This window comes from Collimonas rhizosphaerae (assembly GCF_038896935.1).
In the GTDB taxonomy this organism is placed as follows: domain Bacteria; phylum Pseudomonadota; class Gammaproteobacteria; order Burkholderiales; family Burkholderiaceae_D; genus Collimonas; species Collimonas rhizosphaerae.
Genome location: NZ_JBANDC010000017.1, coordinates 1 through 57047, shown reverse-complemented (window position 1 = coordinate 57047; position 57047 = coordinate 1). Strand labels below are relative to the sequence as shown.

Below are 57047 nucleotides of genomic sequence, written 5' to 3'. Positions count from 1 at the left end.
TCTTGCAGCGGCTGGCCGGCGTCGATCTCGATCTGGCTCAGGATCGACAGCGGGATGGTGCATAGCAGCCAGTCGCCCTTGACTTGCCGCGGCGCGCCGTCGCCGTCGGTATCGGTGTAGGTAACGGCGACGCCGTCGGCGCCTTGCTCGATCTTGCTTACCTTGGCGTTGAGCTGGACCAGGTCGCGCACCTGGCGGTACAGCGCTTGCACAATCTGGTCCATGCCGCCGACCGGCTGGAAAATGGAGCTCTGGAATTCCTGCACGCTGCCTGCGGCCAGCTTTTGCCACAGCCCCGATTGCAGCAGTTCCTTCAGTTCCAGCGGCTTGGACGGCACCGAGGCCGGCATCAAGCCGCCGCCGTGGCTGACATCGTAGCCGCGGCGGTCGCTGCTGAGCGGGCTGGACAGGTAGCGGTAATCCTTGTCGAGCGCCCCCCAGCTTTTCAGGGACTCCAGCAGCCTTTCCTGGTCTTCGCGCGTCAACGGTGCGTCGAGCTGGTTCTGGTTGACCGCCTTGCCCAGCAGTTCGGCTACGTAGCCATGGTAGTCGGCCTGTACCTCCCGATAGCGCTGCGGCTTGCCGCCGTAGGCTTTTTTCGCATGCAGGTAGGCGTTGTAGTTGACCTGGATGAAGGGCTCCAGCGGCACGCCGAGGCGTTTGGCGTAGTCCAGCACGGCGTGGTGATTGTAGGGAATGCGCCAGGGACCGGGATTGAGGTAGTGGCCCTGGTCGAATTCGCAACGCTGCCTGGCGCCGCCCAGTTCGGTGTATTCGTCGCCGCCGCGCAGGGTCCAGGCGCGGCCGCCGGCGCGCTTGTTGTATTCCAGCACCTTGACCTGGTATCCCGCCTGCCGCAGCTCGTAGGCCGCCACCAGCCCGGCGATGCCGGCGCCCAGGACCAGGACCGTGATGTTGCGCGGCGCGCCCTGCAGCTGCAGCGGTCCGCTATAGGTGGACTGGGCGGCGAAACCAAGGCTGCTCATGGCTTGGTACATGGCGGCGCCGCCCGCCGCCTTGCCGACCAGGGATAACAATTGACGCCTGCTGATAGTGTTTTGCATGTTTTATATCGCCCTTGGGTTGTGCAGGAATCAGAATTTGTAGTTGGCTCTCAGGTAATAGAAACCTCCGTTGACGCCGATCTGGGACGAGTAGATGTTGTACTGCGACACGCCCAGGTAGCGGTTTTCCGCAGGCAGCTTGGCTGGATAGATATTAAACAGGTTGTTGGCGCCGAGCGCCACCTGAAAATTGCCGGTGAAGGCGTAGCGCACTTCCAGGTCGGTGATGAACTTGGGCGTGTTCTCGATGTGGTTGAAGGTGGTGGTCGAGAATGCATTGGGGCCGGTGTAGTAGGTAGCTTCGGTGGAGGTCTTGCCGAAACGCGTCAGGTGCAGGCTGGCGCCCCATTTATCCTTGCTCCAGACGCCGCCCAGGATCAGCTTGTTGCGCGGCGTGGCGCTGGTCAGGTAGCCGATCTGCTGCGCGTTCAGCAGGATATTGCCGTTGGCGTCCCTGGCTACCCTGGTGACGCTGGTCTGGTTGAGGTTGGCGCCGAAATCCCAGTCGATCCGGCCCCATTCTTTCAGGCTGGTCTTGTAGGCGGCGACGATGTCGACGCCGCGCGTGCGGGTATCGACGCCGTTGGCGAAATAGCTGGCCTGCACCGAAGTCAGGCCGGACGGCAGGTTGAGGCCGGAGGAGGTGAGGGCGTCGATCGCGGTCTGGCCGGAATAGCTGCCGCCTTGCACGATGCGGTCCTTGATGCCGATCTGGTAGGCGTCGACAGTGACGCTCAGCTTGTCGATCGGTTCGGCGACGATGCCAAGGTTGAAGCTGGTCGATTTTTCCGGCTTGAGCGGCTGCGCGCCCAGGCTTTTGGCGGCGGCCGAATTCACGCCCAGCAAGCCGGTGGCGCTGGTGGGCGATACCGCCAGGCTGGTGTAGTACTCCTGCGCCAGCGACGGCGCCCGGAAGCCGGTGCTGACGGTGGCGCGCACGGCCAGGCGCGGATCGAGTTCATAGCGGGTCGAAAACTTGCCGTTGGTGGTGTTGCCGGCGTCGCTGTAGTGTTCGAAGCGGCCAGCCAGGTCGACTTCCCACTGCGGCGTCAGCCTGGTCGATAGATCCAGGTAGCTGGCCAGCACATTGCGCGAGAACTTGCCGACGCTGAGCGCGCCCAGGCCCGGCAAGGCCTGGGCGCCGCTGCCGAACGACGAAGCGGCGTCGCCGGCGCCGACTTCATACGTCTCCCGCCGGTGCTCGGCGCCGAGCGAGAGATTCAGGGGAGCCGGCAGGAAACCTAGGTCGAGCGGCCGTCCCAGTTCCAGGTTATTGGTCCATTGGAAGTTCTTGTATTGCGCCAGGTGGAAACCGGTGGGCGTGCTGCCGGTGGCGGCGAACAGGCTGGTGTTGGCGGAATCGCGCATGCCGATATCGATGTCGTCGCCGCCGTAGGTGGAACTCAGGTCCCAATGCCAGGCGCCGAGCCGGTCGCCGCGGGCGCCGCCGGTCAGCGAATAGTCGTTCTCGCTGCTGGTTTCCTGCGGCGTGAAGCCGTTGGGATACAGCGCCGGCAGTACCGACGGCAGCCGATAGTTCTGGTAGCTGGCGCTGGTGCGGTGCGCGTAGGTGCCGAAACTGTACAGCTCGACATCGTTGTTGAGCGCGTAGCCGGCGTTGAAGGCGACCGACTCGCGCTCGATCTGCGGATCGCCCAGGATCTTGTTGACCTTGGTGCCGGTGCGGCTGTCGAGGCCGCCGCGGTTGGTATGGTCCTGGTTGCGGTACTCGGCGCTCAGGTGCAGGAAGCCGTCGCGGCCGAGCTGCGTGCCGATATCGGCAGCGCCGCCCCAGTTCAGGCCGTCGCCGGTATTGTACTGGCCGGCGCTGGTGCTGGCGCCGCCGCCGCGGCTGGAAGATTTGAGGATGATGTTGATGACGCCGGCGATCGCATCCGAGCCGTACTGGGCGGCAGCGCCATCGCGCAGGATCTCGATGTGGTCGACCGCGCTGACCGGGATCAGGTCGATGTCGACCGGCGTCGATCCTTGCTGCGGCCCGGAGTCGGCGGTGATGTTGGCCGAGGCATGGCGGCGTTTGCCGTTGACCAGCACCAGCACATGGTTGGGGCTGAGGCCGCGCATGGTGAGGGCGCTGGTCAGGTTGGCGGCGTCGGCGCCCACCGCCTGGCGCGTGATCGAGGGCGACAGCTTGACCAGCGCATCGCGCAGGTCGGTCTGGCCGGTCTTCTGCAGTTCCGCCGCGCTGACGACATCGATTGGGCTCAGGCTTTCCCGTGCCGCTTTTTGCGTATCGCGGGTGCCGGTGGTGACGATCACATCCTGGACGTTGCCGATATTGGCGCTATCGGCGGCCATCGCCTGGCCTGCCGCAAACAGGCTGCCGACGGCGATGGCGGCGCCGCTGAGCTTGAGCTTGCCGGATATTGCTCTGGACTGCTTATCAGGTGATGCTGACGACATGCTTTCCCCTTGCTTGGTTGCCTGATTGGTATTTGTTCTTATGCCGCGATTTTCTTGGCGGCTTGCGCTGCTTGCGTGTGCCTGTTTTCGGCGAATCGCAAGCCCAGGTTGCCGCGCAAGGTGTCGTGTTCATATTTGCTGCGGAACAGGCCGCGCGCCTGCAGGATGGGCACCACCAGGTCGATGAAGTCGTTGAGGCCGGCGGCGGCCGTGGTGCCGATGATGAAGCCGTCGGCGGCGCCCTGCTCGAACCATTTTTGCGCGATGTCGGCGACCTGTTCCGGCGTGCCGATGAAGCTGCTGCGCGGCACGGCAAAGCGCAATGCGGTCTGGCGCAATGTCAGCTGCTCTTCCTTGGCTACTTTCTTGATCTTGTCGGTATAGCTGCGATAGCTGTTGCTGCCGATTTCTCCCAGGTCGGGAAACGGCGCATCCAGCGGATAGACGGAGAAATCGAAATAGGTGAACGGCCGCCCCAGCTGATCCAGCGCTTCTTCGATGGTGATCAGGTCGACCCGTTCCTGGTATTTGCGCTCAGCCTCTTCTACGGTGCGGCCGATGATGGGGTCGATGCCGGGCAGCACCAGGATCTCTTCCGGCGCACGGCCGAAAGCTGCGGTGCGGCGCTTGATGTCCTGGTAGAACTCTTGCGCCTGCTCGAAAGTGTCGTGGATGGTAAAGATGGCGTCGGCGCTCCTGGCGGCCAGGTTGCGGCCGTCTTCCGAACTGCCGGCCTGGAAGATCACCGGCTGGCCTTGCTTCGAACGGGCAATGTTCAGCGGTCCCTTGACCGAAAAAAACTCGCCCTTGTGATCCAGCGCATGCAGTTTCTCGGGATCGAAGAAAACCCCCGTCTTGCGGTCGCCGACAAAGGCGTCGTCCTCCCAAGAATCCCACAAGCCCTGGACCACTTGCAGATGCTCGGCGGCCAGCTTGTAGCGCACGTCGTGCGCCAGGTGCCCGGTCTTGCTGTAGTTGAGCGCGGCGCCTTCCAGTCCGGTAGTCACCACGTTCCAGCCGGCCCGGCCCTGGCTGAGCAGGTCGAGCGAGGCAAACTGCCTGGCTGCCGTAAACGGTTCAGTGAAAGAGACCGACAACGTGCCGACCAGGCCCAGGCGGCTGGTCACCGTGGACAGCGCCGACAGCGCCGTCAGCGGCTCCAGCCGGTTCAGGTAATGCGGCGCCGATTTTGGCGTGATGAAGGTACTGTCGACAATGAACAGGAAGTCGAATTTTCCCGCCTCGGCTTTTTGCGCCACCTGCCTGTAATGCGCGAAATCGGTGCTGGCGTCGAGCGCCACATCCGGGTGTTTCCAACCGGACTGAGTAGTGCCGGCGCCCTGGATGGTTGTGCCGAGTTTTATCTGGCGCCTGGTTTTGCCGTACGCTGTATTGCCCATTTCGCTCTCCCTGGTGATTAGTCGATTGAGCGATGGTATACAGCAAATGATAATAATAGAACGTAATTATTGTTCTATGTAAATATGCGTAACGAGAATGAAGTTGGGGTGGTCGGGTGGGCGACGACCAGCCATCCGAAAAGCCGGAGTGGCGTTGGCGTGAAGGACAGTCAGAGACTCCGGCCAGCGCATTGCGCAGCCCGGAGGATGAGGCAGGACGGGGTCAGGCGGGATTGACGCGGTTTGCGGTTCAGCGTACTTTCGCCGCCGTCGCTTCGATTTCCACCAGTGCGCCGGGCAGCGCCAGGCCGGCAATCTGGAAGGCCGAGCGCACCGGTTTGTTAGGCTGCTCCTTGGTCGCAAAGAACCTGGTGTAGCCCGCCTGGAAACCGGCAAAATCGAGCTTGCCGTCCTTGCGCGGATCGCCCACCAGGAATACCTTGAGCTGGATGATGTCGCCCAGCGTCAGGCCCTGGCTGGCGAGGGCGGCTTCGATGCGGCGGAACACTGAGACGGTTTGTGTTTCCGTGTCGCCGAAAGCTTCGATCGATCCCTTTGGCGCATCCTTGTTGCTGACCTCGGGCAGGATGCCGCTGAGATAGATGGTGCTGGCGTTGGGCGGCACCACTACCGCCTGCAGGATGGGAAAGTCAGAGTTCGGCAGGGGAATGCGTTTGATTTCCTGGGCGCCGGCGGCGCCGGCGGCGAGCAGGAGAGCGCCAAATGCAAGGGCAGGAAGCATCTTGTTTTTTTTCATTGTGATCTTTCTTGAAATGGGAAAATCGGCAGGCGGATGTCAGTCCGGCTTATGCTAGCACGCTGCTGAAACTGCGGTCCCACAAGCCGCTGACATCGATGCGGCGGTCCAGCACCTTGTTGTCGGTGAAGACGTCCGCCACCTGCTGTTGCGAGCGGACCGCGGCGTCGTCGACGGCGACCAGCGCCGTGGGCTGGCTTTGCAGCTTGCGCTGTTCGTCGAACAGCCATTTCGGCAGTCCGGTGACCTGCGCCAGCCTGGCCGCGTAGGCATCGGGGTTGCGGTTGATCCATTCGTAGACCTTGCGCTCGCGCAGCAGGTAATCGCCGATGGCAGCGTGCCTGGCGGGATCGGCGATGGCCTTGGCATGCGCCGCCAGCAGGTAGTTGCCGGACAGGTAGCCGAGGCCGGTCTTGATGATGCGCGCGCCTTGCTTGCGCGCCAGCTGGATCAGCGGGCCGTAGATCACCCAGGCGTCCAGCTGGCCGCTCTGGAAGGCTGCCAGGCCGTCCTGCGGCGACAGGCTGACCGGCTTGATGTCGGCGAAGCTCAAGCCTTTTTCCTTGAGGAAGCGCAGCAGCAGGTAATGCGATGTGGTCGAACGCACGTAACCGACGCGCAAGCCTTTGAGTTCGGCGACGTCGCGCACGGCTGATTGCGGCGGCACCAGCAGCACCTGGTTGTTGACGTCGCCGCGCAGCACCGCGATCAGTTTCAGCGGCGCGCCGCTTTGCACCGAAAAAATCGGCGGGATTTCGCTCATGGCGCCGAGATCGATGGAGCCGCCGGAAATGGCTTCGACGATCAGGTTGCCGCCGGCGAATTCGGCGTAGCTGACCCGGTAGGGGAAGTTGGCGGCGCCGACGTCTTTGTAGAAAGACGTGGCGTCGCCCCTATAGGAAGCAACCCGCAGCAGGGTGTCGGGCGACAGCGGCGCCGCCAGCAGGTTGCGTGCGCCGAAACCGAGGCTCAGGCCCGCTCCCAGGCTTGCGCCGGCTTGCAGGAAACGGCGGCGGTTCAGGCCGTTCGGGTAGTGATGCGTCATCGTCATCCTTGGTTTAGTCGAACAGGTCCGGTTCTTCGCGTGTCACCACATCCCATAACGGCTGGAAGCTGAACCAGCCGCCGGCGTCGCTGCCGATCTGCGAAGCGGTGTGCTGGGCCACCGCCTGCGACAACGGCTTGGTCGGGCCAGCCGCTTCCGAGATCAGCTGCGCCTGGGCTGCGTTTTCCATGGCGATGTACCGCCACACCGCCGATTCGACCGAGCCGCCGACTGTCAGCAATCCATGGTTTTGCAGGATGGCCGCCTTGTGCGGGCCCAGCGTGCGGGCGATCCGCTCGCCTTCGCTGGTGTCCAGCACCACGCCGCTGTATTCGGAAAAAATCACATGGTCGCCGTAGAAGGCGCAAGAATCCTGGGTCAGCGGATCGAGCAGGCGCCCCTGCGCCGAGAAAGCCTTGCCCCATAATCCGTGCGAATGGGCGGCGGCGATCACGTCCGGGCGCGCCTTGTGCAGCTCGGAATGGATGGCGAAGGCAGCGCGGTTGAGCAGGCCGTCGCCATGCAGGATCTTGCCGCTGTGGCTGACCAGCAGCAGGTCCGAGACCCGGATATGGCCGAAGTAGACGCCGGCCGGGTTGACCCAGAACTGGTCGGGATGTTCCGGGTCGCGCGCCGTGATGTGGCCGGCGCCGCCCATGTCGTAGCCGTAGCGGGCGAACAGCCGGAACGAGGCCGCCAGCCGCTGCTTGCGGTACAGGCGCGCGGCTTCCACCGTGGGCGGTGGCGGCGGTTCGGCAAAGATGATGTCGCCGTCGGCGTCGCGCGGCGCCGAGTAGATCGCCGGCCGCGGGTGCGGATTGCCGACTACACGCAGGTGCGGCTTGGACAGCGGCGCGCTATGCAGGGGAGAGGTGCTCATGTCTGGGATCCTGTTGGTGAGAATGGGTTCAATAGCCGCGCGCCAGGTCAACCACGTCGGTCAAAGGCTGGCCGCTGCGGAAGCGTTGCAGGTTGCCGAGGAACTTGTCGAGCAGCGCCTGCACGATATGGTCGGTGCTGGGCGAAATATGCGGCGACAGGCGTATTTGCGGATGGCTGTAAAAGCGATGCCCGGCCGGCAGCGGCTCCGGCTCGGTCACGTCCAGCGTCGCCAGGCCGATGCGGCCGGCGTCCAGCGCCGCCAGCAGCGCCTGGTCGTCGACCAGGCTGCCGCGGGCGATGTTGATCAGGTGCAGGCCGGGCTTGGCTTGCGCCAGCACCGCGTGGCTGATCGCATGGCGCGTGGCCGCGGTGGCAGGAGCGGCCAGCACCAGGTGGTCGGAACGCGCCGCCAGTTCAGCCAGGCTGGCTACTCCTTCCACGCCTTCGATTTCAAACGGCGCATCCGAGCGGCGCACCGCCAGCACGCGCAAGCCGAGCGCCTGCGCCCGTTGCGCCAGTGCGCGGCCGATCGAACCGAAACCGTACAAGCCCAGCACGCTGCCTTGCACCAGCGTCAGCGATTGCCGTTTCCATTGGCTGGCGTCCTCCAGCCAGATATCGGGAATGCGTTTGGCGGCGCTGAAGATGGCCGCCAGCACGTATTCGGCGATGGCGTCCGACGCCGTGCCGCGCGCCGAGGTGACCACCGGGCCCTGGAACAGCCATGGCGGATAATAGTCGATGCCTACCGACGCCAGCTGCACCCAGTCCAGCTTGAACGGCCAGCCTTGCGGTATCGGCGCCGCCTGGGCGGCGGCGTTGCCGGATTTGCTGAACGGCAGCGCAAACAGCACGCTGGCGTCGCCCGGCAGGCCGGCCAGCGGACCGGGCGGCAGGTCGACGACGCGCACGCTGGCTTGCTGCGCGAGCTGCAGGTTGACCGCAGGATCGAACTGGCTGGCGACCACGATTTCGCTCATGGAATGCGCCGCTCAGGCTGCTTGCTGGGCTGGCGCCTGGCCGGCTGCTTCGCGTTGCGCTACCGCGGCGCGCACCAGCGGCAGCAGTTCGCGGCCGTATTGCAGGGCATCGGCGACCGGATCGAAACCGCGGATCAGGAAGGTCGTGATGCCGAGGTCGTAGTAGTCGAGCAGCGATTCCGTCACCTGTTCCGGCGTGCCGACCAGCGCCGTCGAATTGCCGGCGGCCTTGGTCAGGGCAGTAATCCCGGTCCACAGGCGCTTGTCGACCACCTTGCCCTGTGCCGCAGCCGCCAGCAGGCGCTGCGAACCGACGTTCTTCGGCTGCTGCGTGCGGCTGGCGAAAAACACGTTGTTGCTGACGTTGGCGGTGGCCTGTTCCAGGATGCTGTCGGCACGCGCCCAGGCTTGCTCTTCGGTGGCGCCCAGGATCGGGCGCAGCGACAGGCTGAAGCGGATCTTGTCGGCGCGGCCATGGCGGCCGGCGGCAGCGCGCACCTTGTCCACGGTTTCCTTTACCTGCGCCAGCGATTCGCCCCACAGCGCGTAGACGTCGGCGTGCTTGCCGGCGACTTCGATGGCGATATCCGAGGAGCCGCCGAAATAGATCGGCAAATGCGGCTTCTGCGGCGAACGCACCACCGCGTTCTGGCCCTTGACGCGATAGTGCCGGCCTTCGTGGTCGAACGGACCGCTGGAAGTCCAGGTTTTCCGCAGCACTTCCAGGTATTCGTCGGTGCGCTGGTAGCGCTCGTCGTGATCCAGGAAATCGCCGTCGCGCTGCTGTTCAGTATCGTCGCCGCCGCTGATGATGTGCACCGCCAGGCGGCCGTCGCTAAACTGGTCGAGCGTAGCCAGCTGGCGCGCAGCCAGGGTCGGCGCCACGAAGCCGGGCCGGTGCGCCAGCAGGATGCCGAGCCGTTCGGTCTGGTGGGCGATGAAGGCGGCGACCTGGAAACCGTCCGCCGAACTGCTGCTGTGCGCCACCAGCACCCGGTCGAAGCCGGCGTATTCGTGGGCGCGGGCGATCGCGCCGACATAACTTTTATCGATTGCGGGGCCATGCGGCAACAGCGTTTCGGAAGTTTCCTGGGTGGCAGAGATGCCGATGAATTCGATGCTCATGTCAGATCCTTGTATGAAATGGATGATGGTTCAGGCGGCGCGCACTGCGCCGGCCTGTGCTTGCACTTGCGGTTGCGGTTGCGGCTGGCCGGCAAACGCCGCGCGGCCGCCGGCCACCAGGATGGTGTCGTTCTGCGGCGTGTGGATGCGGCTGCACAGCACATTGCGGTAATGCCGTTCCAGCGCATTGCTGCGCGATAGCCCGGGATTGCCGCTGATTTCGATGGCTTTTTCCACCACCGCGATAGCCTGGGTGGTGACCAGGTATTTGATGCGGCTGGCGTCGCCGGCGCCGGTCTGGCCGGCAATCGCGGCATCCAGCAGGACGCGGTTGGAGAACAGCCAGGCATCGAGCTGCCCGACCACTTCCTGGAAGCGCGGCAAAGTCGCCAGCGCGGCGCCGAGATTGGCCGGCGCCCGTGTTTGCAGCCACTCCACCAGCCAGTCGCGGGCAGCACGGGCGACGCCGTCGTAGATGGCGCCGAGCAGCACCGACATCCACAGCAGCAAGGATGGATCCAGTTCCGGCGGGCTGGTGGCCGGCGCCACATCGACCGCATGCTCGGCCGGCACCAGCACGCCGTCGAACACCACTTCGTGGCTGCCGGTGGCGCGCATGCCCAGGTGATCCCAGCTTTCGATCACCGAGATGCCAGGCGTGTCGCGGCGCACCAGCCAGGCGCCCACCAGCGGTTCCGGGTCGTCGCTGCGGGCCCAGACGGTGAGCCAGGTCAGGCGCGGGATGCCGGTCGAATACAGTTTGCGGCCGCTGATGCGCCAGCCTTCCGGCACGCGCCGCGCTACCGTCGCCGGCAAACCGCCGCGCGCCGGCGTGCCGAGTTCCGGTTCGACCCGCAATGCATTGATCAGGGCGCCATCGCGCACCGCATCGGCAGCCACCTGCCGGTACAGGTGTGGCGGCCAGCGCGTGGTGCGCGGGGTCGCCGTGTGCTGCAGGTACTGCATGGTCAGCACCAGCGCGGTGGACGGATCGCCATAGGCGACAGCGGCGATCACCTTGCGCGTTTGCGCCAGGCTGGCAGCCAGTCCGCCAAAGGCGCGCGGTACGGTCAGTGCCAGCAAGCCATGTTCATGCAAGCGTTCGAAATTGCGGTGCGGGAAACTGCCGTCGCGATCGTACTGGGCGGCGCTGGCGCCAAATTCGGCGCTGAGCGCGGCCAGCAGCTGTTCGAACTCGGGTGTGTCGAGGATCGACGGCGCGGGCGTCGGCAACGGGGTGAGGTGGTTGGCTGACATGGATTCAGATGGAAAAATTGCTCAGGTTGAAGGGCGCTGCCGGCGATGGCGGGACCAGGTGCAATACGGGCTTGGGCGCGCCGGCGTCGGCATCGAGTTCAACTCCCAGCAGCTGCAGCAGCTGCGTCCGCACCTTCTGGAAAGCGTGATTCTCGGCGCTGCGCGGACGCTGCTGGTCGATGCGCAGGTCGGCGACGATGCGGCCGCCATCCAGCACCAGCACGCGATCGGCCAGCAGCACCGCCTCGTCGACGTCGTGCGTCACCAGCAGCACAGCCGGCTGGTGCACCCGCCACAGCGACAGGATCAGCTGGTGCATGCGGATGCGGGTCAGCGCATCGAGTGCGGCGAACGGCTCATCGAGCAGCAGCAATTGCGGCTCGCGCACCAGCGCCCGGGCCAGCGCCACCCGCTGCGCTTCGCCGCCGGACAGGGTGCCGGGCCAGGCATTTTCCCGGTGCGCCAGGCCGACTTCGGCCAGGGCCTGGCGCGCGCGTTCGCGCGCCTGCGGAATATGCAAACCCATGACAACGTTGCGCCAGGCGCGTTTCCAGGGCATCAGGCGCGGCTCCTGGAACACGGCGGCGCGCGCCTGCGGCACTTGCAGTTGGCCGGAACTGATCTGGTCCAGTCCGGCCAGCGCGCGCAGCAGCGTGGTCTTGCCGGAGCCGCTGCGGCCGAGCAGGGCGATGAATTCGCCGGGACGGATATCGAGATCGAGCCGGTCCAGGATCGTGTTCTGGCCGAAGCGTTTGCTCAGCTGGCGGGCGCGTACGGCGTTATTCGGGTGGCCGGCGGGGCGGAGCACCTCCGGTTCGGCCGTTTCGTCGCGCAGCCGGCCGGTATCCGTCACTGAAAGTTTGGCGGTCAGCATGGTCAGTCCTTGATGAAAGAGGGACGCCAGGCCAGCGCAAAATGTTCGATGCTGCGCACCAGCAGGTCGGTGAACAGGCCCAGCAGGCTGTAGGCCAGCAGGCAGACCACGATGATGTCGGTGCGCATGAAGTCGCGGGCGTTGTTGATCAGGTAGCCGAGGCCGGCGGTGGCGTTGATCTGTTCCACGATCACCAGCGACAGCCAGCTGATGCCGAGCGCGTAGCGCAGGCCGAGCAGGAAAGACGGCAGCGCGCCCGGCAGGATCACATGCCAGATCAGGCCGAAATGGCTGAGGCCGAACAGGCGGCCGGCTTCGATCAGCTTGGCGTCGATGCTGCGGATGCCGCTATACAGGGTCAGGTACATCGGGAAGGTGGTGGCGAAGGCGATCAGCGTCACCTTGGTGAATTCACCGATGCCGAACCAGAGGATGAACAGCGGCACCAGGCCGACGAACGGCAGCGTGCGCACCATCTGCATGGGCGAATCGACGATCACTTCGCCGCGGCGCGAGAGGCCGGAAACCAGCGCCAGCGCGGTGCCCAGCGACAGCGAGATGGACAGTCCGGTCAGCACCCGGCCTAGCGACACCAGGATGTTGCTGCCCATTTCGCCGGACGCCACCAGCGCGCCGAAGGTGGCGCCGATCTGCGACGGCGCGGCCAGTATGCGCTCCGGGATGAAGCCTAGCCGCGAGGCGGTTTCCCACAGCAAAAGAATCGTTATGGGACTGGCTGCGCGCGACAGGAACGCCAGCAGGCGCCGCCGCAGCACCTGGCGCAGGGCGGGCCGGCCGGTTTCAGCGGGGGTGGGGCGCGGTACTGCGCCGGGGTGAGGAGCGGTGGCTATCGACATCGTGCTTGATGATCCGTAAAACAATTGCCTCCGGCCGTCGAAACCCTTGGCTGCAGCCCTTGGGCATGCAGCGCAGTGCGACCGTAAAGTGGATCATAAGTCGTGCGATATTATGATAAAACGAATTATTTATTATATGAAAATATGAATTTTGAGAATAATGATGCCGGCGCTTCCGTGAGCTCAGGCCCTGAGCCGGCGCCGCGGCTCGGCGCCGTCGAAGGTCTGCGCCACGGCGCTGCCGAACAGGTCGACCGCCTGCTGCAAGCCGCTCGCCAGGCGCGCCTGCTGGATCAGCCAGATATCGAGCAGCGGCTTGAAGTCGGTGACGTTGACCACGTCCAGCTGGTCGCGATAGCGGCTGCGCGCAAGCTGCGGCAGCGGCATCAGCCCGAGTCCCAGGCCGCTGGCGACCAGCCCTAGCTGCAGGTCGGCGCCGAAGGTTTCCAGGTTGATCTTGAACGACAGCCCCTGGCCCGCAAGCGCGCGCTGCAAGCCGGCGCGGAAGCCGCAGCCGTCGGGATTGAGGACCCAGCCGCGGCCGTGGCAATCGGCCAGCTTGTAGCTGCGGCGGGTCATCTCGCCCTTGGGCGCCACCACCACCAGTTCAATCCGTCCCAGCGTCTTGCCGCTGACGCCGTCCGGCAGCACCTTGGTGGCGGGGAACAAGGCGGTGGCGGCGTCCAGCTCGCCGTTGGCCAGCTTGTCGACCAGCTGCGAGCCCCAGCCGGTGGAGACCTGGGTATTCAGTTCGGGGAAACTGTCCTTGATCTGCCGCAGCGCATCCAGCAATGCGATATCGCCGATGGACTGGATCACGCCGAGGCGGAATACGCCGCTGGGCGGCTCGTCGTGGCTGACCAGGTCGCGCAGCGATTCGACTTCGCGCAGCACCGCGCGGCATTGCTCGTACACCAGCTTGCCCATGGCGTTGGGCCGCGGCGGCTTGGTGCTGCGATCGAGCACATCGATGCCCAGCGCTTCTTCGAAACTCTGGATGCGCCGCGTGATGGCCGGCTGGGTCAGCTGCAGCGACTCTGCCGCGAGGCTGATGGATTGGCAGCGCACGACGGCGACGAATGCATCGATATCATCTATCTTCATAAGAAATTCGCATATATGCCAGAGTTATTTATACGAATTTTAACAGCAAGACAGAAATTGTGGATTGTCATTCCTGACAGGTTTACCGACTATTCATATGCGCTGGCAGCGCCTCCTTTCAACCGTTGCGGAACAGGAAGCTGTAAGCGTTCAGCGCCGGCACCCCGCCCAGGTGGGCGTACAGCACCCGGGAGCCGGCCGGGAATTCGCCCAGCCGCACTTTCTCTATCATGCCGTGCATGGATTTGCCTTCGTACACCGGGTCGGTCAACATGCCCTCCATGCGCGCGCACAGGCGGATCGCTTCCAGCGTGCCGTCGTTCGGCAAGCCATATTCAGGGCCGCCGAAACGCGTGTCCAGCACCACATCGCGGGCCGTGATGTCGCGCCCCAGTTCGACCAGCCCGGCGGTATTCTTCGCGATGCGCAGGATCTGCTCCAAGGTTTGCTGCGGCTTGGCCGAGGCGTCGATGCCGATCACGCGCTCGGCGCGGCCGTCGGCCGCAAACCCGACCAGCATGCCGGCCTGGGTGCTGCCGGTCACCGAGCAGGTGACGATGTAGTCGAACTTGAAACCCAGCTCGGCTTCCTGCTGCCGTACTTCTTCGGCAAAACCGACGAAGCCGAGGCCGCCGCGCGGATGCTCCGAGCAGCCGGCTGGAATCGGGAACGGCTTGCCGCCGGCCTTGCGCACATCGTCCATGGCTTGCTCCCAGCTCTGGCGGATGCCGATGTCGAAACCGGCGCTGTCGAGCCGCACCTCGGCGCCGAGGATGCGCGACATCTCGATGTTGCCGACCCGGTCGTATACCGCATCCGAATAGTTCACCCAGTTTTCCTGCACCAGCAGGCACTTCAGGCCCAGGTGCGCAGCTACCGCGGCGACTTGGCGCGTCTGGTTCGACTGGATGCCGCCGATCGACACCAGCGTGTCGTAGCCGCCCTCCAGCGCTTCCGGGATCAGGTACTCAAGCTTGCGGGTCTTGTTGCCGCCGAACGCCAGGCCGCTGTTGCAGTCTTCGCGTTTTGCGTAGAGCTCGACCTTGCCGCCGAGATGGGCGCTGAGGCGCGGCAGCGGCTGGATCGGCGTTGGCCCGAAGGTGAGCGGATAGCGGGGAAATTTCTGCAGGTTCATGGAAGTCGCTCCTGGGATTGAAGGGAATCCGCGCGGCGCAGCGGCGCCGCCGGGACAAAATCCATATTAAAATCAATCGCTGGAATCAGGGTTGCAAGTTTTGACGGAAATTCAGATCTAAAAAACGAATTTGTGTTGATTGAATGGCTTTTATTCTGGAAAGAAGGATATGAAAGCAACAAAATTGCGCCAGAAGGCGGCGCCTGCCGATGTTCCTGCCGTCGCCATGGATCGCACCGACCGCGCCATCCTCAAGTTGCTGCAGCGCGATGCGTCGGTATCGAATGTGGCGTTGGCGGCCAAGGTGAACCTGAGCGCGCCGGCTTGCCTGCGGCGCGTCGAACGGCTCAAGGAACTGGGGCTGATCAGCGGCATCGTGGCCTTGCTCAATCCGCGCGCGCTGGATGCCGGGACGCTGGTGATGATCGGGGTGGTGCTGGATCGCTCAACGCCGGAATCGTTTGCCGATTTCGAGCGGGCGGCGCAGAAGGTTTCGGGTTGCCTTGAATGCCATGTAGTCACGGGGGAGTTCGACTACTTCATGCTGTTGCGGACCAAGGACAACGATAGTTATAACCGGCTTCATGCGGAACAGCTGCTGTACCTGCCGGGAGTGCGGCAGATCCGCACATTCATGGTGCTCAAGCAGGTTCTATCAACGACCCAGCTGCCGCTGTAGGGAAACAGGCGGCAGCTGGTTCGAGGCTGCTTAGCAGTTGCCTTTTTTTGCCTGCCCTGGAGGGCAGTGATAACGGCCGCCGTCGTCATCACGGCGGTCATCACGGCGATCGTAGCGGTCTTCACGGCGGTCGTCGCCACGGCGCCAGCCGCCGCGGTTCAATTCCCAGCCGTTGCTGCCTTGGCGCCACTCCGGACGGCTGTACTGGTAGCCGCTGCGAGCACGTTCCCAATGGCCGCCGGCCCAGACGTGGCGGCCGCCATCCCAGTTCCAGTAGCCTGGCGCCCAGACATAGCCGACCCGCGGCGGCGGCACGACCTCATAGCGCGGCGGCGGCGGCGGGGTGCCGATGGTGATGTTGACGCCGATCTGCGCCATTGCCTGGCTTGGCATAAAGGCGGTAGCGCTCAGTGCTGCCAGCGCTGCCGCGCAAAGGATGCGTTTCATGTTTTCTCCCTCAGTTGTTTGGTTGTAAAACTATATCTGTTATTTTTTCAGAACCAAGCAATGATGCAATAAATTACACTTCGACGCATCGCCTTACATGCGTTAAATTTTGTTAAGACCATCAATTTATATAACGTTTGCATCAAGGAATGCCGATGCGGCAGTCGCCAAGGTAACAAACTGGACCTTGAAATGAGAAAATACGGCGGCCGGAGTATTGCTCCGGTCGCCGCATTGATTGGATGACGTGAGTATGCAGTACGAAGAATCAATGGGCCTGTTGCGCCGGCCTTTGCCGGAAAAACAGGATACAGCCCAGGATGAAGGCGAACAGCGCCAGCGATGCGGAATAGCGGCTTAACGCCAGGCCGCCGGCATTGAGAGGCTTGTCGAGGAAATCGCCGACCACCGCGCCCAGCGGGCGGGTCAGGATGAATGCGGCCCAGAACAGCGCGGTGCGCGATATGCGGGTTCTGTAGTAAGCCAGCACCAGCAGCGCCAGCAGTCCGCCGAACAACAGCGCGGCGCCGGTGTAGCCGAGGCCGGCGGTATCCGCGGTCCAGTCGCCCAGCGCCGTGCCCAGGGTCTGGGAAAACATGATGGTCAACCAGTAAAACATCTCGGCCTTGGGGGTGTTGACGGTCGCTACCGATATCGTGCCAAGCGTGCGATGCCAGATCGCCAGCGACGCCATCAGCAGGATAAACAGCAGGGAACTGCCGCCGGCATAGCCGATGCCGAGCGAACGGTCGGCAAAGTCCGCCAGCGTGGTGCCTACCATGGTGGTGGCGATGATGGTGGCCCAGTACAGGAACGGGTGGAAACCCTTGGCCCTGACCTGGGCAAACACGGCAACCAGGAAGACTGCCGCGAAAATGGCGGTGGCTACCAGGTAGCCGAGGTTCATCGACATGGAGACGGCGTCGCCGCCGGTTTCACCTAGCGTGGTGGCGGCTATCTTGATGATCCAAAAGAGCAAGGTGACCTCCGGGACCTTGCTCAGGCTGCGTTCGAGAGACTGGTTCATGCGGATTTCCTTTCGATATCAGGTCTGTTGCCGGGTTATTGCTTCAGGCGTTGCGGGACCAGCGACAGATAAGTAACCATGCCGACGATCAGCGCCAGGAAAACGATGCTGGCTTCTACCGTGCCGAAGCCCAGGCCGCCATTGCTTGCCGGCTGCGACAGCAGGTCGCCGCAGGATGCGCCGAAAGGGCGCGTCAATACATAGGCTACCCAGAAGCAGGCCACGGCGTCGGCCTTGAACACGTAGCGGAACAAGGCGACCGCCGCAATCAGGCCGCCGAACAGCAGCGCGGAATTGGCGTAGCCGAGTTGCAAGCCTTCGGCCAGCCAGTCGCCGGCTGCAGTGCCGAGGGCGAAAGTGAATAAGATCGCGGCCCAGTAAAACAGTTCACGCCTGGGGCTGTCGATTGACTGGATGGAAAGTGTTTTTTCCTGTGCATACCAGACGGCGAAAGTGGCGATCAGGGCTATGCTGAACAAAGCGGTCGAGGCCGCCAGCGGTACATTGAGCTGGTCAGTCAGGTTGTCGGTGACCAGGGTGCCGAATACGCTGACGAACACCACGGTGATCCAGTACAGCGCAGGCACATAGCGGCTGGCGCGCAGCTGGAACAGCAGCGCGACGATAAACAACATGCCCGTCAGCGCGGTAGTCGCGGCCAGGCCGAAATGCAGGTTGGCATTCAGGAAATCCGCGGCTGTCTCGCCGACCGTGGTGGACATCATCTTGATGATCCAGAACAGCACGGTGACTTGCGGTACCTTGTTCAGCCAATATCTTGCGCCTGGCAGTATGTTCATGGCGGCCTCCGGAATGGATGGTTGCAAATGCGTCGTTGCAGGCAGTCTGCAGCGCCAGACTTAGCTCAACCATAGCGGATGCCATCCGGCCGCCGTCACGCGTTCGTTACAATTCCTGCATGAATTGCACGACGGCCTGGGCGAACGCCTGGGGCTGTTCCGTTGCGCTCAAGTGCGAAGCGTCTTTCAGCACGGCCAGCCTGGCGCGCGGGATTTTCTCGGCCAGCGTTTGCGCCATGGCCAGCGGCGTGCCCTGGTCCAGTTCGCCGGCGATCACCAGCGTCGGCGCCGCTATCTGCGGCAGGCGCTCGGTGGTGTCTACCGTGCCGACTGCGTGGCAGCAGCCAATATAGCCGTCGGCGCCGGTGCTGGCCAGGCGCCGGCGGAAACGCGCCACGGTGGCGCTGTGCTCGGCGCGGAAACGATCGTGGAAATAGCGTCCCATGACGGCATCGGCAATCACCTCGACGCCGTGGGCGCGCACGGTGTCTATCCGCTGCTGCCATACTTCGCGCGCCGCCGGCGGGTAGTGCGAAGTGCTGTTGGCGATGACCAGCGCGGCCACCAGCGACGGATGGCGCAGCGCCAGTTCCTGGCCGGTCATGCCGCCCATCGACAGGCCGACCCACACCACCGGGCCGGAATCGAGCTCGCGCAGCAGGCGCGCCGCATCCTCGGCCAGGTCGGCGATGGCATACAGTCCTGCCGGCGCATCCGAGCTGCCGTGGCCGCGATGGTCGTAGGCGATGACGCGGCAGTCGGCGGCCAGCAGGTTGGCCAGGCTGTCCCACATGGTCAGGTCGCAGCCGAGGGCATGGCTGAGCACTACGGTGTGGCGCGGCGCCTTGCCGTTGCGGGGCGCGCGCACGCTGTAATGCAAAGCCGGCTTGCTGACGGTGACGGCGGCGCGGCCGATGCCGGGGTGCGCCGCTTCGGCCGGCGGCGCAGGAGCGGGCGTGTAACCGATCTGCGCACCGATTTCGCGCAGGATTTTTTGTGCATGCGTGAAGGCGGTATTGGCGGCCGGCACGCCGGCGTAGATGGCGCCTTGCATCAGCACTTCCTTCATTTCATCCGGCGTCAGGCGCGTCTCGGCATCGCCCAGCAGCGCCGCCCGTGCGTGCAGCTCGAATTCCTCCCAGCGGCCCAGCGCCATGGTGATCGCCAGCACGATCACGCGCCGGGTTTTCTGTTCCAGGCCGGGACGGCCCCAGATGTCGTTCCAGGCGAAGCGCGTAATCAGGTTCTGGAATTCCGCGTTGAAACCGGTGGCGTTCGCCAGCGAACGGTCGACCCAGTCGTCGCCGAGTATCTGGCGGCGGTTTTGCAGGCCGCGTTCGAAGTCATGATCGATGGGATCGTAGCTCATGGTTGGTTTACCTGTTTGTTCATGGTTGGGTTTCAGGCCTGGACGGCCTGCGCCTGCAGCATATCCATGGTGGCCTGCAAGACTTGCAATTGCCGGTGCGCCAAGGCTGCGGCCGGCGCCGTTGCCGCGGCCGGGTCGAACAATGCATGCAATGCCTCAGGGTCAAGCGTGCCGCGCAAGCGCGCATCCGTCTTGACGGCGTCGCGCGTTACCTCGGCCAGCTGCCTGCCGGCGGCAACCGCCTGCTGCGTCAGCTGCTCCATCAGGACATGGGCTTGCGGCCGGCCGATGGCGCCGGCCAGGTGAACCGATACGGTTTCCGCGAACACCAGTCCTTGCAGCGCGTCGATATTGCGCAGCATGCGTGCGGCATCGACCTGCAGTCCGGCGACGGCTTCGTTCAATGCGCTGAGTGCGCCATGGGCGCTGAGGAACAAGCCAGGCCATTCCGCCAGTTCGGCTTGCCAGTTGCCGAGGCCGCGCTCGTGCTGCTGGCCCATGCTGGCCAGCAGCGCTGCAGCGTGCTGCGGCGTGCGGGTGGCTGCCGCCAGGGCGATCATGGCTGACACCGGATTGCGCTTGTGCGGCATCGCCGATGAACCGCCGCGGCCATTGCCCGATGGCTCCGCCAGCTCGGCGATTTCACCTTGCGCCAGCAGGCTGAGATCGGTCGCGATCTTGCCCAGGCTGCCGGTCAGTACCGCGACTTCCAGTCCCAGCCGCACCCATTCGTCGCGCTGCGTGTGCCAGGCGGCGCCGGCGACAGACAGTTCCAAGTCGTCGGCCATGCGCTGCGCTACAAGCTGGCCTTTTGCGCCCATCACCGCCAGCGTGCCGACAGCGCCGCCAAGCTGCAGCTGCAGCGCGCGCTGCGCCGCCTGGCGCAACTGCAGGCGCGCGCGCACCAGCGGCGCCGCCCAGCCGGCCAGTTTGAAGCCGAAGCTGGTGACCTGGGCCGGCTGCATCAGCGTGCGCGCCAGGATCGGCGTCGCCAGGTGCTGCCCGGCCAGGCTGAGCAGGTTGCCGGCCAGCGTTTGCAAGCCCTGGTCGAGCAGGGCCAGCGCTTCGCGGGTGACCAGCACCATGGCGGTGTCGATCACGTCCTGGCTGGTGCTGCCCCAGTGCACATGGCTGGCCGATTCCTGGTTGAACAGGGCGACCGTCTTGGTCAGCTCCTTGACCAGCGGGATCGCCAGGCTGCCGGCGCGGCGGCTGGCGTGCACCAGCGCCGGGATATCGTACAGCTGGGCATTGCAGACGCCGGCGATGGCGCGCGCGGCGCTTTCCGGGATCACGCCCTCGGCCGCCTGCGCCCGCGCCAGGGCTTCTTCAAAACGAAACATGGCTTGCACCACGGCGCTATCGTCGAATACGGCGATCATTTCCGGGGTGGTCAGGAAACTGTCAAAGATTGAAACGCTCATTGCGGCTCCGTTGGGTGGACTGCAACTGTATCGCTGGTTGTCAAACGTAGTCGAAGAACACGGTTTCCTGTTCGCCTTGCATCCAGATATTCCAGTGATAGCTGGCCTCGCCCTGTTTGCGCGCAATCAGCGTCGCGCGCCGGTCGGGCGGGACCTGGCTGAGGATCTCGGATTGCGCCAGGCCGCTGTCGTCGTCCAGGAAGACCGCGCTGAACTGGTGCTTCACCAGGCCGCGCGCAAAGACGGTGACGAACATCACGGGTTTTCCGGAACGGGCGGGGGCGGGCAGCGATACTGCGATGCTGAACGCGCCGTCATCGCCGCTGGCAATGCGGCGGAAGCCGGGGATCGCCTGGGCCGTTTCGGCGGCGGCCGCGTCCGGCATCCAGGCTTCGATCCAGCCGTCGTTGATCGGTGCGCCGTCGCCATCGCGCAGCACGCCGCTGATGGTGACGGTCGGGGCGCTGCTGTGCAGCGTGGCGCTGGCGTTTACCGCCCAGGCCCAGGCCTCGTGCGGGAACGGGCCTACGGTTTGCGAAGTGGTGATGTGAAAATTGGCAGTCATTTGATTTGCATTCCCGCTCAGAGATCCATGGGCGTGGCGTCGCGGCCGCGCAAGACGATGTCGAATTCATAGCCCAGCATCTGGTCGCCGACGGTCTGTTCCAGGCTGAAGCGCGCAATCAGCCGCTGCCGCGCGGCCAGGTCCGGGATGCTTTGAAAGATAGGGTCGTAATCGAACAAAGGGTCGCTCGGGAAATACATCTGCGTCACCAGGCGCTGCGCATAAACGCTGCCGAACAGGGAAAAGTGGATATGCGCCGGGCGCCACGCCTTGTGGTGGTTGCCCCAGGGATAAGGGCCAGGCTTGATGGTGACAAAGCGGTAGCGGCCGTCGGCGTCGGTCAGCATCTTGCCGAAGCCGAAAAAATTCAGGTCGAGCGGCGCATCGTGCTGGTCGCGCTTGTGCCAATAGCGGCCGGCGGCATTGCATTGCCAGACTTCCAGCAGGGAGTTGCGCACCGGCTTGCCGTCTTCATCCAGCACACGGCCGGTGACCACGATCTTTTCGCCCAGCGGTTCGCCCTGGCCGTGCGATGTAAGGTCGGTGTCGTGCGGCAGGATCAGGCTGGGCGACGCCGCGATGTTGGCCTGCACCGGTTCGGCGGCGCGGATGCGCAGCGGTTCCTGGGTTGGGCCGCGTTTCACGGTGGAGATGTAGGGCGGGTAAATCAGGCTGGGGTAGACCCCGGTTTCTGTGGGCTCGAATCTCACGTAGGTTTCCTTTGGATTGATGGCGCGTTGCAGCCATCGTCTTGAGCAGCGGGGAAATCGGGTTTTCGCGTGATTGTGCGTATATCGCGCAAAAATCTCATTTCCTGTCTAAGTGATTTAAATCATAGGGGATCGGCAATCCGGCATCAAGGTGATACCATGCTGCCATAACCGCATAACGCCCACATTGTGCGATATACGCCCATATGGAGATTTCATGGCTACCGATTCCCTGCCTGGCGCGCGTTCCGACACTGCGCCAACTACTTCTTCGGAAGAACCGCTCAAGCGCGACCTGATCGCCGGACTGGAAAAGGGCTTGCTGGTGATCGAGGCTTTTGACCAGGAACGCTCGCGCCTGACGATCAGCGAGGTGGCGCAGCGCGCCGGCCTGACGCGCGCGGCGGCCCGCCGTTATCTGATTACCCTGACCCACCTGGGTTATGTGCGGCATGAACAAAAGGTGTTTTCGCTGACGCCCAAGGTGCTGCGCCTGGGCCAGTCCTACCTGCACTCGGCGCGCCTGCCGCGCATCGTCCAGCCTTTACTGTACCGGCTGGCGTATTCGCTGGAAGAGGCCGCCTCGGCCGGCGTGCTGGACCACGACGAACTGGTGTGCGTCGCCGCAGTCAGCGCCGGCCGGCTGGTGTCGGCCACCTTGCAGCCGGGCACCCGGGTGCCGGCCTTTTGCACCGCCAACGGCCGTGTCCTGCTGGCCAGCTTGCCGCAGGCGCAGATCGAATCCTTCCTGGGGCGGCTGCAGCTTGAGCCGATCACAGCCCACACCATCGTCAACAAGGAACGGCTATTGCTGGAGATTACCCGCACCCGGGCGCAGGGTTACGCGGTGGTCGACCAGGAACTGGAACTGGGATTGCGCACGATCGCGGTCCCGCTCAAGAATTTCCGGGGAGAGACGGTGGCCGCAGTGAATGTCAGCGTGCACGCGGCGCGCATGGCGGTGGAGGACATCGTCGAGCGCTGCCTGCCGGCGCTGCTGAAGGCGCAGGTGGAGTTGACCGCGCTGTTGTAAGGCTTAACTGGCGAAACGGAAAAACGTTTGCTAGTGGACAAGACGATTGCGTGGTTCTTGAAATTGGCGCCAATATGACCCTGTATTTACACAGTCCGGGCCATTTTATCCATTGTCGTTACCAATTTTGCGCGGTATCGATCAACTGCTGGCAGCAAAGGTCAACTCGTTCAACAGTGCCGCCTCCCTTGCCGCGTGCAAGATAAAGTGAAAATTGCGGTGCACGTTTCGGCAGCGGCAGCTCTATCAGCTGGCCGGCAAGAAGCTGCGGGCGGCATAAACATTCCGGCAGGACGGCCAGGCCAATGCCTGCCGCTGCCGCCTCTAGCGCCATTTGATAGTCAGGTACGACGGCAGATGGTAGCCCGGCATTGCCGCCGAACACCTCGCGCCAAAAATTCGCCAATGGCGGTACTGGCCCCTGCAAGTCGATCAGGGGTAGGCCTTTCGGTGCAGCCGACCTGGGCAGGCGGTCGTGAAAAGTCGGAGCACATACCATTTGCAGACGTCCTTCATGCAACAGTTCATAGTAGACACCTTTGTGCGGTATGCGCGCCAGCGTGACAGCCATGTCGAGTTCGCGGTCGGCAAGCGCTGTCACCAAGGCCGGTGGCGGCATCGTGCGTAGATCAAGTCGAATGGCGTAGCGCGGCAGCATGCTCAATGCGGATAGCAACAGCCTGGAAAAACCGCTGGTCGCACCTACATGGACGACGCCGGCAAGGGCGTCGCGCTGGCCTGCGCCGCTGCCAATGATGGCCTCAAGCGCGTCCAGATGCTGTCCGGCCTGCCGCTCCAGTTCGATGGCGGCCGGCGTCGGCGCTAATCCACGCGGAAGACGGGTGAACAGCTGAGATTGCAGGCGCGCTTCCAATATCTTGATGTGGCGCGATACCGCAGGCTGGGTCAACTGCAGGGCGAGCGCGGCGCGCGAGATCGAATTGTGCCGATAGACGCTGATGAAGCTACGCAGATGAAGTAGGTAAGACATCTTATTTTTGATGGGTTGACCAATAATTGATGATTTGATTTTAGTCTAATCAGTTTGTAATCTGGCGTAAATCATTCAATCGAGACCTGCCATGACCGAACCAGACAACCTTGTTCCAACCTACCCCGACCTACGCGGCAAGGTGGCCCTTGTTACAGGTGGTTCGCGCGGGATCGGTGCTGCCGCTTGCCTGGCACTAGCCCGCTGCGGCGTACGGGTCGCTGTCAACGGCCGCGGCCGCGATGCCGTCGACGCTACCGTGGCCGCAATCCGTTCACATGGCGGCGAAGCTCTCGCGGCGATAGCCGACTGCGCCGATCTGGCTTCCGTCGAACGCATGCGGGTCGCCATAGAGGCCGACTTCGGTGCGCCCGAGCTGCTGCTGGCATTTGCCGGCGGCGGCAGCGGACGCCCCGTCGCATTGGCCGACATCACCGAACAGGATTGGCGCTCAAGCATCGACAACAACCTGACCTCAACATTCTTCACGCTCAAGTCTTTCCTGCCAGCGATGATAGCGCGCGGCGGCGGCAGCATCGTCACCATGGCTTCGGCGGGTGGAAGAGTCGCGTCGGGAGCACCGGCCGGCTATGGGGCAGCCAAGGCGGGTGTAATCATGCTGACACGTCACGCCGCTAACGAGGTAGGGCGGCATGGTGTACGTGTGAACTGCATTTCACCTTCGGCTGTACTGACCGAACGTACCGCTCAGCGCATGCCGTTCGAACAACAGCAACGCATGCTGGAGGCATTTCCGCTGGGCCGGCTCGGTCAACCCGACGACATTGCGTCGGCTGCACTATTTTTGCTGTCAGCGGCTGCGTCATGGATCACTGGCATCACGTTGGATGTCGCGGGTGGCCGCGTCATGACGTGAACGATTCTGTCAGCGCATTGAAAGGAACATCATGGTAACCCTCGATCACATCATCCTGCGGGTACGCGATCCGGCTGGGTCAGCTCATTTTTATCAAGAAGTGCTCGGCTTCCGCCACCAAGGACGCGAGGGTCCGTTCGAACTCGTGCGGGTGAACGAAAGCTTCACGCTCGACCTGATGGGCGAGACGCCGCGCGATCCAGTGCACTTGGCTTTTTGTCTTGACCGCGCCAGCTTCGAGGCGGTGCACCGCCATCTTGTTGAACGATCGATAGCGTTTGGCAGCAGCCCATTCGACCGCAAAGGCGGGCCGTTGGCGAAGTCTCAGGGTGCGCGCGGCATGGCCGACGCCTGGTATTTCTACGACCCGGATGGGCACAATCTCGAAGTGCGCAGCTATGAGCCGAGGTACTGATGAGTTGACGTTCAAGGCTCGCACAAGTGTTCCCAGATCGAGACCCAAATAAAATATAAGGTTGTCGTTTTAAACGGACCTACCTCTGGAGTGCCCCTCGGGCTGGACCAAGGCCATGGGATGACGTGATACGCTTGTCGAGCCTTCTTAGGAGGAGCGACACCATGTCAGCAAGAGGACCTTATCAGCGGCATGGCTCGCAATTTAAAATCCAGCTGTGCACGGATATTCGCATTGGCAAACTCGGGCGCCGCGAGGCCCTCAAGATCTATAACTTGTCAGCCAAGCTCGTGCAGATGTGACTGGCACAGTTATATGGTCCTCCTATGGGTGCACATCCGATGTTCCGCAAAAAAGTGTTGGCACCAACACACGAAAAGGACGATTGCCCCGGTATTTTGAATCGAAAACACCGTCAAATGCGAGCACGGGTGATTTGAAACGCGAGGCATTACGGCTAAGCTGCTTCCAGCAGGCGCATTTCGATGTGCATGCCAGCGGCAGCGGCCATGTTAACCAGGGCATCCAGGCCGAACAGGTTGATTTTGCCGCGCATGAGGTCAGAGATGCGCGGTTGTGTGACGCCGAACAATTTGGCGGCTTGCAACTGACTCAGGCCGGTACGCTCAAGGTGTGCTTTCAGTGCCATCATCAAGCTCGAACGCAGCTTCATGTTTTCGGCTTCTTCGGGAGTGTCTTCGATAGCGTCCCAGACGCTGGCGTATTGTTTCTTACTCATTTTCCTAATTCCTTCATGAGGTCGCGGTAACGGTTCTCGGCCAACTCCAGATCCGGCTTGCCGGTCTTCTGGGGCTTCTTCTGGAAGCAATGAAGCACGTAGATCGCATCGGCGAATTCGCTACATGGACGACACGAAACGCGCGGCTCGCATCTCGAATTCGGATTTCTCTGACGCCTTGCCCAATCGTTGGCATCGGCTTCCAGTCGTCTGGCTCATGGCCTTGTTGCACCTGATCGAGCTGGTGTCCTGCCTCACGTCGCGCCGATATGGGAAAGGTGCGAAGGTCATCAAGGGAACTGCCTCGAAATTCAACCGGTTTGGGATCAGTCAATGAGTTGAATATACAAAATTTTGTATTAATTGTCAAATTTGTTTGATCGTCGACTGGAATGCAGGTCTGGCTTGAGCGGCTGAGCAAAAGCCGGACGCGATCAAACCCACATCATCAAGGTATTGGCGGTAGCCTGCAGCGCCGGCAGGCAGCGCGCCGTCGCTTCGGCCTTTGAGCAGGCCGAGATCAACATCGACACGCTCAAGGCGCCGATCAGGGCGCCGCGGCGGCTCTTGATCGGCACCGAGATGCCGCGCAGCCCGATTTCATACTGGTTTTCGGTGACGCCGAAACCGTCTTCGCGGATTGCAATCAGTTCCTGGAACAGCTGTTCCTTGTCCATTACAGTCAGGTGGGTGTAGGCGATCAGTTCGATGCGGTCCAGGTAGGCCCGCAAGTCGACGTCCGGCAAGGCCGACAGCAGCACCCGGCCGGCAGTCGAAGTGTAGGCCGGCAAGCGGGTGCCAGGCTCGAAGCCGGTGGTCAGCAGGCGCGGCGCATTGACACGGCTGACGTAGACCACGTCGTCGCCTTCCAGCACCGAATAATTGGTCGATTCCTGCAGCTGCAAGGTAAGCCGCTGCAGGAATGGCACGATGGCGCGCGGCAGCCGCGCCGAGTCGAGGTAGGAACGCCCCAGGTTGAGCACCTTGGGCGTGAGCCAGAAACTGCGGCCGTCGGTTGCCGCCAGGCCGATATGCACCAGCGTCAGCAGGTAGCGGCGTGCGGCGCTGCGGCTCAGCGCGACTTTTTCCGCCAGCTCGCTTGCCGTCAGGCGCACCGTGTCGTCGTTGAAGGCGGTGATCACATCGATGCCTTTGATCAAGCCATCGATCAGGTCGCGCTTGGCGACCTCTATTTCCACCAATTCCGGTTTCTTCATGCCAAATAACTCCAAAAATGCGCGCCAATCGCTCCATCTGCGCGATTAGTGCAGTATTACACGTTTTTGAGGCTGTTTTTCTCGAAATGGCCTTTCTATACTTGGCCTGACCATTTCAGCCAAGGATCAGCATGACTGCGCAAGAACACAATCCGGAACCGAATAATCCGCTCGGCATAGACGGCATCGAATTCATCGAATATGCCAGCGCCCAGCCGCTGGCGCTGGGCGCTTTGCTGGAGCAGATGGGATTTGTGCCGACCGCCCGCCATCGCTCGCGTGAAGTGACCTTGTACCGCCAGGGCAGGATGAACGTGATCGTCAACGCCGATCCATCCTCGTTGCCGCAGGCCGGCGGTGAACCGCAAGCGACCGTCATCAGCGCGATTGCACTGCGGGTGCGCGACGCTGACGCTGCCTACCGCCACGCGATCGAGATGGGCGCGTGGGCGATCCAGACGCGGGCCGGCGTGATGGAGCTGAATATTCCCGGCGTGCATGGCGTCGGCGATTCGATCCTGTATTTTGTCGACCGCTTTCGCGATTTTTCCATCTACGACGTCGACTTCAAGCCGATCCTGAACGCGCCGGCCAATCCGCCGGCGCTCGCCGGCATGCATTTCTTTGGCGTGGTGCAAACCATAGGCCGCGACCGCGCGCCGGAATGGATCGATTTTTACCAGCAGCTGATGGACTTCCGGCCGCTGCCGCAAGGCCGCTATTTCGGCGTCCTGCCGAAAGGCGTCTTGCTGGAAAGCCCTTGCCACAGTTTTTACCTGCAGCTGGTGGAGCCGCCCGAAGGCGCCGCCGGCCTGCAATGGGATGAACAGCTGGTACGGGTCGGCCTGGGCGCGCCGGACGTGCTGGACGCGGTGCGGCAGCTCAAGCAGAGAGGCATCGTGTTCATCGACCGCGAGCCGGCGCAGGCGAGCGAAAAGGGCGCATTGACGCAGCTCTATAAAAGCGGGATCAGTTTTGAACTGGTAGTCAGCCGCCAAGATGCCAGCCGCCAGGAGCCGCAGCATGCTTGAGATTTCCGGCAGCACCCGGATTTTTCCGGTAATCGGCTGGCCGGTCGAGCAGGTCAAGGCGCCGGCCCTGTTCAACGCCTATTTCAAGCGGCACGGCATCGATGCCCGCGTGATTCCGCTCAAGATCGCGCCGTCAGGCTATCTCGCCGCGGTGCGCATGCTGATGGCGGCAGAGAATGTGGGCGGCATCCTGGTGTCGATCCCGCATAAGCCGATGAGCGTTGCCGCGGTAGACCGGCCGACGCCGCGCGCGGTGCTGGCCGGCGCTTGCAACGCCATCTATAGAAGCCAGGATGGACAGACCCTGGTCGGCGACCTGATCGACGGCGAAGGTTTCATCCGCGCTTTCGACCGCACTTGCGCCGGTGCGCCGTTCGACTGGCCGCGTGCCAGGGCGCTGGTGGTCGGCAGCGGCGGCGTCGGCTGCGCGGTGGCGGCGGCGCTGGCGGCGCGCGGGATCGGCCATGTCGCCATTTATGACACGCGGCGCGAGCAGGCCGAAGCGTTGCAGCGGCGCCTGCAGGACATGTTTGCAGAGACGGAAGTGGTGATCGGCACGCCGTCTGCCGCCGGCTACCAGCTGGTGGTCAATTCGACGCCGCTTGGCATGAGCCCGGACGATCCGTTGCCGCTCGACCTGGAAGGGATTGCACCGTCCTGCATCGTCGCCGATTGCGGCATGAAGATAGAAATGACCCGGCTGCTGGCAGAGGCGCAACGGCGCGGCTGCCGCATCCAGAAAGGGCGCGAGATGATGATAGAGCAGGCGCCTCTATACCTGGAGCTGTTCGGCTGGCCGGGCGTGTCCTCGGATGCGTTCCGGGTCTTGGAGGCGATATGAACCTGAGCAATTTCGGCATGGACAGCATCACCCTGGCCGGGCCGCTGGAATCGAAACTGAGCGCCTCCAAGGCGGCGGGATTTTCGCAGATCATGCTGTGGGCCAAGGACCTGGCCGGCCATCCCGGCGGCCTGGAGCAGGCGGTACGCCTGGTCAAGGCGAGCGGGATCCGCGTCACGGGAATCCAGGTCATGCGCGATTTTGAAGGTTTGTCAGGCGCCTTGCATGAATACAAGCTGGACATCGCCAAGAACATGCTGCAAGTGTGCCAGGCAGTCGGCGCGCCGCTGCTGATGGTGTGTTCCAGCACTTCCAGCCACGCCAGCGGCGAACTGCCGTTGATCGCGCGCCACTTGGCCAAGCTGGCGACGCTGGCGGTGCCGCTCGGCGTGCGGGTCGGTTACGAAGCGCTGTCCTGGGGCCGCCATGTCAACCAGTATGCGCAGTCGTGGGAAGCGGTGGAACTGGCCGACCACGCCAACCTGGGCGTGGTGCTCGACTCCTTCCACATGCTCGCCAACCAGGCCGACCTCGACGGACTGCAAGATATTCCGAGCGACAAGATCGCGCTGGTGCAGCTGTCCGATTTCATGTGGCGCGACATCCGCAGTGCGGAAGAACGGCTGGAAACGGCGCGGCACCTGCGGGTGTTTCCGGGCGAAGGGGCGCATTCGAAAGAGTTGTCCGATCTGTTGCGGCGGCTGGACCGGGGCGGTTATCGGGGCGACTACAGTTTCGAAGTGTTCAATGACGATTACCTGCAGCTTTCGCCCGACATCGTAGCCCGCCGCGCCCATCGCGCCGCCAAGTGGGTGACCGACCAGGTCTTGCGGCGCAGCCTGCAGGTGCGCCAGCCGACAGCGGGACACCCGACCATGGCTTAACCGCCGGCCCAACATAAAACAAACGCTGCAAACAATAAAAACAACGCAGCTTCAGCAAGGAGACAGCATGACCCGACACCCAACATCCGTCCCGGCGCCGAACGGCCCGCACCCGTATCCGCCGGATAGCCGCCCACCCGCGGCATACGGCGCGTACTTCCGCATTTCGCTTGCCTTGGATGCCGCCGCTGCGCGCCGGCATCCATGCTATAGCGAATAGTTGTCCCGAAGGCCGTCAGGCCAGCAGTTCCATGCAATAAATCATAAAAACAAACCAAACGGAGATGTCATGAAGAAGAAATTCGTCGCTGCCTGCAGCCTCGCCGGCTGCGCGGCGCTGGCGCAGGCAGAACCCAGCGTCACCCTGTATGGCGACCTGGACCAGTACCTCGGCTACATCCACAGCAGCAGCGGCAACAGCGTCACCGGCCTCAACGACGGCGCCATCTTGCGCAGCCGGCTCGGCTTGCGCGGCATGGAAGAACTGGGCGGAGGCTACCAGACCAGGTTCACGCTGGAGCAGGGACTGAACGCCAACACCGGCGGCGCGGCGGATTCCAGCCGGCTGTTCGACCGCCAGGCATGGATCGGCATGAATACGCCGGCGGGCGAGTTCCGCATCGGGCGCCAGAACAGCATCGTATTCTTCATCGGCGGCGCCATCGACTATACCGAGCGCACTACCTACGGCTCGGTCATCAACACCTTTGGCGTGCCGTCGCGCTACGACAACGACCTCTCGTACAAATCGCCGCGCATGGCCGGTTTCCAGTTCGATGCGCATTACGCGCTGACTGAAACCGCAGGCGAAAGCCTGGGAGCACGCGGCGTGTACCAGCTCGGGCTTGACTACAGCATGGGGCCGTACCGCATCGGTTACGCCGGACTGTGGGCCAAGCCGGCGGCGCGCGCGCAGTTTTCGGAGAAAGTGGTTTACCACAACCTGTACGCCAATTACGACTACGGCAAGGGCAAGCTGTATCTCGCCTATGTACGCAGCAACAACGTCACAAGCAATGCCAATGGCAATACCGCCGCAGCCATCCTGAATAATGTCAGCATTCCAGGCAATGCCTTTGCCGGCGCCAATGCGGATGTGCAGCGCATGTATGACATTTACCAGGTTTCGGCGGACTATCGCCTCAGTCCCCAATGGCGGATCGGCGCCTTGTATGGCGTGATGCAGGATACTTCGCACCGGGATTCGGGCGCGCAGGGCGGCAACCTTGGGACTTACTACGATTTATCCAAAAGGACCACGCTGTATGGTTTCGCCAGCTACATGAAGAACGATGCGAATGCCGGCTTCCGTTTTAGCGGCTCAGCCGGTCCCACTGCCAACCTGGCCGGCGCCGACATCAACGGCAAGAACCTGGTCGGCTTGCAAGCCGGCATCCTGCACCGGTTTTAAACGCACCGTTTCACCATTATCATGGAGAGAATCCGTTCTCTCCGTGCAAAAAACACACCTATAGATCACCGAGGACGTCATGTCTACATCTACAGCAACGCAACAGATCACGGCGGCCGCCGCTGCCGCCGCAACACCGCAGCCGGCCGGCCGTTCGCCGCGCAAGGCGGCGCTGGCCAGCTGGATCGGCAGTGCGGTCGAATATTACGATTTTTTCATCTACGGCACTGCTGCGGCGCTGGTGTTCGGCAAGATTTTTTTCCCGTCGTTCGATCCGGTAGCCGGCACCGTGGCAGCGTTCGCCACCTTCGGCGTCGGTTATGTAACGCGGCCGATAGGGGCAGTGCTGCTGGGCCATATCGGCGACAGGTACGGGCGCAAGAAGGTGCTCACCTTCACCTTGCTGCTGATGGGGGTCTCCACCTTCATGGTCGGCCTGCTGCCGACCTACGCCCAGGTCGGCATCAGCGCGCCGGTCATGCTGGTGCTGCTGCGCATGCTGCAAGGCGTGTCGGCGGCAGGAGAGCAGGCCGGCGCCAATTCGATGACGCTGGAGCATGCGCCGCCGCACCGGCGCGCCTTTTTCACCAGCTTCACCTTGAGCGGAACCCAGGCCGGCCTGATCCTGGCGACCTTGGTGTTCCTGCCGATTTCGGCGCTGCCGGAAGAGCAGCTATTGTCCTGGGGCTGGCGCATTCCTTTTTTCCTGAGCGCGATCGTGGTGCTGGTGGGCATCTGGGTGCGCCGCACCTTGCCCGAGACGCCGGCCTTCGAACAGGAAAAGTCGCAGCAGCAAACCAGGTTGCCGCTGGCGGTGCTGCTGCGTGAGCACAAGAAGAGCCTGGCGCGGGTCATCTTCGCCGCCCAGATTTCGGTGGTGAGCACCATCTTCAGCGTGTTTACGCTGTCATATGCAGTCAATACCGTGCATATCGCGCGGGCTACCATGCTGACCGTGCTGATCCTGGCAAATGTCGTGGCGCTGGCTGCGATCCCGGCATTCGCGGCGCTGTCGGACCGCATCGGCCGCAAACCGGTATTCATCTTCGGCGCGCTGGGTTGCGCCTGCCTGATCTGGCCGTACTTGTGGTGCATCAGCCAGGCTGATATTCCGCTCATCTTCGTGTTCGGCCTGCTGCTGTCCGGCGTTGTGTATAGTGCGGCGAACGGCGTCTGGCCATCGTTGTACGGCGAAATGTTCGATACCCGGGTGCGCCTGTCCGGCATGGCGATCGGCACCCAGATCGGCTTTGCCCTGGGCGGTTTTGCTCCCACCATCAGCGCCGCGATCCTGAAACCGGGGGCGGACGGCTGGATGCCGGTTGCGGTATTCGTCAGCGCCACCGCGGTGATCGCTGCCATCGCCGCGGCCACCGCGCGCGAGACTTACCGCACGCCGATGCAAGAACTGGGCAAAGCGCAGGCGGCCTGAATCGATCCTACGGAGACAGCAATGAAGACAAAAACATCTGCAACCGAACATGTTGCGGCCAACCGCCGGGCCCGCAAGGCAGCGTTCGGCAGTTTCGTCGGCGCGGTGGTCGACTGGTATGATTTCCTCCTCTATGGAATCACCGCTGCGCTGGTATTCAACACCCAGTTCTTTCCGAATGTCAGCCCGACGGTAGGCACGCTGGCGGCCTTCGCCACCTTCGGCGTGGGTTTCCTGTTCCGGCCGCTGGGCGGCATCGTGTTCGGCCATTTCGGCGACCGGCTTGGCCGCAAGCGCATGCTGGTGATCACCGTCATGATGATGGGTGTTTCAACCGCGCTGATCGGATTGCTGCCGACCTTCGCCAGCATCGGCTGGTACGCGCCGCTGGCGCTGGTCCTGCTGCGCGCCTTGCAAGGTTTTGCGGTCGGCGGCGAATGGGGCGGGGCGGCGCTGATGGCTGTGGAAAGCGCGCCGGAGGGGAAAAAGGCTTTCTACAGCAGCGGCGTGCAGGTCGGCTACGGCGTCGGCCTGGTGCTGGCAACCGGCATCGTGTCGATTCTCACCCACACGCTGAGCAACGATGCTTTCATGTCGTGGGGCTGGCGGGTTCCTTTCCTGGTCAGCATCGTGCTGGTGCTGGTCGCGGCCTGGATACGCTCGACCATGGAAGAGTCCCGGGAATTTGTCGAAAAGGTCGGCCGCGAGCATAAAGAGAAGATCCCGCTGCTGGCGGCGCTGCGCAACCATCCCGAGAGTTTCCTGCTGATCATTGCGCTGCGCATGGCGGAGATGTTCACGATGTACATCGTCACTGCTTTTGCCTTGGCTTATTCAACTAAAAACCTTGGCATGTCGCGCGACTTGTTCCTGAACATCAGCCTGCTGGTAGGCGCGGTGAGCTGTGTGACGATTCCGGCTTTCGCGATGCTGGCCGACCGGGTAGGGCTGAAGCGTGTCTATGTCACCGGTGCGGTGGTCGGACTGCTGTCCGCGGTGCCGTTTTTCCTCGCCATGGAAGCCCGTTCGGTGGCCTGGATCGTGATCTTCTCGGTACTGCTGGCGAATATTGCGCACGACATGGTGGTCAGCGTGCAGCAGCCCCTGTTCACCCAGTTTTTCGGAGCGGAATACCGGTATAGCGGAGCCGGCGTCGGTTATCAGTTCGCCAGCGTGGTGTGCGGCGGGTTTACGCCGTTCATCGCCACCGCCTTGCTTGGCGTCGACGGCACGTGGCATGCCGTGGCAGCCTACCTGGCTGGCGGCTGCCTGCTATCGGTGATCGTTTCCGCGCGCATGAAAATGGACAAGGGCCGATCCGGACCGGCGGCCTTGCCGTCCGGTGCGCATGCCATCTTGAGTTCCACCCGGCGGATCTCGCCGACCAGGAACAGGTAGCAAAAGATCGCCGCTGGCGCGTTGGCCGCCAAGAACAGCAGGGCGGCGCTGAGCAGCGTATTTTAAGTTGGCTGGAAAGCAAGCGTCGCTGTCAGGCCGGGATGGTTGTCGCTTAATGTCAGGGTGCCGCCTTGCAGCTTGGCGACGGCAGCCACCAAGCTCAATCCCAGGCCTGCGCCCGGTGTGCCGCGGCTGGCGTCGCTGCGGTAGAAGCGCTCCAGCACCTTGGGTTTTTCTTCATCGGAAATGCCGGGACCGTCGTCCGATACGGCGATCAGGATGCCGCCGTCCGGGGCCCGGCCGGTTGCGACGGTTATTTTGCCGTTGCGCTGCGCATACTTGAGCGCATTGTCGACAAGGTTGGCAATCGCCTGCGCAATCAGCAGCGGGTCGCCGGCCAGCACCAGCGGCCCGGACGACGCAAAGGACAGCGTGCGTCCATGGAGTTCCGCCAGCGGCTGGTAGAACTCGGCCACTTCGCTTGCCACGCTGGCGACATCCACTTCGACGAAGCCGGAATGGCGCGCGCCGCTATCGATTTCCGCCAGCCGCAGCAAAGCGTTGAAGATATCGATGACACGGTCGACGTCGGCGATGGCGCCGTCGATCTCATCGAAGGTCTGTGCCGGAGCGGGCCGGGTCAGCGCCAGTTCTTCCAGGCGCGAACGCAGTTCCGCCAATGGCGTGCGCAGGTCATGCGCAATCGCATTCGAGACGTTGCGGACGCCGCCGATCAATTGCTCGATCTGGTCCAGCATGCGGTTTTCCGTCTCGACCAGGGTGTTGAGTTCGTTTTCGCCGCCATAGGCCGGCAGCCGGTGTGAAAAATTTCCTTGCATGATGGCTGCGGCCGCCTGGTTGATGTCGCCCACCTTGGCCAATAGCGTACGGCGCACCAGCAAGCCGCCCGCCACGCCAAGCAGGAGCACGATGCCGGTTGCGCATATCAGGCCGTACAGGAAAAGGTTTTCCAGCTTGCGATATTTTGCGACGTCGTTGGCCACCAGCAGGTGGTAGCCGCCCGGCAGCGTCTTGTGCAGCAGCACCACGCGCGTCGGCTGGCCGTCGACGTCGATCGACAGCGTGTACTTGCCGGAGCCGGCCGGGACTTCGCGCGGCCACGCCGGCAAGTTGCCGGCCAGCCTGGCCAGCGAAGCGTCGGCAAACAGCACCAGGTCTTCGGCGCCGGCGGCTTGCGTGCCGACCTGGACCTCGATCGCAGATGTCAGGGCGGCCACGCCTTGCCGGTTGAAGACATTGACCAGCCTGCGCGCATCGGCTTGCAGGATCCTGACCCGGCCTTCTTCTATCGTTTCGCGCCAGGTATACCAGAGCGGCGTAGCGAACAGCGCCAGCACCACCAGGCTCACCGCGACAAAGCTGAGCGCAGCCGAACGCGCCGAAAAGTGCAAGGAGTTAATCATCGGCAGTCAGCATGTAGCCGGCGTTGCGGACCGTCCGCAGCAGCTGCCGCTCCATGCCGGCGTCGATTTTCTGGCGCAGCTTGCTGACGTGGACGTCGACCACGTTGGTCTGCGGATCGAAATGATAGTCCCATATGTTTTCCAGCAGCATCGTGCGCGTCACTACCTGGTTGGCATGGCGCATCAGGTATTCGAGCAGCTTGAATTCGCGCGGCTGCAGCGCCACCGGCTTGCCTGCGCGCGTCACCTTGTGCGACAGCAGGTCCATGTGCAGGTCGCCGACGGCCAGGGTGGTCTCGGAGCGCGCGTCCTGCGAGCGGCGCAGCAGGGCGTCCAGGCGCGCCAGCAGCTCGCCGAAGGCGAACGGCTTGACCAGGTAGTCGTCGCCGCCGCTCTTCAAGCCCTTGATCCGGTCGTCGACGCCGGACAAGGCGCTCAGGATCAGGATAGGAGTCTTGTTGCCGGTCTTGCGCAAGGTTTCGACGATGGCGAGGCCGTCTATGCCGCCCGGCAGCATGCGGTCCATGATGATGGCGTCATAAGGTTCGCTGGCGGCGAGGAACATGCCGTCGCGGCCATTGTCGGCATGGTCGGCGGTGTGTCCGGATTCGCTCAATCCCTTCTTCAGGAACAGGGCGACGCGCTCGTTGTCTTCGACAATCAAAAGTTTCATGGCATATCCGGCTTAACAGTCTGAAAAAATGCTTGAACAGCATGGTGGAATACTAATGCCGGAACAGCGCCAGCACAATCATCCCGCTTGGGCGATCGGGCTGGCGGCCGGCCGGGCCACATCGCCGCTGTGCTGCAGCCAGCCGCCGCCGAGCGCGCGGTACAGGTCAACCAGGCTGGTCAGGCGGTTCAGGCGCGCCGTGATCAGGGCCTGCTGCGCCGCATAGAGGTCGGTTTGCGCGGTCAGTACGTCGAGGTAGCTGTTGCTGCCGTTGGCGTACAGCATGCTGGCCAGCTCAAAGCGGCGTTGCTGGGCGTCGGCATAACGTTGCTGCGCCGCCAGCTGGTCGTCGTAAGTGCCGCGCGCCGCCAGTCCGTCGGATACCTCGCGAAAAGCAAGCTGGACGGTTTTTTCATATTGCGCGATGCCGATATCTTTCTGGATCAGCGCCACATCGAGGTTGGCCTGGTTGGCGCCGGCGTTGAAAATCGGCAGGGTCAGCGACGGGATGAAAGACCAGGCGCTGGATCCTGCGGCAAACAGGCCGCCCAGGGTCGCGCTGGCCGAGCCGAGCGAACCGGTCAATGAGATGCGCGGGAAAAACGCAGCGCGGGCAGCGCCGATGTCGGCGTTCTCCGAACGCAGCACGGCTTCGGCTTGCAGGATGTCCGGACGCCGCTGCAGCAGGTCCGACGGCAGGCCGGCAGGGATGTCGGCCAGGACCGGCTGCCGGCCCAGCTTGACCGCCGGCGGCAGGTCGCGCGGCAGCGGCTGTCCGACCAGCAGCACCAGGGCGTTTTCGGCTTGCGCACGCAAGCGGACCCGGGCTGAATAATTGACCTGGGCCTGTTCGACAGCGGTTTGCGACAGGCGCAAATCCAGCTCTGATGCGGTGCCGGTATCAAACTGCAGTTTGACGATCTTGTATGCCGCCTGGGCGGTCTGTAGCGTACCCTTGGTCAGCGCCAGCTGCTCGTCGTAGGCCAGCGTGGCCAGATACTGGTCAGCGGTTTGCGACACCAGCAGGATCTCCGCCGCCTGGCGGGCATGGGCGCTGGCCAGGTATTGTTCCAGCGCGGCGTCCGACAGGCTGCGCAAGCGGCCGAAGAAATCGATTTCCCATGCGGCGGACAGGCCTGCCGAATAATCATGGGAGACGGCGGCATTGTGGCTCGATGCGATGCTGGCAGGCGTGCGCGAATCCGAGAGGCCCGCATTGCCGTTGACCTGCGGGAACAGCGACGCACGCTCGATCCGGTACTGGGCCTGGACTTTTTCAACGTTCAGCACGGCGACGCGCAGGTCGCGGTTGTTTTGCAACGCCAGTTCGACCAGCCGCTGCAGGCGCGGATCGGAGAGGAAATCGCGCCAGCCGATGTCGGCGGCCGGCAGGGCGGTGCCGCCAGCCTTGCCGGCTGGAGCCTGGTAAGCCGCGCCGGCCGGGTAGCCGGTGGCAACCGGCATGGCCGGCCGGTGGTACACCGGCTGCAGCGAACAGCCGGCGGCCAAGGCCAGCAGCATTGCACCGGCGGCGTATTTGAACGGTGCCATGTCAGTACTCCCCGGTTTGCGGTTCGGCCGGCAGCAACGGCGGTGCGGCTGCCGGTTTCTTGCGGCCAAGCTTGTTGGCGACCACGATGTAGAACATCGGAATCATGAAGGTGGCGACGAAGGTTGCAGCCAGGGTGCCGCCGATGACGCCGGTGCCGATGGCGTTCTGGCTGGCCGATCCGGCGCCGCTGGCCAGCGCCAGCGGCAGCACGCCCAGCACGAACGCCATGGAGGTCATGACGATCGGCCGCATCCGCATGTGTGCCGCTTCGATGGCCGCTTGCAGCGCGGTGCGGCCGTGGGCCTGCAATTCACGGGCAAATTCGACGATCAGGATCGCATTCTTGGCCGACAGGCCGATGGTGGTCAGCAAGCCGACCTGGAAGTACACGTCGTTTGACAAACCCATCAGCGAGGTGGCGCCAAGCGCGCCGAGAATGCCGAGCGGCACCACCATGATGACCGACAGCGGAATCGACCAGCTTTCATACAGCGCGGCCAGGCTGAGGAACACCACCAGGATCGACAAGCCGTACAGCAAGGGCGCCTGCGAACTGGACTGCGCTTGCTGCAGCGAGGTCCCGGTCCACTCGTAGCCGATGCCCGGCGGCAGCTGCTTGACCAGTTTTTCCATGGCGATCATGGCCTGCCCGGAGCTCTGGCCCGGCGCCGCCTGGCCCTGGATCTCCATGGCTTCGACGCCGTTATAGCGCTGCAGCTGCGGCGGGCCATAGGTCCATTCATAGCTGCCGAAGGCGGAGAACGGCACCATGGCGCCGCCGCCGCCGCGCACGAACAGGCGCTGCATGTCGTCGGGATTCATGCGGTAAGGAGCGTCGGCCTGCACGTATACTTTCTTGATGCGGTTATCGGTATCGAGGAAGTTGTTGACGTAGCGCGAGCCCCAGGCGATCGAAAAGGTCTGGTCGATGTCGGCCGCGCTGACGCCGAGGGCGGCGGCTTTCTCGCGATCGATATTGACCTTGAAGGTCGGGTTGTCCGCCTCTCCGGTGAAGCGCACTTGCGCCAGCGCCGGATCTTTCCTGGTCATCTCCAGCAGCTGGTCGCGCGCCTTGGCCAGGGCTTCGTGGCCGAGGCCGCCGCGGTCTTCCAGTTCGAAGTCGAAACCGGCGGCGCTGCCCAGGCCGCGGATCGGCGGCGGGCTGACGGCGAAGATATCGGCTTCCTTGCTGGCGGCAAAATGCTTGCCGATGCGGTCAGACAGCGCCTTGGCGCTCAGCTCGGGCCGGTTGCGCTGGCTCCAGTCCTTGAGGCGGACGAACAGCTGCCCCTGGTTCTGGCCGCGGCCGGCGTTGTTGTTGCCGTTGACGATGAAGGTGGCGTCGACCATCGCTGCTTCGCTTTTCAGGAGGTAGTCGCTGACTTCATCCAGCACCAGGCCGGTGCGCGCCTGCGTCGTGCCCGGAGCGGTCTGCACCTGGACGAAGATAAAACCCTGGTCTTCGTTCGGCAGGAACGAGGTCGGCAGGCGCACGAACATCACGCCGACGGCGACCAGCACCGCCGCGTAGATCAGCAGCCAGCGGCCGGAGCGGGCGGCAACGTGGCGCACGCCGTGCACATACTTGTCGCGGCCCTTGTCGAAGTTGCGGTTGAACCAGCCGAACAGGCCTTTTTTCTCGCCATGGCCTGCGCTGGGCGGTTTCAGCAGGGTGGCGCAGAGCGCCGGCGTGAGCGACAGCGCAACGAATACCGACAGCAGCATCGATGCCACGATGGTGAGCGAAAACTGACGGTAGATGCCGCCTACCGTGCCGCTGGAGAACGCCACCGGAACGAACACGGCGCACAGCACCAGGGCGACGCCGATCAAGGCGCTGCTGATTTGTCCCATGGCTTTGCGGGTAGCCTCAAGCGGCGGCAAGCCGTCTTCGTGCATCACGCGCTCGACGTTTTCCACCACCACGATGGCGTCGTCCACCAGCAAGCCGATCGCCAGCACCAGGCCGAACATCGACAAGGTATTGATTGTGAAGCCCAGCGCTGACATGACGCCGAAAGTGCCCAGCAGCACCACCGGCACCGTGATCGAAGGAATCAGCGTGGCGCGCAGGTTCTGCAGGAACAGGTACATCACCAGGAACACCAGCACGATGCCTTCCAGCAGCGTCTTCACGACTTCCTCGATCGATATCTTGACGAAAGGCGTGACGTCGTTCGGATAGACCACTTTCAGTCCGTGCGGAAAATACGGTTCCAGCTCCTTGATGCGGGCCCGTATCGCGGCCGCCGTGACCAGCGCGTTGCCGCCCGGCGCCAGCTGGATGCCCATGCCGGAAGCAGCCTGGCCGTTGTACTTGTTGTCGATATTGAAGCTTTCCGCTCCCAGGTTGATGCGTGCAACGTCGCGCAGGCGTACTTGCGATCCGTCCGGCAGCACCTTGAGCAGGATGGCGCCGAAATCCGCCGGCGTGCGCAGCAGCGTCGATTCGGTAATCGTCGCGCTCAGCTGCTGGTCCTTGACGGCCGGCGTGGCGCCGAGCTGGCCGCCGGATATCTGCACGTTCTGGGCCTGTAGTGCGGCGCTGACGTCGAGCGGCGTGAGCGCATAGCTGTTCAGCTTGGCCGGATCAATCCAGATCCGCATCGCATATTGGGTGCCGAACACGTTCATGTTGCCGACGCCGTTGATGCGGCTGATCGGATCCTGCACATTCGACACCACGTAGTTGGCGATGTCGAACTTGTTCATGCTGTTGTCCGCCGATACAAAGCCGATCACCATCAGGAAGGCGTTGGTCGACTTGGTGACCTTGACGCCGGACTGCTGCACCTGCGCCGGCAGCAGCGGCACCGCCAGCTGCAGCTTGTTTTGCACCTGCACCTGCGCGATGTCCGGATTGGTGCCGCTGGCGAACGTCAGCGAGGTGGTCGACTGGCCAGTGTCGTCGCTGGTCGACGACATGTAGAGCAGGTTGTCGATGCCGTTCATCTGCTGCTCGATCACCTGCACCACGGTGTTCTGCACGGTGGTCGCCGAAGCGCCAGGGTAGGTAGTGCTGATCTGGACCGTAGGCGGCGCTACCGGGGGAAACTGTTCTATGGGCAGCGAGAATATCGCTATTCCTCCGGCCAGCATGATCAGGATGGCGAGCACGATCGCAAAGATCGGCCGTTCTATGAAAAATTTTGCCATTGCCGGTTCTTCCTTATTTGCTTGCAACAATGGCTGGCGCGGGGCTGTGCGGTCCTGCCGGGGCGCCGGGCGCCGGGACAGGCGCCGGCGGCGGCTGGACCGGATTGGGCGCTTCCGATGCATCGACCAGCATCCCGGCCTGTACTTTCTGGCCGCCGCTGACAATCACCTTGTCGCCTTCATTCAGGCCGGCGGTAACCACCCAGCTGCCGCCGGCCATGTCCTGGGCCTGGAGCGTGCGCTGCACCACCTTGCGGTCAGGCCCGACCACGAATGCGGTGGCTTGTCCTTGCGGGTTATGGCTGACGCCGGAAACCGGCACCAGGAACGCCTGGTTGTTCACCCCTTGCTCGATGCGGGCATGGACAAACATGCCAGGCAGCAGGACATACTTGGGATTCGGGAAAATCGCGCGCACGGTAACCGAACCGGTGCTGGGATCGACCGTGACGCCGTTGAACTGCAGCGTGCCGGCCAGCGGATACTGGCTGCCGTCCTCCAGCGTCAGCGTTACCTTGGCCTGGCCGGCGCCGTTCAGCTTGACCTGCCCGCTGGCGACATCGCGCCGCAACTGCAAGCCGGCGATGCTGGGCTGGTTAAGGTCGACATAGATCGGATCGATCTGCTGCACCGTGGTCAGCAGCGTGGCTGCGCTGGCCTGCACGTACGCGCCTTGGGTTACCTGAGACACGCTGCTGCGCCCGGTAATCGGCGACGCCACGCTGGTATATCCCAGGTTGATGCCGGCGCTGGCTACCGCGGCCCTGGCGGCGGCGACATCGGCGGCGGCCTGGCCTTGCGCCGCAACCGCATTGTCGTAGGCTTGCTTGCTGACGGCGTTGCCGCCGATCAGAACCTTGTAGCGCTCAGCCTGCGAACTGGCTGCGGCCAGGTTCGCTTCGGCTTTTTGGCGGGCTGCCAGCACACTGTCCAAGGCGGCGCGGTACGGCGCCGGATCGATCTGGTACAGGGCCTGGTTCGCTTTGACGTCGGCGCCTTCCTGGAAACTGCGCTTTTGCACGATGCCGTCGACACGGGCGCGCACCTGCGCTACCAGGTAGGCAGAGGTGCGGCCGGGGAGTTCGGTGCTGACCGGCACGCTGGTGCGGCGGGCCGTGATGACGCTGACCTGCGGCGCCGCCGGTGCCGGCGCCGCCTGCTTGGCGGGACCGCAAGCGGCCAGCGACAGCAGGGCCAGCGAGGCTGCGAGGTTAGCGCCACATCGGTGTGTTTTATACGGATACATAGGTCCAACCCCATTTGTCGGTTGCCGAAACGGTTGGTTCGGCGCAATTCGCGTCAGTTTCGATGTCAGTTTCGATAACGCGCGCCACGATTGAATAAGAAAAACAGCCGGGGCTGGATGAGGAGCGGAGGGCAGGCTGTGTCTGGACTGCAGCGCTGCCTCTTATCCGCGATGAAATGCCGCGATCAGGGTGTTTTAGCCGTTGTAGAGCGGGTTGGGCGCGACATAGACTTTGACCATGTGGTCAAGCAAGCCCGAAGGCGCCACGCTGTTCAGGTTGAACGCCCTGGCCGAGCCGTCGAACGTCCAGCCGAACGTGCTGCCTCCGACGTTGAATTCAACCGCCTGGCCGCCTTGCACATTGATGTACTTGGTGTCGGGGGTAATCGTGATGGTGCGGCTGACGGCGGTTGCCGACGCGGTTTCGCCCAGCAGGCTGTGATTGTCGGCGGCCATGGAAGAAGCGGCCGAGAACGACAGTGCCAAGGCAACGAGGGCTGGAATGAGTAATTTCGAGTTCATGGTGTGCTCCAATAAAAAGAAGGAATGGTGTCGCCCGCAGTTTTGTGAAGAGCGGCAACGACACTTTGCACGACCAGGGGTTAAGCCCGGATTGGCGGTTCATTAACGATATTTAATGTTGGAGGATGCAACACGGCAAGGCGCACTCTGTAGGGCGTAATAGCGGAGCGTATTACGCCGCATGTGATGTGCTCCTGAGGGCAGCGATGCCAAATGAAGCGGGGCAAATGGCAATCAGAGAATGCTGCATGACACCGGTCAAACATACGGCGTAATACGCTTCGCTATTACGCCCTACCTGGCACGTCTTGCCGCGTTGATTTATTCGGTGTCGCGGCGCAATTCAAAGAATCCGCGCGCCATGGATTGGCCGTTCACCAGAATTTCTACCTCGTGCCGTCCCGGATAATGGATGCGGGTAGTGAAATCGCGGATGCTCTGGCTGCGCTCGATGGATACCCGCTGGGCGCCTGCCAGCGTCAGCTCCTTGAGCTTGAACACCTTGGCCGTGGTGGCCCCCGATTTTTTCACGTAGTGCATCTTGTAATCGATCACCAGGCGCTGGCTCTGCGCTGACCTGGATACCAGGTCGAACGACAGGGTCACGCGTTCGCCCAACGCCAGCTGGCGCGGCGTCACCGTGAATTTGCTGATGTTTACTTCGGGCGCGCCGCCGGCGCCGATCACCGCCAGTGCGCGCGGGTTGCCGGCCTTGATCAGCGAGCGCAGCGCGTGCCTGGCGATCCAGGCCGTCTGCGGGTTGTCGAGCGGCCAGGCCGCGAGCCGGTCCAGCACCCATTCCGGATGGGATTTAGTGATGTCGTTGAGGTGGTTGGCCACCGATTTGCGGACATACAGGCTGGGGTCGGCGCGCAAATTCTCGAGGATCGGCGCCGCCAGGGACGGATCGGCGAGGATGGCGTCGAGCCGGAACGACCAGGGCAGGCGCGGGCGGCAGCCTTCGCTGGCAAGCCGGCGCACGGCGTCGCTATCGTCGCGCGACCAGGATTCCATGATGGCCAGCGCCCGCGCGGTGTCGAGGCGCAGGAATTCGCGCACGGCAAATTCGGACGAACCGAAACCGGTGAAATACTTCAGCGCATCCATCGACCAGTCGAAGTCGTGCTGCCCGTGCTGGCCGACATAGTCGGGCAAGACCAGGGTCGCGAAACCATGGTCGATGCGCGGCGCCAGCGCGCGCAGGATTTTCACCGCCTGGCGATAATTCTCGGGCAAGGTGGCATGCAATGCTTCCGTCATGCGGCGCAGGCGCTGCATCAGGCTCAGCTGGTCGAGCCCGGCGAACGCCAGCTTGAGGAAACGCTTGGCGTCGAATGCAGGATAGATTGCAGCCACTTCAAGCGCCACGCTGCGGAAGCGGGCCTTGTCGAAGATCTCTTTCAGGGCGGCGTTCTCGGTAGTCGTCATTCATGTCTTTCTTGCCGGATGCGGGCATGTAAAACATGAAGCTTAACGGTTTCTGCTGCCAGTTTCCGTCAGGAGCGCAAGCGGGCCGCCGCCGCGGTGGCGGGAGAATTGCCGTCTGTCATCACATGGTCATCGAAACAATCGATAATCGAAGGTCTTTACACTCAAGCCCACACCGCCATGCACCTCAAAGACAGCCGTTCCGCCTCCCGTTCGATCCTGATCCTGACCCAGCTCGCGGCCGCCGCCGCGCTGACCGCCTGCGGTGGCGGCGACAGCGGCAACCCTGGCGCCGCCAAGTTCCAGACCCTGGACGGCGCAATGCCGCTGGTGATCGGTCATCGCGGGTTGCCGGGGCTGTATCCGGAAGAAACGCAGCCGTCTTATGAAGCCGCAGCCGACGTCGGCGCCGATTCGCTGGAAGAAGACCTGCACCTGACCAAGGATTGCGTGCTGGTGGCCCGCCACAATCCGTGGCTGAGCGACAACACCAACATTGCCACGGTAGCCCAGACCAACGCCACGGTGGCGGCGCGCAAGCGCACGGTGCCGGGCGTGCTGGTGAACGTCAGCTATTCGCTCGCCACCTACGGCGGCCCGGCGCAGTACCTGAGCGACCTGACCGATCCCAGCGATCCGAAATCGGTGCTGAAATCGCTGGTGGTGGACGGCGAGGACCATACCGGCGACTGGTCGATTACCGACTTCACCGTGGCCGAGCTGAAACAATGGATAGGCGGCACCACCTACGACGCTCGCGACCTGCGGCCGACGGCGCTGAACGGTAAATATCCGATCCTGACGATGCAGGAAATCATCGACATCGCCAAAGCCAAGGGCGCCGCCAGCGGCCGCACGATTACGGTCTACCCGGAATCGAAGAATCCGTACTGGAACAACGCGCAAGCCATCGCCAACGGCTGCGGCAGCGGCAAGCACCCGTTCGAAGACGCGATCATCAAGCTCATCAAGGACAACAACCTGAACAGCAAAACGGCGCCGATCTATGTGCAGAGCTTTGATCCGGCCAGCCTGAAGTACATGCGTTCGGCCGGCCTGAATACGAAAATGGTACAGCTGGTCGACGGCAACGACGTCAACTACAAGACCGGCGAGATGATTTACCAGACCAACGATGTCTACAACTTCGTGGATGGCCGTCCGTACAGCTGGACGCTGGCCGGCGACGGCCGTTATTTCGGCGCCATGCTGACCCCGGCAGGGCTGGCCGAAGTCAAGACCTATGCCGATGGCATCGGCCCATGGAAGCCGCAGGTGATGGCGCATACCATCGTGCCGTTCAAGGCGACCAATGCCGACGGCACGCCGTATACCGGCTCACTGGTCGACGTCAACACGATCACGCCGACCAGCCTCATCGCCGATGCGCACAAGGCTGGCCTGTTCGTGCATTCCTATACTTTCCGCAACGAGCAAAAGTACCTGGCCGGCATCTACAAGGGTGATCCGAGCGCGGAATTCCTGACTTACTTCCGGGCCGGCATCGACGGTGTGTTCACCGATTTCGCCAACACCGGGGTAGCCGCGCGCGCTTCCTTCATCAAGGAAAGCCAGCAGTAATCAGGCCCAGGCGGCGGACAGCAGCATCACCGCCGCCACCTCCAGCACATCGCCGACGCCATGCGCGATCATCGGCGCCAGCAGGCTGCGCGAGCGTTCCATCAGCCAGACATAGGTCAGGCCGAAGAGGAAGGCGTAGAGCTGCTGGGCCACCGCCTGGTATAGCGGGTCGTTGAAAAAACTGCCGTAATGGGCGGCGCCGAACAGCAGGCCGACGATCACGCCCGACACCGGGATCTCGAACTGCGCCAGGCGCACCCGTCCAGGCACCAGCACCGTCAGCATGCCGACCAGCACGCCGCGGAAAATGATTTCTTCGTTGGGGCCGGCGGCGAACATCACTGCCAGCCAGCCGGGAATGCCGAGCGCGGTCATCTCGTAGCCGCCCTGCGGTGCGGTGCGGCTGAGCAGCTGCGGCCAATAGTCCGCCACCAGCATCAGCAGCGCCATGCCGGCGCCGATCAGCACGGCCAGGCCGGCGTAGCTGCGCCGCGGCGGCCAGCGCAGGTACGGATCGGCCTGCGGCAGGCAGCGCCGCATGATCGCGACGGCCATCAGTCCGACTGCAACCTGGAACAGCTCGGCCAGGCCGACGAAGGCCCAGACCTGATGGTGGAACCAGCCAGGCTCATGCTTGAACAGCCAGCGTGCGGCTTCGCGCGCCGGCCAAAGCATGAGCTGCATCAGGATCGCGGCAAGCACGATCGGCCACAGGCGGAACTTGAATCCGGTAATTTGAAACAGCGGGCGTCGGGGCGCCAGGGCGGTGGTATCGGTCATGGATTGACGATGTCAGGGAACGGCACAGGCTTGCGCATGGATATGGCGGGTTCCTGGCGCAAGGATGCAACTGGGCGTTTGCTGGAAACTGGGCATGCTGAGAAAGGGGCGGGTGGTTATGCGTTGCATATTGCAGCATATCGTTACCTGAAGGCAAGGTGCCTCTGGTCCCGACGGCAGGCGGCCGGCAATTATGTATTGCAAAGCCAAAATTTAACCATTATGATTGCCTCAAGCGAATTGGTCCAACCAATGGACCTATAGACCGATTGCCATCAATCGGCAGGCAAGTTCCGCACAATAAACAATACGGAGACAGTGTTCATGAGGCTTCAAGGAAAACGCATCCTGGTGACGGCGGCAGGCCAGGGCATAGGACGCGCCAGCGCCCTGATGTTTGCGCGCGAAGGTGCGCAGGTGCTGGCGACCGACATCAACCAGGACGCACTGGACCAGACCGCCGCGCTGGCCCGCGCCGCCGGCGCCGAGCTCGGCACCCGCCATCTCGACGTCACCGACGCCAAGGCCGTGGCTGCATTGGCGCAGGCAGATTCACCTTTCAACGTGCTGTTCAATTGCGCCGGTTTTGTCCACCACGGCAGCATCCTCGATTGCAGCGAACAGGATTGGCAGTTTTCCTGGGACCTCAACGTTTCGTCCATGTACCGCCTGATCCGCGCGCTGCTGCCGGGCATGCTGGCGCAGGGCGGCGGCTCCATCATCAACATGGCGTCAGCCGCGTCCAGCGTCAAAGGCGTGCCCAACCGCTTCGTCTACGGCGCCACCAAGGCAGCAGTAATCGGCCTGACCAAGGCGGTGGCGGCGGATTTTGTCGCCAAGGGCATCCGTTGCAACGCGATCTGTCCCGGCACCGTGGAATCGCCTTCCCTTGAGGCCAGGATCAAGGAACAGGCGCGCCAGCAAGGCGTGCCGATTGCAGAAATCGAGGCTGCGTTTGTCGCCCGCCAGCCGATGGGACGGGTGGGCAAGGCCGAAGAAATCGCCGCGCTGGCCCTGTACCTGGCTTCCGACGAATCTTCCTTCACCACCGGCGCCATCCATCTGATCGATGGCGGCTGGTCCAACTAATCAATCCCTGTTGCATGACATCACGATGAAAGCGAAACCATGAAGTTGTTGAGATACGGCCAGAAAGGCCAGGAAAAACCCGGCGTGCTGGATGCGCAGGGGCGCGTGCGCGACTTGTCTGGCGTGGTGGCGGATATCGCCGGCCGCTTCCTGACACCGCCGGAGCTGGATAAATTGCGGGCGCTGGACCTGGACAGCCTGCCGCTGGTGGCCGGCGCGCCGCAGCAGGATTTGCGGCTCGGACCTTGCGTCGGCGTCGTCGGCAAGTTCATCTGCATCGGCTTGAATTATTCCGACCACGCCGCCGAATCCGGCATGGACGTGCCGGCGGAGCCGGTGGTGTTCAATAAATGGACCAGCGCGATCTGCGGCCCGGACGACGACGTCGAAATCCCGCGCGGTTCCCTGAAGACCGACTGGGAAGTGGAACTGGGCGTGGTGATCGGCCAGGGCGGCCGCTACATCACTGAAGCCGACGCCCTTAAGCACGTCGCCGGTTATTGCGTGATCAACGATGTCTCCGAGCGCCAATACCAGCTCGAACTGGGCGGCACCTGGGACAAGGGCAAGGGCTGCGACACCTTCGGCCCGCTCGGCCCGTGGCTGGTGACCGCCGACGAAGTGGCCGACCCGCACGCCCTCGGCCTGTGGCTGGAAGTGGACGGCCATCGCTACCAGAACGGCAATACCTCGACCATGGTGTTCCAGGTGCCGGCGCTGGTGAGCTACCTGAGCCGCTTCATGAGCCTGCAGCCAGGCGACGTGATTTCCACCGGCACGCCGCCCGGCGTCGGCCTCGGGCAAAAACCGCCGCGCTACCTGCGCGCCGGCCAGGTGATGCGGCTCGGCATCGACGGCCTGGGAGAGCAGCGCCAACGCACCATCTCACTTTGAACCAGAGAGAACCACGATGACGACAATTCGATCAATACGCGTACTGGACGTGCGGTTCCCGACCTCGCAAATGCTGGACGGCTCGGATGCGATGAACCCGGACCCCGATTATTCCGCCGCCTACGTCGTTCTGGAAACCGACCAGCCCGGGCTGGAAGGCCACGGCCTGACTTTCACCATCGGCCGCGGCAATGAAATTTGCTGTGCGGCGATCAAGGCCATGGAACACCTGGTGGTCGGCCTCAAGCTGGACTGGATCAGCGCTGACATGGGGCGCTTCTGGCGCCACATCACCTCCGACAGCCAGCTGCGCTGGATCGGCCCCGACAAGGGCGCCATCCACCTGGCTACCGGCGCCGTGGTCAATGCCGTCTGGGACTTGTGGGCCAAGGCGGAAGGCAAGCCGCTGTGGCAGCTGGTGACCGACATGTCGCCCGAGGAACTGGTGCGCGCCATCGATTTCCGCTACCTGACCGACTGCATCACGCCGGAGGAAGCGCTGGCCCTGCTGCGCGCGCAGGAACCGGGCAAGGCTGAACGCATCCGCTTGCTGCAGCAGGACGGCTATCCGTGCTACACCACTTCCGCCGGCTGGCTGGGTTATGAGGACGCCAAGCTGCGCCGGCTGTGCCAGGAAGCCATCGACAACGGCTTCAACCATGTCAAGCTCAAGGTCGGGCGCGACCTGGAAGACGATATCCGCCGCGTCACCATCGCCCGCGAGGTGATCGGCCAGGACCGCCAGCTGATGATAGACGCCAACCAGGTATGGGAAGTCGACCAGGCTATCGACTGGGTCAACCAGCTGGCGTTTGCCCGGCCCTGGTTCATCGAAGAGCCGACCAGCCCGGACGACGTCGAAGGCCACCGCAAAATCCGCGAAGGCATAGGCGCGGTCAAGGTCGCCACCGGCGAAATGTGCCAGAACCGCATCATCTTCAAGCAGTTCATCATGCGCGGCGCGATCGACGTGGTGCAGATCGATTCTTGCCGCCTTGGCGGCGTCAATGAAATACTGGCGGTGCTGCTGATGGCGGCCAAATACAAGCTGCCGGTGTGCCCGCATGCGGGCGGCGTCGGCCTGTGCGAATATGTGCAGCACCTGTCGATGATCGACTATGTCTGCATTTCGGGCAGCAAGGCAGGGCGCGTCACCGAATATGTCGACCATCTGCACGAACACTTCGTCGATCCCTGCGTGATCCGCAATGCGTCCTACATGCCGCCGACGGCGCCGGGTTTTTCGATTACGATGAAGCCTGAATCGCTGCAGCAATACCAGTTCCGCGGCTAGCAAAGCGCATACTGTAAATAAAACAAATAAGAATGGAGACGGCAAAGTGGATCTACATCTGGCTGGAAAGGTAGTGATCGTGACCGGCGGCGGCGCCGGGATAGGCGCTGCGATCTCGCTGCAGCTGGCGGCGGAAGGCGCGATTCCGGTAATCCTTGGCAAAAGCCAGCCGGCGCCCGAATTCAAGACTGCGTTGCTGGCTTTGCAAGACAAGGCCCGCATCATCCAGCTCGACCTGATGGATGAGGACAAGTGCCGGCAAGCCGTGGCCGAGACCGTCGAAGAATTCGGCCAGCTGGACGGCCTGGTAAACAACGCCGGCATCAACGACAACATCGGCCTCGACGCCGGGCGGGCCGCTTTTGTGCTCTCGCTTGAAAAGAACCTGATCCACTATTACACGATGGCGCACTTCTGCGTGCCGCACTTGAAAGCCAGCCGCGGCGCCATCGTGAACATTTCTTCAAAAACCGCCGTCACTGGCCAGGGCAACACCAGCGGCTATTGCGCCGCCAAAGGTGGCCAGCTGGCGCTGACGCGCGAATGGGCCGCCGCGCTGGCGAACGATGGGGTACGGGTCAACGCCGTGATCCCGGCCGAAGTGATGACGCCGCTGTACCGCAACTGGATCGCCAGTTTCGACAATCCGGAGCAGAAACTGGCCGCGATCACCAGCAAGATACCGCTCGGAAAACGGCTCACCACGGCCGAAGAGATTGCAGACACCGCGGTATTCCTGTTGTCGCAGCGCGCCGCGCATACGACCGGGCAATGGGTCTACGTGGACGGCGGCTATAGCCATCTCGACCGCGCCTTGACCTGAATGCATCATGAGGGCAGATATGCAGCAACCAGAAATTCCTACGCCTGACTGCCTTATTTCGCTGGAAAACGTGACCAAGCGTTTTCCCGGCGTGCTGGCGCTCGACAATTGCCGCTTCGACCTGATGCGCGGCGAGGTCCATGCGCTGATGGGGGAAAACGGCGCCGGCAAATCGACGCTGATGAAGGTGCTGGCGGGTGTGTATCCCAAGGACAGCGGCGAAATCCGCGTCGAGGGGCTGCCGGTCGAGATTCCTACGCCGCGCGCCGCGCAAGCGCTGGGCATCGGCATCATTCACCAGGAACTCAACCTGATGAACCACCTGAGCGCGGCGCAAAACATTTTCATCGGCCGCGAGCCGCGCGGACGCTACGGCCTGTTCCTTGACGAAGAGGCATTGAACCGGCAGACCAAGGCGATTTTTGAACGCATGCGGCTGGACCTCGATCCAGGCACGCTGGTGAGCGAACTGACGGTGGCCAAGCAGCAGATGGTGGAAATCGCCAAGGCGCTGTCCTTCGATTCGCGCGTGCTGATCATGGATGAGCCTACGGCGGCGCTCAACAATGCGGAAATCGAAGACCTGTTCCGCATCATCCGCCAGCTGCAGTCGCATGGCGTCGGCATCATCTACATCTCGCACAAGATGGACGAACTGCGGCAGATTTCCAACCGCGTCACCGTCATGCGCGACGGCAAATACATCGCCACCGTGCCCACCGCCACCACTTCCATGGAAACCATCATCGGCATGATGGTGGGACGCCAGCTTGACAACATTGGCCAGGCCATTCCCGACACCTCCGGTAACGACGTCGTGCTGGAAGTCAAGGGACTGCAGCGCGGCGTGTTCATCAAGGATGTGAGTTTCAGCCTGCGCAAAGGCGAAATCCTCGGTTTCGCCGGCCTGATGGGCGCCGGCCGCACCGAAGTCGCGCGCGCCATTTTCGGCGCCGACCGCCTCGACGCCGGGGAAATCCGGGTGCACGGCGCCACGGTGACCATCAAGTCGCCCCGGGATGCGGTGGCGCACGGCATAGGCTACCTGTCGGAAGACCGCAAGCACTTCGGGCTGGCGACCGGGCTGGACGTCAAGACCAACGTCGCCATGTCCAGCATGAACCGGTTCCTGACCCAGGGCTTGTTCCTGGACCAGGCCGCGATCCGCGACACCGCCCAGGATTTCGTGCGGCAGCTCAGCATCAAGACGCCGTCGGTGGACCAGCCGGTGCGGCTGCTGTCCGGCGGCAACCAGCAAAAGATCGTGATCGCCAAATGGCTGCTGCGCGATTGCGACATCCTGTTTTTCGACGAACCGACGCGCGGCATCGATATCGGCGCCAAGAGCGAAATCTACAAGCTGCTCACGACGCTGGCGGCGGCAGGAAAGGCGATTGTCATGATCTCGTCGGAACTGCCGGAAGTGCTGCGCATGAGCCACCGCATCCTGGTCATGTGCGAGGGCCGGGTGACCGGCGAACTCTCGGCCGGCGAAGCCTCGCAGGAAAAGATCATGCAGCTGGCTACCTTGCGCGAACCCGCGGCAGCCTGAATCCAGGTAACGCCTGCCGAATAACTTACATCGAATGAAGACCACCATGGCAAATACCCAGAACCCGCTGTCGCCGACAAAGCCGCCCTTGGCCGGGCAAGGGCCGCTCGCGGCGCTCAAGGCAAAGATATTCCATCCTTCGACGCGGCAGAAACTGCTGGCCTTCGCCAGCCTGCTGGCGCTGCTGGTGTTTTTCAGTTTTGCGTCGCCGAACTTCCTGGAAATCGATAACCTGGTGAGCATCCTGCAGTCGACTGCCGTCAACGGCGTGCTGGCGATTGCCTGCACCTTTGTCATCATCACTGCCGGCATCGACCTGTCGGTCGGCACCCTGATGACTTTTTGCGCCGTCATGGCCGGCGTGTTCCTGACATACTGGGGCATGCCGCTCTACGTCGGTATCGTTGCCGCGATCGTGTTCGGCGCCTTGTGCGGCTGGATTTCCGGCGTGCTGGTGGCCAAGCTGAAGATTCCACCCTTCATCGCCACGCTGGGCATGATGATGCTGCTCAAGGGCTTGTCGCTGGTGATCTCCGGCACCAAGCCGATCTATTTCAACGATACGGAGGGATTTTCGGCGATCTCGCAGGATTCCCTGATTGGGAGCCTGATTCCCGCCTTGCCGATCCCGAATGCGGTGCTGATCCTGTTCCTGGTGGCTATCGCCGCCGGCATCGTGCTCAACAAGACCATATTCGGCCGCTATACCTTTGCGCTGGGCAGCAATGAAGAAGCGCTGCGGCTGTCGGGCGTCAACGTCGATTTCTGGAAAGTGGCGGTGTATACCGTCGGCGGCGCCATCTGCGGCATCGCCGGGCTGCTGATTGCGTCGCGCCTGAACTCGGCGCAGCCGGCGCTGGGGCAGGGTTATGAGCTGGACGCGATTGCCGCGGTGGTGATCGGCGGCACTTCGCTTTCGGGCGGCACCGGCACCATCCTCGGCACCATCATCGGCGCTTTCATCATGAGCGTGCTGATCAACGGCTTGCGCATGATGTCGGTGGCGCAGGAATGGCAGACCGTGGTGACCGGCGTCATCATCATCCTGGCGGTCTACATGGATATCCTGCGCCGCCGGCGCCAGTGAAAGGAAGAGCAGGTTTTGCAGGCGATGTTACGGGTTGCTGCAGCGGGCCCACCGTTTTATAACCACAAGAGGAGACTTGAAATGATAAAGAGAAGAGCAGTGAACATTGCCGTCGGCCTGGCGCTTGCGCTGGGATTCAGCGCCGCGGCGGTAGCCGAGGATACCTATATTCCCCTGATCTCGAAAGGCTTCCAGCACCAGTTCTGGCAAGCGGTGAAGGCCGGTTCGGAGCAGGCGGCCAAGGACTACAATGTCAAGGTGTCGTTCGAAGGGCCGGAAACCGAAGCCATGGTCGACAAGCAGATCGACATGCTGTCGGCGGCGCTGGGCAAGAAGCCCAAGGCTATCGGCTTCGCCGCGTTGGACAGCAAGGCTGCCTTGCCGTTGCTGAAGAAAGCCCAGGCCGCGCATATCCCTATCGTTGCGTTCGACTCGGGCGTGGACAGCGATATTCCGGTGACTACCGCGACCACCGACAACAAGGCGGCAGCGGCGCTGGCGGCCGACAAGATGGCCGAGCTGGTCGGCAAGGAAGGCGAAGTTGCGGTAGTCGCGCATGACCAGACCAGCCGTACCGGCATCGACCGCCGCGACGGTTTTGTGGAACGCATGAAAGCTTATCCCAAGATCAAGATCGTCAGCATCCAGTACGGCGGCGGCGACCAGCTGAAATCGACCGAGATCACCAAGTCCATCCTGCAAGCCTATCCACGCCTCAAGGGCGCGTTCGGCACCAATGAAGGTTCTGCGATCGGCGTGCTGAACGGCGCCAAGGAAATGAAGCGCAAGCTGGTGATCGTCGGCTACGACTCCGGCAAGCAGCAGAAAGACGCTATCAAGGACGGCAGCATGGCCGGCGCCATCACTCAGAACCCGGTCGGTATCGGCTACAAGACGGTAGAAGCCGCGGTCAAGGCGCTCAAGGGAGAAAAACTGCCCAAGGTGATCGACACCGGTTTCTACTGGTACGACAAGAGCAACATCAACGATCCGAAGATTGCTGCCGTGCTGTACGACTGACCTGGCTTGAGTCCGGCCCGATAGCGCGACAAGCCCTGTCGGGCCGGCACTCAGTGTAACGCCCTACGCCTTTCGCGTTGCAGCCGGCGTCATGCCGGGTTTTTTTGTTTCCTCTGCGCATGTTTCTCGCAGTAATTTAAGAATTACCTTAATTAAAGATTAGGCATTGCCTTAATTAAGGCTTTTCCTACATTCAATGACGAGTCGGTTCCGCATAGTTGCGAGTTGCTTATTCCAGGCATCACTTTCAACTGTAAAGAACCATGAAAACACTGACGTTACCGCCGAAATTCCGAAAGCACACCCTTGCCCTCGCCATCAGCAGCCTGCTGTCCATGGCATTGGCGTCCGCCCATGCCGCCAATCCGCCGCTGCAGGCCGGTCCCGGCGTGGATCTTATTGCATCGGGTGATTACGAGTCGAACACCGGTTTCGCGCTGCGCGCCTTCGGCGGCGGCTCCATCGCCACCAGCGGTCTGGTCAATGTGCTTAATACCAACACTGTCAATGGCGTAGGCCTGTCCATCATCGGAGCCGGCAGCCTGATCGATTTTCAGGGCGGCACCATCAATGCCAAAGTCGGGGTGCAGGCGGACAGTGGAGCGCGCGTCAACATCAGCAACACCACTATTACTGCGAGCGATACGGGTATTCTCTTAGGCCTCCCGGATTTTGGCCCCTCGCAGGTGTACGTGACGAACAGCCAGATCAACGCGTCGGCAACGGCGGGCGTCGTTCCTGAGCTGGGAGTTATTGTCGGCATCGGCAGCTATTTCGGCCGCGCCTATGGCAGTCGCGTTGAGATCACCGACAGCGCCATCCAGGCCTCCGGCGGGGCAGGTATTCCCGCCGTCGGTATACACGGGTACGGTATCAACATCGTCATGAACGGCGGCAGCATCGTGGCGAGCAACAACGGCGCAGGCGTGATGGTGTCAGACGGTTATACCGAGTTGAATAATGTCGATATCTCGGCCGATGCAGGTGGCGTCGCTATCTCAGGTGGCAATGTTGGCACTCCCACGGATACCGTGATTAATGGCAGTCGGATCATCAGCAATGGCGGCTCTGGTTTGAGTATCTCCTCGTTGGGTGTTGAGTCCGTCCGAACAGTGGTGAATGACACGCAGATTGTCAGCACCGGTCCGAACGGCATTGGTGTCGTGGTCGGTGGTGCAAAGAACACATTGCAGCTGTCCAACAGTACGATTTCCACGGCTGGCACGGGAAGTTCTGGTATTCAAGTGGGTGGTGGAGCAGTAGGGACGGCGCAGGTAACACTATCCAACACGGATATCGTGACAACGGGCGATCAGGCCGATGGCGTGCGCGCCAGCCAGGGAACCATCTTGCAGACGAGTGGCGGTAGCATTCAGACTTACGGCGCCAACGCCAACGGAGTCTATCTCAATGCAAGTTACACTGGCGTCGGTGTATCGGCCAGCATGAATGGCACCGCGATTGCCACGCACGGCACCGGTGCGAGCGGTCTGTTTGTTTCGCAGTCCGATATGCTCTTCGCCAACGCCAGCATCACGACCGGTGGCGATGACGCACCGGCGGTCTGGGCCGCTTCTGGAAATACCACGATCTTGCTCGGTCAGGACGATGTGATCAGCACGCAGGGTGTCAACAGCGATGGCCTGCGGTCAGGTAATCCGCTGACGGGCGAGGCCGGTACACTGACGCTGCAAGGCGGTACGGTGCGGGTCAGCGGCGATGCAGCGTCGGGCGTGCAGGTCCATGCAGGCGCCAGCGCCACCTTGCTCGATACCAGCGTCCAATCTAGCGGCGCGAACGGCAGCGCGTTATCGATGGTTGGCGGAAATGGCGCTGCGGCTACGGCACAGATCAGCAACAGTACGTTGCATAGCACACAGGGCGCAGCGATCCAGGTCGGCGGCGCCAACGGCGGGCAGGTCGCCATCGATCTGCTCAACGGTACGCAGGTCAGCAGCGGCATCGGTGTGTTTCTCAATGCCGCCGCTGGCACCCAGACTACATTCAGCATGAATAACCAGGTGAAGGCCAGTGGCGACATCATCGCCAACGGCAACGCCATCGTCGATGTATCGTTGGAGGATCAATCGCTGTGGAGCGGCATGACCAGCACTGTGCGTAACATGTCAGTGGACAGCCGCAGTGAATGGCAGATGACTGACAGTTCGGTGGTGCAGAATCTGAATCTGAGCAATGCCGGCCTGATCTCATTTATTGCGCCGGTGGCGGGCAGCTACCATACGCTGACTGTGCAAGGCGACATCACTGGCCAGAACGGCGTAGTGGCTTTGAACACCGTGCTCAACGAAGGCGGCGCGCTGGCTAACCAGCACACTGATCGCCTGCTGGTTGAAGGCAACGCCACCGGCACCACCCTGATCGAAGTCAAGCCGACCGGCAGCGGGGCGCCGACCGATCTGCGTCAAAACGGGCAAGTAAATGCCGATGAGGGTATCTCCATTGTGCAGGTGGGCGGGGATTCTCACGCCGGTGCATTCGCGCTCAAGGGCGGTTATGTGGCTGCCGGCCCGTGGCAGTACACCTTGCATGCCTTCGGCCCGGGCGAGGCAGATCCGTCGCAAAGCTTGCTGCCGGGCGGTAAGCTGAACTGGGATTACCGCTTGGGAAATACCTTTGTCTGCGAAGGCGGATGTGAGCCCGACGAACCCGAAAAGCCCGAAGAACCCGGAAAGCCCGGGGAACCGGAAGAATCGGAGCTGCCACATCCCGGC

51 protein-coding genes and 1 pseudogene (1 of these 52 running past the window's edge) are annotated in these 57047 nt (G+C 62.9%); 20 read left to right on the top strand and 32 right to left on the bottom strand.

Going from position 1 to position 57047, the window contains the following annotated elements; translation table 11 throughout:
* The 13 genes from V8G57_RS20465 to V8G57_RS20405 form a co-directional block, all read right to left on the bottom strand.
* Positions 1-1064, bottom strand: partial view of a flavin monoamine oxidase family protein gene (locus V8G57_RS20465; protein WP_342830939.1) — the 5' portion only. Its footprint begins 523 nt before the window's first position; only the first 1064 of its 1587 coding nucleotides appear in the window; it begins with the start codon at positions 1062-1064; its stop codon lies beyond the left edge, outside the window.
* Between the two features lie 30 nt (positions 1065-1094).
* On the bottom strand, positions 1095-3488 hold the full coding sequence (locus tag V8G57_RS20460) for a TonB-dependent receptor plug domain-containing protein (RefSeq protein WP_342830938.1): 2394 nt from the start codon (positions 3486-3488) through the stop codon (positions 1095-1097).
* A gap of 38 nt (positions 3489-3526) precedes the next feature.
* Positions 3527-4888: an LLM class flavin-dependent oxidoreductase gene (locus V8G57_RS20455; RefSeq protein WP_342830937.1), complete on the bottom strand. Its 1362-nt coding sequence runs from the start codon at positions 4886-4888 to the stop codon at positions 3527-3529.
* Between the two features lie 250 nt (positions 4889-5138).
* Complete coding sequence (locus V8G57_RS20450; protein WP_342830936.1) at positions 5139-5630, bottom strand: RidA family protein; 492 nt, start codon at positions 5628-5630, stop codon at positions 5139-5141.
* A gap of 64 nt (positions 5631-5694) precedes the next feature.
* Positions 5695-6690, bottom strand: coding sequence for an ABC transporter substrate-binding protein (locus tag V8G57_RS20445; RefSeq protein ID WP_342830935.1), 996 nt, complete (start codon positions 6688-6690; stop codon positions 5695-5697).
* 13 nt (positions 6691-6703) lie between these two features.
* Positions 6704-7570: a class II aldolase/adducin family protein gene (locus V8G57_RS20440; RefSeq protein ID WP_342830933.1), complete on the bottom strand. Its 867-nt coding sequence runs from the start codon at positions 7568-7570 to the stop codon at positions 6704-6706.
* 28 nt (positions 7571-7598) lie between these two features.
* On the bottom strand, positions 7599-8552 hold the full coding sequence (locus V8G57_RS20435) for a D-isomer specific 2-hydroxyacid dehydrogenase family protein (protein WP_342830932.1): 954 nt from the start codon (positions 8550-8552) through the stop codon (positions 7599-7601).
* Positions 8553-8564: 12 nt separating this feature from the next.
* Positions 8565-9677 carry an LLM class flavin-dependent oxidoreductase gene (locus V8G57_RS20430; RefSeq protein ID WP_342830931.1) on the bottom strand — a complete coding sequence of 371 codons (1113 nt, stop codon included), beginning with the start codon at positions 9675-9677 and terminating at the stop codon, positions 8565-8567.
* A 30-nt stretch (positions 9678-9707) separates the two neighbouring features.
* A complete protein-coding gene (locus V8G57_RS20425) occupies positions 9708-10934 on the bottom strand; it encodes an acyl-CoA dehydrogenase family protein (RefSeq protein WP_342830930.1) in 1227 nt (408 codons plus the stop codon).
* Positions 10935-10938: 4 nt separating this feature from the next.
* Complete coding sequence (locus tag V8G57_RS20420) at positions 10939-11808, bottom strand: ABC transporter ATP-binding protein (RefSeq protein ID WP_342830929.1); 870 nt, start codon at positions 11806-11808, stop codon at positions 10939-10941.
* Positions 11809-11810: 2 nt separating this feature from the next.
* Entirely contained in the window at positions 11811-12665 is an 855-nt protein-coding gene (locus tag V8G57_RS20415; protein ID WP_342830928.1) for an ABC transporter permease, read from the bottom strand.
* Between the two features lie 183 nt (positions 12666-12848).
* Positions 12849-13769, bottom strand: a complete 921-nt coding sequence (locus tag V8G57_RS20410; RefSeq protein ID WP_342830927.1) for a LysR family transcriptional regulator — start codon at positions 13767-13769, stop codon at positions 12849-12851.
* A gap of 118 nt (positions 13770-13887) precedes the next feature.
* On the bottom strand, positions 13888-14904 hold the full coding sequence (locus V8G57_RS20405) for a 1-aminocyclopropane-1-carboxylate deaminase (RefSeq protein ID WP_342830926.1): 1017 nt from the start codon (positions 14902-14904) through the stop codon (positions 13888-13890).
* 169 nt (positions 14905-15073) lie between these two features.
* Between V8G57_RS20405 and V8G57_RS20400 the strand changes: the two genes are divergently transcribed.
* Complete coding sequence (locus V8G57_RS20400; RefSeq protein WP_092392651.1) at positions 15074-15583, top strand: Lrp/AsnC family transcriptional regulator; 510 nt, start codon at positions 15074-15076, stop codon at positions 15581-15583.
* Between the two features lie 30 nt (positions 15584-15613).
* Here V8G57_RS20400 and V8G57_RS20395 read toward each other — a convergent pair whose 3' ends face one another.
* From V8G57_RS20395 to pcaH, 7 genes are all read right to left on the bottom strand, one after another.
* On the bottom strand, positions 15614-16030 hold the full coding sequence (locus V8G57_RS20395; protein WP_092392653.1) for a YXWGXW repeat-containing protein: 417 nt from the start codon (positions 16028-16030) through the stop codon (positions 15614-15616).
* A 268-nt stretch (positions 16031-16298) separates the two neighbouring features.
* The gene (locus V8G57_RS20390; protein ID WP_092392655.1) at positions 16299-17057 is read right to left on the bottom strand and encodes a COG4705 family protein; all 759 of its coding nucleotides are present in this window, start codon (positions 17055-17057) and stop codon (positions 16299-16301) included.
* Between the two features lie 35 nt (positions 17058-17092).
* Positions 17093-17857: a COG4705 family protein gene (locus V8G57_RS20385; RefSeq protein ID WP_342830925.1), complete on the bottom strand. Its 765-nt coding sequence runs from the start codon at positions 17855-17857 to the stop codon at positions 17093-17095.
* Between the two features lie 106 nt (positions 17858-17963).
* Positions 17964-19226, bottom strand: coding sequence for a bifunctional 4-carboxymuconolactone decarboxylase/3-oxoadipate enol-lactonase PcaCD (gene pcaCD / locus V8G57_RS20380; protein WP_342830924.1), 1263 nt, complete (start codon positions 19224-19226; stop codon positions 17964-17966).
* Between the two features lie 32 nt (positions 19227-19258).
* The gene (gene pcaB, locus V8G57_RS20375) at positions 19259-20650 is read right to left on the bottom strand and encodes a 3-carboxy-cis,cis-muconate cycloisomerase (protein WP_342830923.1); all 1392 of its coding nucleotides are present in this window, start codon (positions 20648-20650) and stop codon (positions 19259-19261) included.
* A gap of 40 nt (positions 20651-20690) precedes the next feature.
* Positions 20691-21215: a peptidase associated/transthyretin-like domain-containing protein gene (locus tag V8G57_RS20370; protein ID WP_342830922.1), complete on the bottom strand. Its 525-nt coding sequence runs from the start codon at positions 21213-21215 to the stop codon at positions 20691-20693.
* A gap of 17 nt (positions 21216-21232) precedes the next feature.
* Positions 21233-21925, bottom strand: a complete 693-nt coding sequence (gene pcaH, locus V8G57_RS20365; RefSeq protein WP_342830921.1) for a protocatechuate 3,4-dioxygenase subunit beta — start codon at positions 21923-21925, stop codon at positions 21233-21235.
* A gap of 217 nt (positions 21926-22142) precedes the next feature.
* Here pcaH and V8G57_RS20360 point away from each other — a divergent pair, with 217 nt between their 5' ends.
* Positions 22143-22958 (top strand): IclR family transcriptional regulator domain-containing protein, encoded by an 816-nt coding sequence (locus V8G57_RS20360; RefSeq protein WP_425458312.1) that lies wholly within the window; start codon positions 22143-22145, stop codon positions 22956-22958.
* 118 nt (positions 22959-23076) lie between these two features.
* On the opposite strand, the gene V8G57_RS20355 is transcribed toward V8G57_RS20360, so the two are convergent.
* On the bottom strand, positions 23077-23949 hold the full coding sequence (locus V8G57_RS20355) for a LysR family transcriptional regulator (protein ID WP_342830919.1): 873 nt from the start codon (positions 23947-23949) through the stop codon (positions 23077-23079).
* Positions 23950-24040: 91 nt separating this feature from the next.
* Between V8G57_RS20355 and V8G57_RS20350 the strand changes: the two genes are divergently transcribed.
* From V8G57_RS20350 to V8G57_RS20340, 3 genes are all read left to right on the top strand, one after another.
* On the top strand, positions 24041-24826 hold the full coding sequence (locus V8G57_RS20350) for an SDR family NAD(P)-dependent oxidoreductase (protein ID WP_342830917.1): 786 nt from the start codon (positions 24041-24043) through the stop codon (positions 24824-24826).
* Between the two features lie 31 nt (positions 24827-24857).
* On the top strand, positions 24858-25241 hold the full coding sequence (locus V8G57_RS20345; protein ID WP_342830915.1) for a VOC family protein: 384 nt from the start codon (positions 24858-24860) through the stop codon (positions 25239-25241).
* 164 nt (positions 25242-25405) lie between these two features.
* Complete coding sequence (locus V8G57_RS20340) at positions 25406-25543, top strand: hypothetical protein (protein ID WP_342830914.1); 138 nt, start codon at positions 25406-25408, stop codon at positions 25541-25543.
* Positions 25544-25698: 155 nt separating this feature from the next.
* Here V8G57_RS20340 and V8G57_RS20335 read toward each other — a convergent pair whose 3' ends face one another.
* From V8G57_RS20335 to V8G57_RS20325, 3 genes and pseudogenes are all read right to left on the bottom strand, one after another.
* Positions 25699-25980: a helix-turn-helix domain-containing protein gene (locus tag V8G57_RS20335; RefSeq protein WP_342830912.1), complete on the bottom strand. Its 282-nt coding sequence runs from the start codon at positions 25978-25980 to the stop codon at positions 25699-25701.
* A pseudogene (locus V8G57_RS20330) lies at positions 25977-26314 on the bottom strand (type II toxin-antitoxin system RelE/ParE family toxin). Before V8G57_RS20330 ends, V8G57_RS20335 begins: the two are co-directional and overlap by 4 nt.
* A gap of 100 nt (positions 26315-26414) precedes the next feature.
* Positions 26415-27197, bottom strand: a complete 783-nt coding sequence (locus V8G57_RS20325) for an IclR family transcriptional regulator domain-containing protein (RefSeq protein ID WP_342830911.1) — start codon at positions 27195-27197, stop codon at positions 26415-26417.
* A 131-nt stretch (positions 27198-27328) separates the two neighbouring features.
* On the opposite strand from V8G57_RS20325, the gene V8G57_RS20320 reads away from it, so the two are divergent.
* The 6 genes from V8G57_RS20320 (at position 27329) to shiA (ending at position 34194) form a co-directional block, all read left to right on the top strand.
* Positions 27329-28228 carry a 4-hydroxyphenylpyruvate dioxygenase gene (locus tag V8G57_RS20320; protein WP_342830910.1) on the top strand — a complete coding sequence of 300 codons (900 nt, stop codon included), beginning with the start codon at positions 27329-27331 and terminating at the stop codon, positions 28226-28228.
* Positions 28221-29069 carry a shikimate dehydrogenase family protein gene (locus V8G57_RS20315; protein WP_342830909.1) on the top strand — a complete coding sequence of 283 codons (849 nt, stop codon included), beginning with the start codon at positions 28221-28223 and terminating at the stop codon, positions 29067-29069. The genes V8G57_RS20320 and V8G57_RS20315 overlap by 8 nt, the downstream gene beginning before the upstream one ends.
* Positions 29066-29953: a sugar phosphate isomerase/epimerase family protein gene (locus V8G57_RS20310; RefSeq protein WP_342830908.1), complete on the top strand. Its 888-nt coding sequence runs from the start codon at positions 29066-29068 to the stop codon at positions 29951-29953. The genes V8G57_RS20315 and V8G57_RS20310 overlap by 4 nt, the downstream gene beginning before the upstream one ends.
* Before the next feature lie 289 nt (positions 29954-30242).
* The gene (locus V8G57_RS20305) at positions 30243-31364 is read left to right on the top strand and encodes a porin (protein WP_342830907.1); all 1122 of its coding nucleotides are present in this window, start codon (positions 30243-30245) and stop codon (positions 31362-31364) included.
* A 79-nt stretch (positions 31365-31443) separates the two neighbouring features.
* Positions 31444-32796, top strand: coding sequence for an MFS transporter (locus V8G57_RS20300; RefSeq protein ID WP_342830906.1), 1353 nt, complete (start codon positions 31444-31446; stop codon positions 32794-32796).
* Between the two features lie 21 nt (positions 32797-32817).
* On the top strand, positions 32818-34194 hold the full coding sequence (shiA, locus tag V8G57_RS20295) for a shikimate transporter (protein ID WP_342830905.1): 1377 nt from the start codon (positions 32818-32820) through the stop codon (positions 34192-34194).
* Between the two features lie 62 nt (positions 34195-34256).
* Here shiA and V8G57_RS20290 read toward each other — a convergent pair whose 3' ends face one another.
* The 7 genes from V8G57_RS20290 to V8G57_RS20260 form a co-directional block, all read right to left on the bottom strand.
* The gene (locus V8G57_RS20290; protein WP_342830904.1) at positions 34257-35618 is read right to left on the bottom strand and encodes a HAMP domain-containing sensor histidine kinase; all 1362 of its coding nucleotides are present in this window, start codon (positions 35616-35618) and stop codon (positions 34257-34259) included.
* Complete coding sequence (locus V8G57_RS20285; protein WP_342830903.1) at positions 35611-36291, bottom strand: winged helix-turn-helix domain-containing protein; 681 nt, start codon at positions 36289-36291, stop codon at positions 35611-35613. The genes V8G57_RS20290 and V8G57_RS20285 overlap by 8 nt, the downstream gene beginning before the upstream one ends.
* Positions 36292-36369: 78 nt before the next feature.
* Entirely contained in the window at positions 36370-37842 is a 1473-nt protein-coding gene (locus V8G57_RS20280; RefSeq protein ID WP_342830902.1) for an efflux transporter outer membrane subunit, read from the bottom strand.
* 1 nt (position 37843) lies between these two features.
* Entirely contained in the window at positions 37844-40999 is a 3156-nt protein-coding gene (locus V8G57_RS20275; protein WP_342830901.1) for an efflux RND transporter permease subunit, read from the bottom strand.
* Positions 41000-41012: 13 nt separating this feature from the next.
* Entirely contained in the window at positions 41013-42245 is a 1233-nt protein-coding gene (locus V8G57_RS20270) for an efflux RND transporter periplasmic adaptor subunit (protein WP_342830900.1), read from the bottom strand.
* A 195-nt stretch (positions 42246-42440) separates the two neighbouring features.
* Entirely contained in the window at positions 42441-42767 is a 327-nt protein-coding gene (locus tag V8G57_RS20265; protein WP_342830899.1) for a CzcE family metal-binding protein, read from the bottom strand.
* Between the two features lie 321 nt (positions 42768-43088).
* Positions 43089-44195: a DNA alkylation repair protein gene (locus V8G57_RS20260; RefSeq protein ID WP_342830898.1), complete on the bottom strand. Its 1107-nt coding sequence runs from the start codon at positions 44193-44195 to the stop codon at positions 43089-43091.
* A gap of 180 nt (positions 44196-44375) precedes the next feature.
* Here V8G57_RS20260 and V8G57_RS20255 point away from each other — a divergent pair, with 180 nt between their 5' ends.
* Positions 44376-45776 carry a glycerophosphodiester phosphodiesterase family protein gene (locus tag V8G57_RS20255; RefSeq protein ID WP_342830897.1) on the top strand — a complete coding sequence of 467 codons (1401 nt, stop codon included), beginning with the start codon at positions 44376-44378 and terminating at the stop codon, positions 45774-45776.
* On the opposite strand, the gene V8G57_RS20250 is transcribed toward V8G57_RS20255, so the two are convergent.
* Entirely contained in the window at positions 45777-46556 is a 780-nt protein-coding gene (locus V8G57_RS20250; RefSeq protein ID WP_092392659.1) for a CPBP family intramembrane glutamic endopeptidase, read from the bottom strand.
* Positions 46557-46880: 324 nt separating this feature from the next.
* Here V8G57_RS20250 and V8G57_RS20245 point away from each other — a divergent pair, with 324 nt between their 5' ends.
* From V8G57_RS20245 to V8G57_RS20210, 8 genes are all read left to right on the top strand, one after another.
* Positions 46881-47645: an SDR family oxidoreductase gene (locus V8G57_RS20245; RefSeq protein ID WP_342830895.1), complete on the top strand. Its 765-nt coding sequence runs from the start codon at positions 46881-46883 to the stop codon at positions 47643-47645.
* 39 nt (positions 47646-47684) lie between these two features.
* Positions 47685-48539: a fumarylacetoacetate hydrolase family protein gene (locus tag V8G57_RS20240; RefSeq protein WP_342830894.1), complete on the top strand. Its 855-nt coding sequence runs from the start codon at positions 47685-47687 to the stop codon at positions 48537-48539.
* Positions 48540-48555: 16 nt separating this feature from the next.
* Complete coding sequence (locus V8G57_RS20235; RefSeq protein ID WP_342830893.1) at positions 48556-49833, top strand: L-fuconate dehydratase; 1278 nt, start codon at positions 48556-48558, stop codon at positions 49831-49833.
* A 46-nt stretch (positions 49834-49879) separates the two neighbouring features.
* The gene (locus V8G57_RS20230) at positions 49880-50656 is read left to right on the top strand and encodes an SDR family oxidoreductase (RefSeq protein WP_342830892.1); all 777 of its coding nucleotides are present in this window, start codon (positions 49880-49882) and stop codon (positions 50654-50656) included.
* A gap of 19 nt (positions 50657-50675) precedes the next feature.
* Positions 50676-52208 carry a sugar ABC transporter ATP-binding protein gene (locus V8G57_RS20225; RefSeq protein ID WP_342830891.1) on the top strand — a complete coding sequence of 511 codons (1533 nt, stop codon included), beginning with the start codon at positions 50676-50678 and terminating at the stop codon, positions 52206-52208.
* Positions 52209-52254: 46 nt separating this feature from the next.
* Positions 52255-53295, top strand: coding sequence for an ABC transporter permease (locus V8G57_RS20220; protein WP_342830890.1), 1041 nt, complete (start codon positions 52255-52257; stop codon positions 53293-53295).
* Between the two features lie 81 nt (positions 53296-53376).
* Positions 53377-54315: an ABC transporter substrate-binding protein gene (locus tag V8G57_RS20215; protein WP_342830888.1), complete on the top strand. Its 939-nt coding sequence runs from the start codon at positions 53377-53379 to the stop codon at positions 54313-54315.
* Positions 54316-54578: 263 nt separating this feature from the next.
* The coding region (locus V8G57_RS20210) for a pertactin-like passenger domain-containing protein (protein ID WP_342830887.1) at positions 54579-57047 on the top strand (2469 nt) is incomplete at its 3' end.

Coding starts and splice junctions, on each gene's coding strand:
- V8G57_RS20460 (WP_342830938.1), bottom strand. CDS start 3,488: ATGTCGTCAGCATCACCTGATAAGCAGTCCAGAGCAATATCCGGCAAG.
- V8G57_RS20455 (WP_342830937.1), bottom strand. CDS start 4,888: ATGGGCAATACAGCGTACGGCAAAACCAGGCGCCAGATAAAACTCGGC.
- V8G57_RS20450 (WP_342830936.1), bottom strand. CDS start 5,630: ATGCTTCCTGCCCTTGCATTTGGCGCTCTCCTGCTCGCCGCCGGCGCC.
- V8G57_RS20445 (WP_342830935.1), bottom strand. CDS start 6,690: ATGACGCATCACTACCCGAACGGCCTGAACCGCCGCCGTTTCCTGCAA.
- V8G57_RS20440 (WP_342830933.1), bottom strand. CDS start 7,570: ATGAGCACCTCTCCCCTGCATAGCGCGCCGCTGTCCAAGCCGCACCTG.
- V8G57_RS20435 (WP_342830932.1), bottom strand. CDS start 8,552: ATGAGCGAAATCGTGGTCGCCAGCCAGTTCGATCCTGCGGTCAACCTG.
- V8G57_RS20430 (WP_342830931.1), bottom strand. CDS start 9,677: ATGAGCATCGAATTCATCGGCATCTCTGCCACCCAGGAAACTTCCGAA.
- V8G57_RS20425 (WP_342830930.1), bottom strand. CDS start 10,934: ATGTCAGCCAACCACCTCACCCCGTTGCCGACGCCCGCGCCGTCGATC.
- V8G57_RS20420 (WP_342830929.1), bottom strand. CDS start 11,808: ATGCTGACCGCCAAACTTTCAGTGACGGATACCGGCCGGCTGCGCGAC.
- V8G57_RS20415 (WP_342830928.1), bottom strand. CDS start 12,665: ATGTCGATAGCCACCGCTCCTCACCCCGGCGCAGTACCGCGCCCCACC.
- V8G57_RS20410 (WP_342830927.1), bottom strand. CDS start 13,769: ATGAAGATAGATGATATCGATGCATTCGTCGCCGTCGTGCGCTGCCAA.
- V8G57_RS20405 (WP_342830926.1), bottom strand. CDS start 14,904: ATGAACCTGCAGAAATTTCCCCGCTATCCGCTCACCTTCGGGCCAACG.
- V8G57_RS20400 (WP_092392651.1), top strand. CDS start 15,074: ATGAAAGCAACAAAATTGCGCCAGAAGGCGGCGCCTGCCGATGTTCCT.
- V8G57_RS20395 (WP_092392653.1), bottom strand. CDS start 16,030: ATGAAACGCATCCTTTGCGCGGCAGCGCTGGCAGCACTGAGCGCTACC.
- V8G57_RS20390 (WP_092392655.1), bottom strand. CDS start 17,057: ATGAACCAGTCTCTCGAACGCAGCCTGAGCAAGGTCCCGGAGGTCACC.
- V8G57_RS20385 (WP_342830925.1), bottom strand. CDS start 17,857: ATGAACATACTGCCAGGCGCAAGATATTGGCTGAACAAGGTACCGCAA.
- pcaCD (WP_342830924.1), bottom strand. CDS start 19,226: ATGAGCTACGATCCCATCGATCATGACTTCGAACGCGGCCTGCAAAAC.
- pcaB (WP_342830923.1), bottom strand. CDS start 20,650: ATGAGCGTTTCAATCTTTGACAGTTTCCTGACCACCCCGGAAATGATC.
- V8G57_RS20370 (WP_342830922.1), bottom strand. CDS start 21,215: ATGACTGCCAATTTTCACATCACCACTTCGCAAACCGTAGGCCCGTTC.
- V8G57_RS20360 (WP_425458312.1), top strand. CDS start 22,143: ATGGCTACCGATTCCCTGCCTGGCGCGCGTTCCGACACTGCGCCAACT.
- V8G57_RS20355 (WP_342830919.1), bottom strand. CDS start 23,949: ATGTCTTACCTACTTCATCTGCGTAGCTTCATCAGCGTCTATCGGCAC.
- V8G57_RS20350 (WP_342830917.1), top strand. CDS start 24,041: ATGACCGAACCAGACAACCTTGTTCCAACCTACCCCGACCTACGCGGC.
- V8G57_RS20345 (WP_342830915.1), top strand. CDS start 24,858: ATGGTAACCCTCGATCACATCATCCTGCGGGTACGCGATCCGGCTGGG.
- V8G57_RS20340 (WP_342830914.1), top strand. CDS start 25,406: ATGTCAGCAAGAGGACCTTATCAGCGGCATGGCTCGCAATTTAAAATC.
- V8G57_RS20335 (WP_342830912.1), bottom strand. CDS start 25,980: ATGAGTAAGAAACAATACGCCAGCGTCTGGGACGCTATCGAAGACACT.
- V8G57_RS20325 (WP_342830911.1), bottom strand. CDS start 27,197: ATGAAGAAACCGGAATTGGTGGAAATAGAGGTCGCCAAGCGCGACCTG.
- V8G57_RS20320 (WP_342830910.1), top strand. CDS start 27,329: ATGACTGCGCAAGAACACAATCCGGAACCGAATAATCCGCTCGGCATA.
- V8G57_RS20315 (WP_342830909.1), top strand. CDS start 28,221: ATGCTTGAGATTTCCGGCAGCACCCGGATTTTTCCGGTAATCGGCTGG.
- V8G57_RS20310 (WP_342830908.1), top strand. CDS start 29,066: ATGAACCTGAGCAATTTCGGCATGGACAGCATCACCCTGGCCGGGCCG.
- V8G57_RS20305 (WP_342830907.1), top strand. CDS start 30,243: ATGAAGAAGAAATTCGTCGCTGCCTGCAGCCTCGCCGGCTGCGCGGCG.
- V8G57_RS20300 (WP_342830906.1), top strand. CDS start 31,444: ATGTCTACATCTACAGCAACGCAACAGATCACGGCGGCCGCCGCTGCC.
- shiA (WP_342830905.1), top strand. CDS start 32,818: ATGAAGACAAAAACATCTGCAACCGAACATGTTGCGGCCAACCGCCGG.
- V8G57_RS20290 (WP_342830904.1), bottom strand. CDS start 35,618: ATGATTAACTCCTTGCACTTTTCGGCGCGTTCGGCTGCGCTCAGCTTT.
- V8G57_RS20285 (WP_342830903.1), bottom strand. CDS start 36,291: ATGAAACTTTTGATTGTCGAAGACAACGAGCGCGTCGCCCTGTTCCTG.
- V8G57_RS20280 (WP_342830902.1), bottom strand. CDS start 37,842: ATGGCACCGTTCAAATACGCCGCCGGTGCAATGCTGCTGGCCTTGGCC.
- V8G57_RS20275 (WP_342830901.1), bottom strand. CDS start 40,999: ATGGCAAAATTTTTCATAGAACGGCCGATCTTTGCGATCGTGCTCGCC.
- V8G57_RS20270 (WP_342830900.1), bottom strand. CDS start 42,245: ATGTATCCGTATAAAACACACCGATGTGGCGCTAACCTCGCAGCCTCG.
- V8G57_RS20265 (WP_342830899.1), bottom strand. CDS start 42,767: ATGAACTCGAAATTACTCATTCCAGCCCTCGTTGCCTTGGCACTGTCG.
- V8G57_RS20260 (WP_342830898.1), bottom strand. CDS start 44,195: ATGACGACTACCGAGAACGCCGCCCTGAAAGAGATCTTCGACAAGGCC.
- V8G57_RS20255 (WP_342830897.1), top strand. CDS start 44,376: ATGCACCTCAAAGACAGCCGTTCCGCCTCCCGTTCGATCCTGATCCTG.
- V8G57_RS20250 (WP_092392659.1), bottom strand. CDS start 46,556: ATGACCGATACCACCGCCCTGGCGCCCCGACGCCCGCTGTTTCAAATT.
- V8G57_RS20245 (WP_342830895.1), top strand. CDS start 46,881: ATGAGGCTTCAAGGAAAACGCATCCTGGTGACGGCGGCAGGCCAGGGC.
- V8G57_RS20240 (WP_342830894.1), top strand. CDS start 47,685: ATGAAGTTGTTGAGATACGGCCAGAAAGGCCAGGAAAAACCCGGCGTG.
- V8G57_RS20235 (WP_342830893.1), top strand. CDS start 48,556: ATGACGACAATTCGATCAATACGCGTACTGGACGTGCGGTTCCCGACC.
- V8G57_RS20225 (WP_342830891.1), top strand. CDS start 50,676: ATGCAGCAACCAGAAATTCCTACGCCTGACTGCCTTATTTCGCTGGAA.
- V8G57_RS20220 (WP_342830890.1), top strand. CDS start 52,255: ATGGCAAATACCCAGAACCCGCTGTCGCCGACAAAGCCGCCCTTGGCC.
- V8G57_RS20215 (WP_342830888.1), top strand. CDS start 53,377: ATGATAAAGAGAAGAGCAGTGAACATTGCCGTCGGCCTGGCGCTTGCG.